Consider the following 44,569-nt stretch of genomic DNA (forward strand, 5'->3'; position numbering starts at 1 on the left):
TTGCGGCCAACGGGTCATACAGTGTTTGAATCTCTCCCCCCGCTCAATCAGCTTTTCCGTTGTGCCGGAACGACTTGGCGCACTGGCCCGGATCTATTCCGGACAGCAGTGCGCCTTCGCGGGAATGACGGGGGTCAGGCGACCAGTTCCAGGCCTTCGTGCGCGCGGCGCATCACTTCGGCCGGCGGCTCGCCCTTCAGGCGATGGTCGCTCCACACCTGCCGCCAGCGGCGCGCACCCGGCAGGCCGTTGTACAGCCCCATCATGTGGCGCGCGATGGACGACCAGGGCGTGCCGCGGGCGGCGTGTTCCCGCTCCATGTAGCGCACCATCTGCTCCTCCACTTCCTCGCGGCGCAGCGCCGAGGGCGGCTCGCCGTAGAACTGCGCGTCCCAGCCCGCCAGCCACCAGGGGTGGTGGTAGGCCTCGCGGCCGATCATCGCGCCGTCGAGTTCCTGCAGCTGCTCGTGCACGACGGCATCGCTGGTGAGGCCGCCGTTGATCGCGATCACCAGCCGCGGAAAGTCCTGCTTGAGCCGATGCACCAGCTCGTAGCGCAGCGGAGGAACCTCGCGGTTCTCCTTGGGCGACAGACCCTTGAGCCAGGCGTTGCGCGCATGCACGATGAAGACGCGACAACCGGACTGCGCCACCGTGCCGACGAAGTCGCGCACGAATTCGTAGCTCTCGCCCTTGTCGATGCCGATCCGGTGCTTGACCGTCACGGGCAAGTCCACCGCATCGACCATCGCCTTCACGCAGTCGGCCACCAGCCGCGGCTCCGCCATGAGGCAGGCCCCGAACGCCCCGCGCTGCACCCGCTCGCTCGGGCAGCCGCAGTTGAGGTTGATCTCGTCATAGCCCCACTCCTGGCCCAGCCGGGCGCAGCGGGCCAGGTCGGCCGGCTCGCTGCCGCCCAGTTGCAGGGCCAGCGGGTGCTCGGCGGCGTCGAAATCGAGGTGGCGCGGCACGTCGCCGTGTAGCAGCGCGCCGGTGGTCACCATCTCGGTGTAGAGGCGGGTGTGGCGGCTCAGCAGGCGATGGAAGAAGCGGCAGTGCCGGTCGGTCCAGTCCATCATCGGCGCGACCGACATGCGCCAGTTGCGCGGATCGAATGTCACCCCCGTATTGTCCCAGTTCGCCGAACCCGGCCTGTCCGCCCCCTTCCTACCGCCTTCGCCCCCCGCCGACTACAGCCAAGCACGGCCGTGCGCGCTGGAATGGGGCAAACCCAAAGGAAGGATCAGGCATGAGGCCTTTTCAACTCGGCTCCGACATGAAGACGATGCGCGGCACCTTCTATCCCACCGGCTGGATGGTCTTGCTGTTCCCGGGTGAACAGCAGGTGCGCGAGGCCGCCCGCAAGCTCGCCGATGCCGGCGTCGGCGAAGACCGGATGATGCTCATGACGCCGCAGGACTTCCGCGCCGAAGTCGCCGGCAGCAAGGGCGACGAAGGGATCCTGCCCTCCGCCGGCACCGAAGGCGACACGGTTCGCAAGATGGCCGGGCTGGTCGCCCAGGGCCACCACGGCCTGTTCATCCATGCGCCCGACCAGGAGCAGTCCGACCACGTGATGGAAATCCTGCGCGACACGCCGGTGTCCTTCGGCCAGAAGTACCGCAAGCTCGTCATCGAAGACATCGTGGAGTGACGGACGCGGCGCGCCTGCCGCCGCTCGCTCCCCTGACGGCCGCGGGGTCTTCGCCTCGCGGCTGTTGCCATGCGCCTATGCTGTCCTGGCCCCAGTCCTGTCAAGGAGGCGCTCATGAAGCCGTTCAGCCTTGCCACCGGCATGACCAACATGCGCGGCGTGTTCTATCCCACCGGTCACATGGTCCTGATGCTGCCGACCGCCGCGGACGCGCGGCAGGCGTGCGAACTGCTGCGCAAGGACGGCGTCTCCGAGGACGACCTCTGCGTCGCCAGCCCGGAGGAGTTCGAGCGCCAGATCACCGGCGCCACCGATGAAGACGACGAGCTGCTGCCTTCGGTGGGCACCGAGGCGCAGACCGCGCAACGCTTCCGGAGTCTCGCGCACGAGGGCCACCACGCGCTCATCGTGCACGCCAACGCCGGGATGGCATCCGAGCATGTGCTCCAGGTTCTGAAGGACCTGCCGATCTCCTACGGCCAGCGCTACCGCCACCTGGTGATCGAGGACCTGGTCGAAGCCGGGAGGTGAACGGCCGAAAAAAAGCCCGCCGGAGCGGGCTTGTCCCTGAGCGGCGGCGACGGGGTCACCGCCGAATCGGGCATCAGCTCATGTGCAGGCCGCCGTTGACGGAGAACTCCGCACCGGTCGAATAGCCGCTTTCCTCGCCGGCCAGCCAGGAGATGATCGAGGCGATCTCGCTCGGCTCGCCGAAGCGCTTGACCGGGATCGTCGCGATGATCTTGTCCTGCACGTCCTGGCGGATCGCCTTGACCATGTCGGTGCCGATGTAGCCCGGCGCCACCGTGTTCACGGTCACGCCCTTGTTCGCGAGTTCCTGCGCCAGGGCCATCGAGAAGCCGTGCATGCCGGCCTTGGCCGCGGAGTAGTTGGCCTGGCCCGCCTGGCCCTTCTCGCCGTTGACCGACGAGATGTTGATGATGCGGCCCCAGCCCTTTTCCACCATGTCCGCCACGACCTGCTTGGTCACGTTGAACATCGAGTTCAGGTTGGTGTCGATCACCGCGTCCCAGTCCTCGCGGGTCATCTTCAGGAACATGCGGTCGCGCGTGATGCCGGCGTTGTTCACCAGCACGTCGATCGGGCCGTGCTCCGCCTTCGCCTTGCTGAAGGCTGCGACGGTCGAGTCCCAGTCGCTCACGTTGCCGACCGAGGCATGGAACGTGTAGCCGAGCGCCTTCTGCTCGTTGATCCACTTGTCGTAGTCGCGCGTGGGGCCGCAGCCCGCGATGACCTTGAAGCCGTCCTTGTGCAGGCGCTGGCAGATCGCGGTGCCGATGCCACCCATGCCGCCGGTCACGTATGCCACTTTCTGAGCCATGTCTCTTCCTTCTTGAACGTTTGGTGGGGGAATGCGATTAGGCGCTCAGGCGCGCTCGAGCGCCAGAGAGACGCCCATGCCGCCGCCGATGCACAGGGCCGCCACGCCACGGCGGGCTTCGCGGCGCTGCATCTCGTGCAGCAGGGTCACGAGGATGCGGCAGCCGGACGCGCCGATCGGGTGCCCGATCGCGATGGCGCCGCCGTTGACGTTCACCTTGGCGGGGTCGATGCCCAGTTCCTTGTTGACGGCGCAGGCCTGCGCGGCGAAGGCTTCGTTGAGTTCGAACAGGTTGACGTCCTCCGCCTTCCAGCCGGCGCGCTGCAGCGCCTTGCGCGTGGCGGGCACCGGGCCCAGGCCCATCATGGCCGGGTCGAGGCCGGACGTGCCGAAGGCGGCAATGCGGGCCAGGGGCTTCAGGCCGAGCTGGGCCGCCTTCTTGGCGCTCATCACAACCACGGCCGCGGCGCCGTCGTTGATGCCGGAGGCGTTGCCCGCCGTCACCGAGCCTGCCTTGTCGAAGGCCGGACGCAGGCTCGCGAGGGCTTCGGCGCTGGTCTTCTTGTTGATGAATTCATCGGCGTCGAACACCACCGGGTCACCCTTGCGCTGCGGGATCGAGACCGGAACGATCTCGTCCTTGAACCGGCCGGCGGCCTGGGCCTCGGCGGCCTTCTGCTGGCTGGCCAGTGCCAGGGCGTCCTGCTGCTCGCGCGTGATGGCGTTGGCCTTGGCGACGTTCTCCGCCGTGATGCCCATGTGGTACTGGTTGTAGACGTCCCACAGGCCGTCGACGATCATCGAGTCGATCATCTTCCAGTCGCCCATGCGCTGGCCGTCGCGCGAACCCAGCAGCACGTGGGGCGCGGCGCTCATGTTCTCCTGGCCGCCGGCGACCACGATCTCGCTGTCGCCCCAGGCGATCGCCTGCGCGGCGAGCATCACGGCCTTGAGGCCGGAGCCGCAGACGGCATTGATCGTCAGGCCGGGCACTTCCTTGGGCAGGCCGGCCTTCAGCAGCGCCTGGCGCGCCGGGTTCTGGCCCGCACCGGCGGCCAGCACCTGGCCCATGATCACCTCGCCGACCTGCGCCGGATCGACCTTGGCGCGCGCCAGCGCCTCCTTGATCACGATCGAGCCGAGCTCGGTCGCGGGGATCTTGGCGAGCGAGCCGCCGAACTTGCCGACGGCGGTGCGCGCGGCGGAAACGATGACGATGTCTTCCATGGTGTTCATCCTTGGTGCGATCTGGGTGGCTGTGAAACCCTCCGGCGGGAGGGCTCTGGATGGCTATGCCTTCCTCGCGGAAGGCCTCTGGTTTCTTCGCATGCTCCCTCCGCGGGGGAGGAGCTGCAAGCGCGGCCTCAGGCTTTCGCCTTGACGTAGCGCCCCGGTGCCGGCTCGATGGCCTTGTATTTCGTGCCGCGACCGTAGGCCTTGGGCGCGGGAATCTGCTTGCCGCCTTGCGGCTCGAGCCAGCCCGCCCACTCGGGCCACCAGCTGCCGGCATGCTCCTTGGCCCCCTTGAGCCAGTCGTCGAAGGTCTCCGGCAGCTTGTCGTTGGTCCAGTAGGAGCGCTTGTTCTTCGTCGGCGGATTGATCACGCCGGCGATGTGGCCGGAGGCGCCCATCACGAAGCGCTTCTTGCCGGGCAGGTGCTTCACCGTGGCGTAGGCGCCGGCGATCGGCACGATGTGGTCTTCGCGCGATCCGTAGATGAACACCGGGATGTCGACCTTGCGGAAGTCCACCTTCTCGCCGCACACCGTGCACTTGCCCGGCTTGACGAGGTTGTTCTCGAGGTAGGTGTTGCGCAGGTACCAGGCGTACATCGGCCCGGGGAGGTTGGTCGAGTCGCTGTTCCAGTACAGCAGGTCGAAGGGCGGCGGCGTTTCGCCCTTGAGGTAGTTGCCGACGACGTAGTTCCACACCAGGTCGTTCGGACGCAGGAAGCTGAAGGTCGACGCGAGCTCCTGCCCCTTGAGCAGGCCGCCCTTGCCCATCTGCATTTCGCGGAACTTCACGAAGGCGTCGTCGATGAACAGATCGAGCACGCCGGTGTCGCTGAAGTCGAGGAAGGTCGTGAGGAAGGTTGCGGACGCGACCGGCTTTTCCTTGCGCGCGGCCAGCACCGCCAGCGCCGTGCCGAGCAGCGTGCCGCCGACGCAGAAGCCCAGCGCGTTGACCTGCTTGGCGTTGGCGACGTCCTGCGTGACCTCGATGGCCTTCAGCACGCCCTCGGCGATGTAGTCGTCCCAGGTCTTGTCTTCCATGGACGCATCCGCGTTGCGCCAGCTCACCACGAAGGTGCGGTGACCCTGCTCGGACAGGTAGCGCACCAGCGAGTTCTCGGGCTGCAGATCGAGGATATAGAACTTGTTGATGCAGGGCGGCACCACCAGGAAGGGACGCTCGTAGACCTGCGCCGTCAGCGGCTTGTATTCGATCAGCTGGAACAGCTCGTTCTCGAACACCACGGCGCCTTCGGTGGTGGCCACGTTGCGGCCGACCTCGAAGGCGCTTTCGTCGGTCATGGAGACGTGGCCCTGCTGCAGGTCGGCCAGCAGGTTCTGCACGCCGCGGGCGATGCTCTCGCCCTTGGTCTCCAGCGCCTTCTGCTGCGCCTCGGCGTTGAGCGCCATGAAGTTGCTGGGCGCGGAGGCGGCCATCCACTGTTCGACGGCGAAGCGCAGGCGCGCCTTGGTCTTGGCATCCGTTTCCGCGGCTTCGGCCAGAGCGAGCAACGTGCGCGCATTCAGCAGGTACACCGCGGCGGAGAAGGAGGCAACCGGATTGCGGGACCAGGCGTCGTTGGCGAAGCGCTTGTCGGAAGGACCGGGCCGGTCGGACAGGCCCTGGTTCCACATCTGCGAGGCTTCGCGGACATACGCTTCCTGCAGTTCACGCAGCTTGTCGGGCGCGAAGCTCAGCGTCGGGAAGCTGGTGGCGGTCGGCACGGCGACCTGCTGGAACGACTGCAGGGCGCGCGCCCACTGGCTGCCCAATTCCTGCTGGAATTGCCTGGCTTGGGACGCCCAGTCCACGTCAGAATTCATCCGATGTCTCCTACTATTGTCTTATGCGGGGAAACCCGGAGTATCCCATCATCTATGTTGCGGCGCAACATTTCTTGACTGGTACTTTCATGTACCTGGTCGTGATCGCCTGGATGTACGTGGCGCTGATGATGGGCGTCGCCGAAGCCAACCACCCGAACGGCACTTTGCTCGGTGCCGTGTTCACCGTTTTACTCTATGGGGTGGCTCCTGTCGCCCTCTTGATCTACCTCATGGGCCGACCGGCTCGACGCGCGGCGCGCCAGAAGCGGGAAGCAGCGGCCGCCATCGCCGCCGCGCCCTCAGACCCGCCAGACGGAGGCGGCGAAGCGCCCGCTGACCCGGTCGCGCCGGTGCGAAAAGAACCTTGAGGGATTGGCGACGGTACACCAGGCCGGCGTGCCGTCGTTGCCGTGGAGCGCGGTGATCCCCAGGGCCGACAGGCGCCGGCGCGCGAGGGCCGGCAGGTCGGCGAGGAACTTGCCGTCGGCATGCGGGCGGAACAGGCCTGCGGCAGCAGCATCGTGCGCGACGAAGGCGGCGCGCACCTCCGGCCCGACCTCGAAGGCCTGCGGCCCGATGCACGGGCCCAGCCAGGCGAGCATCCCCTGCGCCGCACCGGCCGTGGGTGCCATCTGCGCCCACAGCGCCTCCAGCACCCCGCCGGCCAGCCCGCGCCAGCCGCAGTGCGCGGCGCCCACGACCGCTCCGCGCCGGTCGGCCAGCAGCACCGGCAGGCAGTCGGCCACCATCATCGTGCAGGCGAGGCCGCGCTCGGTCGTCCAGCAGGCGTCGGCCTCGGTCGTGTCCCGGGTGGTGGCGTCCAGGCGCACTACGCCCTGGCCATGCACCTGCCTGAGGAACACCGGGCGCGCCTGCAAGGTGGCGGCGAAGCGGCGCCGGTTCTCCTGCACCGCGGCCTCGTCGTCGCCGACGTGGTCGCCCAGGTTCAGGGTGTCGTAGGGCGGCGCGGAAACACCGCCGCCGCGCTCGCTGCAGAAGGCGCCCACGCCCGCCGGCGCTGGCCAGTCCGGGGTCATGGGACCCCCACGCTTGTCACTTCGTGTACTGCGCTGCCCCCCGAGGGGGCCTTCGCGCCTTCGGGCGGCCGTGCGGCGCTCATCCTTCGTTGTCCGGGCAGCTCGAAGGCTGGGCCTTCTGGAACGCCGGATGGCGCATGCAGGCTTCGAAGGCGGCCATGGTGCGGGGCAGCCCGCTGAAGTCGACGTCGAAGCGCTTGCCGTTGAAGATCTGCGGCACCAGGCAGCAGTCGGCCAGCGTCGGCGTCTCGCCCCAGCAATAGGTGCCGGCCGGCAGGCGTGCCAGTTCCTGCTCGAACTTCTCCAGGCCGTCGCGTACCCAGTGGCGGTACCACGCGTTCTTGGCCGCCTCGTCCACCTTCAGCTCGCGCGTGAGGTACTTCAGCACCCGCAGGTTGTTCAGGGGATGGATCTCGCACGCGACCAGCTGCGCCAGGGCGCGCACGCGCGCGCGGCCGAGGGCATCGCGCGGCAGCAGCGCCGGCTCGGGATGCGTCTCGTCCAGGTATTCGATGATCGCCATCGACTGGCTCAGGAGCTCGCCCTCGTCGGTCTGCAGCGCCGGCACGAGCTGCGAAGCGGACACGGCGGTGTACGGCTCCTGCCGGTGCTCGCCCTTGACCAGGTGCACCGGCAGGTACTCGTAGCCGAGGCCCTTGAGCTCGAGCGCGATGCGCACGCGGAAGGAAGCGGAGGAGCGGAAGTAGTTGTACAGCTTCATGGCGTGAGCATAGCGCCGGCCTCCTCTACACTGGTGCGTGGAACGCTGGGGTTCGCGCGCTTCGCGGCTCACCGCCAGCCTCGCGTCTACGCGGCGCCAGCCAACAAGTGAACAGGAGACTGTCATGCTGCACCCCCAGGCCCGGGACCTCCTGCGGCTCATCGAGGAAAAGGGCGTCCCGCCCATGCATACGCTCTCGCCGGCCGACGCGCGGTCGTACTACCTCGAGCGACGCTTCTTCACGCAGCCCGAGCCGCCGCACGTGGCCGCGATGCGAGAGCTCGAAGCAGCCGGGCCGGCCGGCCCGATCCGCCTGCGCAGCTATCGCCCGCTCGGCACGCCCGAGGACGCCGTGCTGCCGGTGCTGGTCTACTTCCATGGCGGCGGCTGGGTGATCGGCGACCTGGAGACGCACGACACGCTCTGCCGCGAGCTGTGCAACCTTTCCGGCACGGCGGTGATCGCGGTGGACTACCGGCTCGCGCCCGAGCACCGCTTTCCCGCTGCCGTCGACGACGCCATAGCGGCCACCCAGTGGATCAGCGACAACGCCGCCAGCCTGAAGGTTGATGCCAACCGGCTGGCCGTGGGCGGCGACAGCGCCGGCGGCAACCTGGCGGCCGTCGTGGCGCTGCACGCGCGCGATTCCGGCCGCCTGCCGATCGCCTTCCAGCTCCTGATCTACCCCGCCACCGACCAGCGCCGCAACGCGCCTTCGCACACCAGCAACGGCCAGGGCTACCTGCTGACGAAAGAGACGATCACCTACTTCCACGACCACTACTTCGGCGACGACTCGCACGACGAGGACTGGCGTGCCTCGCCGCTGCTGGCGCAAAGCCATGCGGACCTGCCGCGCGCCTTCATCCTCACGGCCGGCTACGACCCGCTGCGCGACGAGGGCCTGCAGTACGCGCAGAAGCTGTCGGAGGCCGGCAGCCGGGCGACGCTGGTCAACTTCGAGCGCGCCGTGCACGGCTTCATCCTGATGGGCCGCGTGATGGACGAGGCCAACGTGGCGGTCCACCTGTGCGCCAGCCAGCTGGTGCACGCGCTGCATTGAAGGGAGTCCGATGAAGGCGGAGCAGAACGAACTGATCACGCGGGTGGGCCCGGGCACGCCCTGCGGCGCCGTGATGCGCCAGTACTGGCAGCCGGTGGCGCTGGTGGACGAATTCGAGCCGCGGCTGGATCCGCGCATGGCGCAGCGGCCGCTCAAGCCCGTGCGCGTGCTGGGGCAGGACCTCGTCCTGTTCCGCGACGCCGCCGGCCGCTGGGGCCTGCTCGATCGCGACTGCCCGCACCGCGGCGCCGACCTGGCCTTCGCGCGCCACGAAGGCGACGGCGTGCGCTGCCCCTTCCACGGCTGGAAGTTCGATGCCGCCGGCCGCTGCCTGGAGACGCCGGCGGAGCCGCAGGGCAGCAAGCTGTGCGAACGGGTGCGCCAGCGCAGCTATCCCGTGGTGGAACGCAGCGGCATCCTGTTCGGCTGGCTGGGCGAGGAAGGCGCCACGCCGCCGCCCTTCCCCGCCTTCGACTGCTTCGCCGCGCCGGCCTCGCACACCTTCGCCTTCAAGGGCCTGTGGCACTGCAACTGGCTGCAGGCCTTCGAGGTCGGCATCGATCCGGCGCATCCCTCCTTCCTGCACCGCTTCCTGAGCGATGCGCCGCTGGAGGCGATCGGCGACAACCCGGCCGGCAAGCAGTTCCGCAGCGCCAGCGCGGGCGACTTCGGCGGCGAGAAGTGGCCGATGACACGCATCATGCGCGAGTTCCACCGGCCGGACATCTCCGCCGAGAACCGGCCCTGGGGCCTGCAGCTCACGACGCTGCGGCCCATGACGGACGAACTGACGCACGTGCGCGTGACGCAGGCGATCTTCCCCCACACCTTCGTGATCCCGCTGTCCGAAACGCTCACCATCACGCAGATGCACCTGCCCGTCGACGACACCCACACCTACTGGTACTCGATCTTCACCAGCTTCGCGGGGCCGGTGGACAAGGAAGCGATGCGCACGCAGCGGCTGCAGTTCATCGCGCTGCCGGACTACGTGCCGAAGTCCGGGCGCCACAACGACTGGGGCTTCAACCCCGAGGAGCAGCGCGGCCGCACCTTCCTCGGCATGGGCGAGGAAGACATCAACGTCCACGACCAGTGGGCGGTGGAAGGCATGGGCGCGATCCAGGACCGCACGCGCGAACACCTGGGCACCAGCGACAAGGTGATCATGGCGAACCGGCGCCTGCTGCTCAAGGCGATCGAGACCGTGCAGGCCGGCGGCGTGGCGCCCGGCGTCGCCGATGCGGCCCTGGCCGGCGAGATGCAGGGGCCCGACACGGTCGACGGCATCGCTCCCGCGGGCACCTGGGCCACCTGGTGGCGCGAACGCATCGAGGCGAAGCGCGCGGCGGCGCCCTGGCTGGCCGCCCGCGAACCCGGCACGCAGGCGCAGACGGCGTGACGTCGTTCGCCCAGCGTTGCGGCGTGCACGATGCGGCACGCGAGGAAGCAGTGGCGCGCGTCGCGCAGCGGATCGAGGCGCAGGGGCTGGAGCTCGTGCGCTTTGCCTGGTGCGACCTGCACGGCGTGCTGCGCGGCAAGACCCTGGTCGCCGCCGCCGCGCCGCGCGCCTTGCGCGAAGGCCTCGGCATGGTCAGCACGCTGATGCTGAAGGACACCTCGGACCGCACGGCCTTCCGGGTGTTCGAGCCGGGCGGCACGGACTCGCTGCCGGGGTTCGGCTTCGCCAACAACCTGCAGCTGCTGGGCGATCCGGCCAGCTTTCGCCAGCTTCCGTGGACCGCCGCCACCGGATGGATCCAGTGCCAGCCCTGGTTCACCGACGGCCAGCCGGTCGAACTGGACACCCGGCGCGTGCTGCAGCGCGCGCTCGCGCGGCTGGAAAAGGCGGGCTTCGAGCTCAAGTGCGGCCTGGAGATCGAGTTCCACATCTACCGCATCGAGGACGCGCAGGCGCAGCTCGATGCCGAGCAGGCCGCCTGGCCGGCGCCCGTGCCGCGGGTGAGCCTGGTGCATCCCGGCTACAACCTGCTGGCCGAAGGCTGGTACGACCTGGCGGAGGAGCCGCTGCGCATCGTGCTGCGCACCGCGCAGGCGCTGGGGCTGCCGCTGCTGTCGCTGGAGGTGGAGCTCGGGCCCAGCCAGGTGGAGGCCGTGTTCGAGCCCACCGATGCGCTCACGGCGGCCGACAACATGGTCCTGTTCCGCAACGCCGTGAAGATGGCGCTGCGGCGTGCCGGCTACCACGCCACCTTCATGTGCCGGCCGCCCTTTCCCAACATCATGTCCAGCGGCTGGCACCTGCACCAGTCGCTGGTGGACCTGCACACCGGCGCGAATGCGTTCCGGCGCGACAGCCCCGGCACGCACACCACGCCGGCCGATGCGGGCTCCACGCTGTCGCAGGTCGGGGAGCACTGGCTGGCCGGCCTGCTGCAGCATGCGCGCGGCATGGCCGTGTTCTGCACGCCGACGGCAAACGGCTTCGGCCGCTTCCGCCCCAACGCGCTGGCGCCGCAATCGGTGCTGTGGGGCCGCGACAACCGCGGGGCGCTGCTGCGCGTGATCGGCGACTGCGGCGACGAAGCGACGCGGATCGAGAACCGCATCGGCGAGCCCGCGGCCAATCCCTATCTCTACATCGCGTCGCAGGTCCATGCCGGCCTGGAGGGGATCGGCCGCCGGCTGCTGCCACCCGCAGCCACGGACGCGCCTTACGCCGGCACGGGCGAGAACCTGCCCACCAGCCTGGGCGAGGCGCTGGCGGCGCTGCGCACCGACCTCGGCCTTTGCGAAGCCTTCGGTGCGGCGTTCATCGACTACTTCACGCAGATCAAGCGCAGCGAGCAGCAGCGCCTGGAGGCGGCGGACGACAGCGAGGAGTTCATGCGACGCGAATACTTCGGCAGGTTGTGATGACGATCAAGGTGCACCTGTTCGGGCCGGCCTCGGCCCCCGGCGAGACGACGCTGGAAGTCAGACCCGGCCAGAGCCTCATGCAGGCGGCCGTTGCGGGCAACGTCAAGGGCATCGAGGCCGACTGCGGCGGCCTCCTGACCTGCGCCACCTGCCACGTCTACGTGCGCGAGCCCTTCGCCAGCCGGCTCGACCTGCCGACGGAGGACGAGATGGGCATGCTCGAATTCACCGCCTCGCCGCGGCGCGCGGGCAGCCGATTGAGCTGCCAGATCAGGCTCACGCCGGAGCTGGATGGCTTGGCGGTAGACTTGCCCGAGAGCCAACACTGAAAGCACGAAGATGATCCTGGAACTCGCCGACATCCGCATCGCACCGGGCAAGCAGAAGGAATTCGAGGAGGCGATCGAGCGCGGTGCGCGCAGCGTCATCGCCCGTGCCGAAGGCTGCCGCGGCTTCAAGGTGAACAAGGGCGTCGAGTCGCCGGAGCGCTACGTGCTGCAGGTCTTCTGGGACACGCTGGAAGACCACACGGTGAAGTTCCGCGGCGGCCCGCTGTTCGCCGAATGGCGCGCGATCGTGGGGCCGTTCTTCGCGCAGCCACCGGTGGTGGAGCACTTCACGCTGGTGGCGAAGAGCGGCGAGAACTGACGCGCGGCAACCCCTCGCAGGCTGGCTGCCGTCATCCCCGCGCAGCCTCACTCCCGTCATCCCCGCGCAGGCGGGGACCCAGAGCACGCGCGCAGCGCGTGAAAACCGGAAGCCCTGGATTCCCGCCTTCGCGGGAATGACGGAATTCCCGCCTTCGCGGGAATGACGGGATCTGCGCCTTCGCGGGAATGACGGGATTTGCGCCCTCGCGGGAATGACGGAATCTGCGCCTTCGCGGGAATGACGCGAGTTGCTCAGCGCGCCGCGACGTTGCGCTCGCCCAGGAAGATCTCCACCCGGCGGTTGCGGGCGCGGCCGGCGTCGCTGGTGTTGTCGGCCACCGGCTCGTGCTCTCCCCGCCCCGCCACCTGGATCTGCGCGGCGCTCACGCCGCGCGAGACCAGGTAGTTGCGCGTCGCCTGCGCGCGCTCCACCGAGAGCCGGTTGTTCAGTTCGTCGGAGCCGGTGCTGTCGGTGTGGCCGATGATGCGCACCTCCGTGTTCGGCTGGTTGGCCAGGCCACTGGCGAACTGGTCGAGGATGGGGCGCATGTTCGGCTTGATGTCGGCACGCCCGGTGTCGAACGACAGGTCGCTCGGCACGTTCAGCTTCAGCTGGTTGTCGGCCGTCTGGGTCACGGTGGCGCCGCTGCCCATGGTGGCGCGCTCCATCGCCAGCCGCTTCTGCTCCATGTTCCGGGACCAGATGTAGCCGCCGGCGGCGCCCACGCCGGCGCCGATCAGCGCGCCCTTGGTGTTGCCGCCGATCGCGGCGCCGGCCAGCGCGCCGACGCCGGCGCCGATCGCGGTGTTGCGGGTGGTCGGGGTCATGCCGGTGTTCATGTCGGCGCAGCCGGCGAGGCCGAAGGCCGCCGTGGTGACGGCGATGAGGCCGAGGCGGATCGAGTGGGTGTTCATCTTCTCTTCTCCTGTTGTAAAAGCCCATCCATTGGAGAGAAAAGCGGCGCCGCAGGCTGTCGGACAAGGCCGACCTTGAGCATTGTTACGCCTCTTCGCCCTCGGCCGCGAGGTCCTGGTGGGCGGCCACCAGGCGATCGAGCAGCGCGACCAGCTGCTCGCGATCGCTTTCGTCCAGGGGCGCCAGGATGCGCGCCTGCACCTTGCCCACCGCGCGCTTCATCCTGCGCGCCGCCTCCGCGCCCTCCGGCGTGACCCACAGGCACTTGCGGCGGCGGTCGTTGTCGTGCGCCGCCCGCCGCACCCAGCCGCGCGCTTCCAGCCGGCCGATCACGGAGCCGAAGGTCGCGGCGTCGAAGGCGACCTTGCGCGCCAGCGTCACCTGGTCCTCGCCGGGGTCCTCCAGCAGCGCATTGAGGATGGCGAACTGCACGGGCGTGACCTCGTAGGCGGCCGTCTCCTCCATGAAGATCGCCACCGCCACCTGGTGCGCGCGCCGGATCAGGTGCCCGGGCGCATGCCGGAAGTCGAATCCCTTGCCCATGGACGCCAGTCTATGCACGAACCTTGCGGTGGGTCAAATCCATATGTATGCTTAGCATCTATGGGCGGCCTCGTCCCGGCGCGCCGGGGAATCCGCGGGCTTCACCGGACTCCAATGGATGGACAGGCGCGCGGACCTGCAGAAGCCGAACGAATGATGACCCGCACCCTCACGGAACCCAGCCGCGCCACGCCGGTCTGGGGCGAATACGACGTCGTCGTGCTGGGCGGTGGCCCCGCCGGCATGGCCGCCGCCGTGGCGGCCGCGCGCGCCGGCCGCAGGACGCTGCTGGTGGAGCGCTACGGCTTCCTCGGCGGCATGGGCACCGCCGCCGGCGTGACCAACTTCTGCGGCCTGCACGCCAACGTGCATGGCGAGATCCGGCAGGTGGTGCATGGCGTGGCCGACGAGTTGCTGCAGCGCATCGCGCGCCTGGGCGGCCTCAACCAGCCGCACGCCCTGTTCGGCAAGACGGTGGCCCAGGCTTACGACACCGCCGCCTACAAGATCGCCGCCGACGACCTGCTGCTGTCCGCGGGCGTCGAGGTCCTGTTCCACGCGCTCGCCGCCGGCGTGGTGATGGAGGGCGAACGCCGCGTGCAGGCGCTGCTGGTCGAGACCAAGTCCGGCCGCCGCGGGGTACTCGGCCGCACCTTCATCGACGCTTCCGGCGACGGCGACCTCGCGGCCTGGGCCGGCGCACCGTACGACAAGGGCGACGGCGCCGGCAACATGCTCTACCCCTCGACCATGTTCCGCATCAACGGCGTCGATCCCGCACGCGCCGGCAAGGCCTGGGAAGTGATCCCCCGGCTGATGCTCCAGGCCGAGGCCGAAGGCCGCTACCGCTTCCCGCGCAAGACGCCGATCGTGCGGCCGCAGAAGAGCGGCATCGAATGGCGGGTCAACCTCACCCAGCTGGCCAACCGCGAAGGCAACGCCATGGACGGCACCGACGCGCGCGACCTGAGCGAAGCGGAAGTGCTGGGCCGCCGGCAGATCGCCGAAGTCGCCGGTTTCCTGCGCGAGGTGCCCGGCTTCGAGAGCTGCTACATCGTCGACATCGCGCCGCAGGTCGGCATCCGCGAGACGCGCCGCGTGCGCGGCCTGTACCAGCTCACCGAGAGCGACGTGCTCGATTGCGCGAGCTTCGACGACACCGTCGGCGTCAACGGCTGGCCGCTGGAGCTGCACCTGAAGGGCGACGTCGAATTCCGGTGGCCGAGGATCCCGGAGAGCCGCGGCTTCAACCACCTGCCCTACCGCATCACGGTGCCCGAGGGGCTGGACAACGTCTGGGTCGCGGGCCGCTGCGCCTCGATGAGCCACGAGGCGCAGTCGGCGGCGCGCGTGACCGGCGCCTGCTTCGTGATGGGCCAGGCCGCCGGCGCCGGGGCCGACCTGGCCCTGCAATCGGGCGTCGCCGCCAGTGCGGTGGACGTCGCTTCCCTGCAGGCGCGCCTCGAAGAAAATGGCGCCTGGCTGGGTCGCATCGCAAAGGAGACTGCATGAACGCCCCCCTTCCCACCGCGCAGCTGCGCCAGCAGTTGTACCGCGACATGGACCCGCACAACCTCACGCCCCTGTGGGAGGTGCTGCATGCGCTGGTGCCGCCGCAGCCGAAGACGCCCTGTGCGCCGGCGCTGTGGAAGTACGACGAGGTCCGGCCCTACCTGATGCGCGCGGGTGAGGTGATCACCGCCGAAGAGGCGGTGCGGCGCGTCCTGATCCTGGAGAACCCGAAGCTGCGCGGCCAGTCGGCGGTGACGCAATCGCTCTATGCCGGCCTGCAGCTGATCCTGCCCGGCGAGGTGGCGCCCAGCCACCGGCACACGCAGAGTGCGCTGCGCTTCATCGTCGAGGGCTCCGGCGCCTACACCGCCGTCGACGGCGAGCGCACGACCATGCGGCCGGGCGACTTCATCATCACCCCGAGCTGGACGTGGCACGACCACGGCCACGAAGCGGACCAGCCGGTGGTGTGGCTCGACGGCCTGGACATCCCGATGATCCGCTTCTTCGATGCCGGCTTCGCGCAGAACGACACCAGCAAGTCGCAGCAGGTCACGCGCAGCGAAGGCACCAGCTTCGCGCGCTACGGCCACAACATGGCGCCGGTCCGCGCGACATCCCCCTACGGCCGCACCTCGCCGATCTTCAGCTACCCCTACGAGCGCAGCCGCGAGGCGCTGGAGCAGCTCGAACGCGGCGCGCCCATCGACGCCTGGGACGGCAGCAAGCTGCGCTACGTGAACCCGCTCACCGGCGGCTGGCCCATGCCCACCATCGCCACCTTCCTGCAGAAGCTGCCGGCCGGCTTCAGCGGCAAGGGCTGGCGCCAGACCGATGGCGCCGTGTACAGCGTGGTCGAGGGTGAAGGCGAGGTGACCATCGTCTCCGGCGAGCAGGAGTGGCGCTACGCCTTCGGCCCGCGCGATCATTTCGTCGTGCCCTCGTGGCACACTGCGCGCCTCGCTTCCGCCAGGGGCTGCGTCCTGTTCAGTTTTTCCGACCGCCCCGTGCACGAAGCGCTGGGAATCCATTCCGAAGAAAGGTTGTCATGAGCTACGTCTTCCAGCCGGCGCCGGCCGTCAGCGTGCCCGTCGTGGGCCGCGCCGAGCGCTTCCCGGTCCGCCGCATCTACTGCGTGGGCCGCAACTACGTGGAGCACGCCAAGGAAATGGGCTTCACCGGCCGTGAGCCGCCCTTCTTCTTCCTCAAGCCGGGCGACGCCGCCGTGGTGGTGGATGCCGGCCAGACGGCGACCCTGCCCTACCCGAGCCTCACCAAGGACCTGCACCACGAGATCGAACTGGTGGCCTGCATCGGCAAGGGCGGCAAGAACATCCAGGCCGCGGACGCCAAGCAGCACATCTTCGGCTACGCGGTGGGGCTGGACATGACGCGCCGCGACCTGCAGGCGGACATGAAGAAGCAGGGCCGCCCGTGGTGCATCGGCAAGGCCTTCGACAACTCCTCCCCGATCGGCGCGATCACCCCGGCGCAGCAGGCCGGCGACATCGAGAACGCCGAGATCTGGCTGCAGGTGAACGGCAAGGACCGCCAGCGCAGTTCCGTCTCCAAGTTGATCTGGAACATCGGCGAGATCATCGAGCACGTCTCCAACGCCTGGGAGCTCGCACCCGGCGACCTGATCTACACCGGCACGCCGGAAGGTGTCGCCGCCGTGGTGGCCGGCGACACGCTCGTGGGCGGCGTCGCGGGCCTCGAGAGCATCTCCCTGAAGATCCAGGCGGCCTGAGGGTCGCCTCGGCACCACGCATGGGGCGCGGCGCCTACGCCGCTGCCCTATGATCGCGGCCATCCCGAAAAGCACAAAGAGGGGGTTAGGCTTGCGCGTCCTCGAGACACTGGCGAAGTTCTGCGCCATCGTGGCCGGTTTCATTCTCACGGGCATCACGCTCATGACCTGCGTGAGCCTGATCGGCCGCAACACCACCGGCGCCACCCTGGTGGGCGACTTCGAACTCACGGCCGTGACGGCCGGCGCCGCGGTGGCGCTGTTCCTGCCCTGGTGCCAGGCACGCCGCGGCAACATCATCGTCGACTTCTTCACCGCCAAGGCCGGCGCGCGCACCAACGAGCGGCTCGATCGCGTCGGCGCGCTGCTGCTCGGACTGTCGGTCGGCCTGCTCGCGTGGCGCACCACCCTCGGCGGCCTCAGCTCCTGGAACGCCCACTCCACGACCATGATGCTCGGCTTCCCCGAATGGATCGTGTACTGCGCGATGGTGCCGCCGCTGGCCCTCACGGCGGTGATCGGGCTGTGGCAGGCCGCCTTCGGCTTCGGACCGGAGGTGCACGAATGAGCCCGCTCGCGCTGAGCGGGGTGATCTTCGGTCTCATGCTGCTGTTGATGGCGATCCGCGCGCCGATCGCCATCGCGATGTTCGTGGCCGGCTGCGTGGGCTACGTGCTGCAGGCCGGGGCTGCGCCGCTCGAGAGCTTCCTCAACGCGCAGGCCTTCGCGCGCTTCGCCAGCTACGACCTGTCGGTGATCCCGCTGTTCATCCTCATGGGGAACTTCGCCACCCAGGGCGGCATCTCCAAGGCGCTGTTCGAGTTCGCCAGCGCCGTGATGTCGCGCTTCCGCGGCGGCCTGGCGATGGCGGCGGTGATGGCCTGCGCGGCCTTCGGCGCGATCTGCGGATCGTCGGTCGCCACGGCGGCGACGATCACCTCGGTCGCCCTGCCCGAACTCAAGCGCCACGGCTACTCGGGCCGGCTCGCCACCGGCACGCTGGCGGCGGGCGGCACGCTGGGCATCCTGATCCCGCCTTCGGTGCCGCTCGTGATCTACGCGATCCTGACCGAGCAGAACATCGCCAAGCTGTTCGCCGCGGCCATGGTGCCCGGCCTCATCGCCATGGTGGGCTACATGCTGGCCATCGGCATCTACGTGCGCCTGGTGCCGGGGCATGCGCCGGAGCACGAGCAGGCCTCGCGCGTGACGCTGCACGCGCTGGGCGGCGTGCTGCCGATCGCGCTGATCTTTGTGCTGGTCTTCGGCGGCATCTACGGCGGCTTCTTCACCCCCACGGAAGGCGCGGCGGTCGGTGCGGCGGCCACCTTCGTGGCGGCCCTGATCAAGCGCGAGATGACGTGGCAGAAGTTCAAGCACTGCTTCTACGCCACGGCCGAAGGCTCGGCGATGATCTTCATGATCTTCATCGGCGCCGACCTGATGAACGCGGCGCTGGCGCTCACGCAGGTGCCGGCGCAGCTCGCCAGCGTGGTGGGCGGCTGGGGCCTGTCGCCGGTGATGGTGGTGGCCGCGATCCTGCTGTTCTACGTGGTGCTCGGCGCGGTGATGGACGAACTGTCCATGATCCTGCTGACGATCCCGATCTTCTTCCCGCTGGTCATGACGCTCGACTTCGGCATGTCCAAGGAGTACACGGCGATCTGGTTCGGCATCATGGTGCTGATGACGGTGGGCTTCGGGCTGCTCGCGCCGCCGGTGGGGCTGAACGTGTATGTCGTCAACGGCATGGCGCGCGACGTCCCGATCTGGGAGAGCTACCGCGGCGTGATGCCCTTCCTGGTGAGCGACACGCTGCGCACGCTGCTGCTGCTGTTCTTCCCGTCGATCTCGCTCTGGCTGGTGAAGTACATCTCGTAGGCTGGGAGTGACCTGGCACGTCGGCGGTGTCGTGCATCCCGTGCGTCGGCGGTGACGTGCATCCCGTAGGCTGGCGGTGACGCGCGCAGCGCCGGAACCCCAGCGCTCGCCGGACAGGCGCTTCGCCCCATCGCTGGGGTTCGCGCGCTGCGCGGCTCACCACCAGCCTACGCCGAACCCGTGCGGGAAAGCCCCCAACGCTGCACCTGCGCCCATGCGGTAAGTTCAGGGGCTCTCTCCCTGGAGACCCGACAATGATGCAACGCAGAACAGTTCTTCGTACCGGCGCCGCAGCGGCGCTCGGCGGCGCGGCCCTCGGCAGCCTCGCGCAGCAGGCCGTCACGCTCAAGTTCCACACCTTCATGGCGCCCACCTCCAACGTGTGGCTGAACATGCACAAGGCGTGGATGGACAAGGTGGAGAAGGACTCCAAGGGCCGCATCAAGTTCGAGGCCTATCCGGCGATGCAGCTTGGCGGCACGCCGGTGCAGCTCTACGACCAGGCGCGCGACGGCGTGGTCGACATCATCTGGACGCTGCCGGGCAACACCGCCGGCCGCTTCCCGCGGGTCGAAGTGTTCGAGCTGCCCTTCATCATGTCCAACGCCGAGGCCACCTCCAAGGCGTACTGGGAATACGTGCAGACCCTCGCGCCCGACGAATTCAAGGAGACGCAGGTCATCGCCCTGCACGTGCACGGCCCCGGCGTGATCCACACCGTCGACAAGGCCGTCAAGACGGTGGCCGACATGCGCGGCCTCAAGGTCCGCGCGCCGACGCGCCAGGTGACCAAGCTGGTGGGCTCGCTGGGCGCCACGCCGGTGGGCATGCCCCTGCCGCAGATTCCCGACGCCCTCTCCAAGGGTACGATCACCGGCTGCGTGATTCCCTGGGAGGTGGTGCCCTCGGTGAAGGTGCACGAACTGACCCATCACCACGCGGAGTTCGATCCCGCCGGCGGCGCCCTGTACACCACGACCTTCGTGATGGCCATGAACAAGGCCAAGTACAACTCGCTGCCCCCGGACCTGAAGAAGGTCATCGACGCCAACTCCGGCATGGCCACTTCGGCCTGGCTCGGCAAGGTGCAGCAGGCCGGCGACATTCCGGGCCGCAAGGCCGCGGTGGACCAGCCCGGCACCAGCATCTTCACGGTCAGCCCCAACGAGGCGCAGGAATTCCGCCGCCGCTCGCGCCAGATCGAGGTCGAGTGGGTGGAGGACATGAACAAGAAGGGCTTCGACGGCCGCAAGCTGCTCGATACCGCCAAGGCCCTGATCGACAAGCACACGAAGACGACCAAGGCGTAAACTCGGTCCCCGACGTTTGCCCCGGAAGGCTCCTGCGGGAGCCTTTCTGTTGCCCGAAGGGAGCGCTGGGGTTCGCGCGCTTCGCGGCTCACCGCCAGCCTACGTTCACGCGCCCTCGCGCCCACCGACAGCCGACAAGTGACGTTTCGCAGTCCCATCAAGCATTGCCGCAATTGCGGAACCACCGTCGTCTACCGCGTGCCCGACGACGGCGACACGCACGAGCGCGCGGTCTGCCCGGCGTGCGACACCATCCACTACGAGAACCCGCTGAACGTGGTGGGCACCGTGCCCTACTGGGGCGACAAGGTGCTCCTGTGCAAGCGCAACATCGAGCCCCGCTGGGGCAAGTGGACGCTGCCGGCCGGCTTCATGGAGCTGGGCGAGACCACCGCGCAGGGGGCGATGCGCGAAACGCACGAGGAAGCCGGCGCGCAGATCGAGCTCGAAGGCCTGTTCACGGTGCTGAGCGTGCCGCGCGTGGGCCAGGTGCACCTGTTCTATCGCGCGCGCCTGCTGTCCGACGTGTTCGACCCCGGCTTCGAGACGCTGGAGGCCAGGCTCTTCGACCAGCACGAGATCCCCTGGGACGAGATCGCCTTCCGCACCGTGCGCGAGACGCTGGAGCACTTCTTCGCCGATCGCGCCCGCGGCCACTTCGCGGTGCACAACCTCGACGTGCTCTGAGAACGTCCGCTCCTAACGCGGCGACCGCTCCTAGCGCGGCACCTTGCTTTCCTCGCGCATGCGCGCTTCTTCCCGCCGCTTGACGCACAGCGGGTGGTTGCGCGCGCCGGGCTTGTCGCAGTGCTCCGAGAGGCACAGTTCCTTGGCCAGGAACATGCGGTCCCTGCACTGGTCGACGTCGCGGTAGTTGGCGGCGTTGCCCGCGTTGGCGCTCGCCACCGGGGGCGGCAAGGGACGGGGCGGCTCGGGCTCGACGCGCGGCGGCGCTGCCGCGGCCGCATTGGACGACTCCTGCGGCGGCGGCACGGCCGCGGTCCGGGTGCCGGACCGGCCCTGGGTCTCCGCCGCGGGCTTGCGCCCAGCCGCCTTCTCGGCCCGCTCCCGGTCCCGTTCGGCCCGGGTCTGCGGCTGCGCGGGCGCCCTCGCAGTGGAGGCCGGAGCGACGGTCGCGGCCTCGGGAGGCGCCGTGACGATGGCGGGTGCGGGCACCGGCGCCGGGACGGGCGGCGTGCCGGCCTGCGGCGCCGCAGCCACCGGCGCGGCGGGCGCCTGCGCCTGCGGAGCCGGCCCCTCGGTCTTGCCCCGGCCCAGCACCATGGCCAGCACACCGGCCACGGCGAGCACGCCCACGCCGGCCACGACCGCCATCGGCACCTTCTTCTTCGGCCCGGCTGCGGGTTCCCGTGCAGGCTCCGGCTTGGCCCTCGACGCCGCCGGTGCCGCGGCGGGCTTCGCTGCACCTGCTGGCGCCGGCGTGCTGGCGGCGGCGGCCGCGCCCGGCGGCGGCGGCTCGGTGACGGTGCGGGTGTATTCCTCCTCGATCCACTGCGTCGGCTGGAACGCGCTGGACGCCTCCGCCGGCGGCGGGCGGGCCGGCTCCGCCGGCAGCGCGCCGGCCTCGAGATTCGGGAACGCGCTGTTGGGGAACACGCTGGGCGCGAAAGCCGCGGGCGCCGCGACGGCGCCCCCCGGCTGCGTCACACCGGCGGCCACGGTCTGCTCGCCGCCGGACAGCTTGCGCAGGCGGCGGCGCGCCAGGTCCGCATAGATGCCGGCCGGGAATTTCTCCAGGAAGCCCTGGAGCTCCTCCGGGTCGGCGGAGTCCTTGACGTCCTTCCAGTAGACGAGCTCGAGCTCCTGCGTGACCGTCGACGCGCCGCCCGGCGTCGTCATCGCGCCGGGGACGGTGCCGCCCGGCGCCACGGTGCCGGGGCTGGTCAGCGGGCGGGACAGGGCCCGCTCGAACCTGCGGTTCGGGTTCAGCGGCGGCACCACCGTCTGGTCTTCCGCCCGGCGGATCGCCGCCTGCAGGGCGACGGCGAAATCGCGGGCGGTGGCGAAGCGCTCGTCGCGGTCCTTGGCCAGCGCCCGGGCGACGACCGCATCGAGCGCAGCGGGCAGGCGTGGATTGATGCTGCTGGGCGGCGGCGGCGTGTGGCCGATGATCTGGTGGATGATCGAGAAATCGTTGTCGCCGTCGAAGGGGCGCTTGTCCGTCAGCAGCTGGTACAGCACGACGCCGGCGGAGAACAGGTCCGCGCGCGAATCGATCTTCTGCCCCTGGACCTGCTCGGGCGCCATGTACTTCAGCGTGCCCACCATGCTGCCCTGGGTGCGCGTGGCCTCGCCCGAATCCTGGATGCGGGCGACGCCGAAGTCGGTCAGCTTCACGCGGCCGGCCGGCTCGATCAGCAGGTTGGCCGGCTTGATGTCGCGGTGGACGATGCCCTGCTTGTGCGCATAGTCCAGCGCGCTCAGCAGGTCGCGCACGATCTTGAGCGACTGCTCCAGCGAAAAGCGCTGGCCACGATCGAGGTGGTGCTTGAGGTCGTCGCCCTGGATGTACTCCATCACGAGGAAGGCGACGTTGGCGTCCCGGTCGGAGTCGTAGACGCTGACGATGTTCGGATGCTGCAGCCGGGCAGCGGAGCGCGCTTCGGTGCGGAAGCGGTGCTCGTATTCGGCGGCGGCTTCCTCCGAGAGGTTTTCCACCTTCACGGTCTTGATGGCGACGCGCCGGTCGAGGTTGGGATCGCGCCCTTCGTACACGACGCCCATCGCGCCCTTGCCGATGACGCGCAGCACTTCGTAACGGCCCAGCTTTTTCAGAGTCACATCAGCCCGAGGCGCAACAGGTGGAAATGCATTCTAGCCCGCGCCCCCTGGGCAAGGCCGAGCGGCTCAACCGTCGGGGCGCCCGCCTGTGTTGCGTTTCGCACGCAGGAGTGCGCGTGCGTACGCGCGTGCGAAATGGCGGTCCAGCAACTGATGGACCCAGGCCGGTTCGGCGGCGGCCCGTTCGGCATAGTCGCGGGCGAAGGCCTCCCAGGCGCGGGCCGCCCCGAACAGCCGGCGGCCGCTGCCCGGCAGGCGCTTGCGCAGCGCCTCCGGCTCGAAATCGGCCAGCACGCCGCGGATCGCCTCCTGCACCGCCTGGCCCATGGCCTGCTCGTGCGCCACCAGTTCGGCGGCGACTTGCGCCATGGCGCGGTCCGGCGGCACGAAGCCGCCGCTGGCGGCGGCGCCGCCGAACAGGTACTCCAGCCTGGTTTCGATCGGCGTGTCCAGCCGCAGCGGATGGAGCTCGCTGCGCTCCGCCGGCGTCGGCTCGCCGGCGCGGGTGTCGCGACGCGTGGCGGCCGCGGCCTCGCTGGCCTGCAGCAGGGCCTGCACGGCGATGCGCGTGATCCGGCCGATGGTCTGCAGCTCGCCGCGGGTGAGCCCGGCATGCGTCGCGCCGTGGACCCCGAGCCCCTCGAAGAAGGACTCCAGGTCCGGCGCCGGCGCGAGCGCCTCGGCGCGCAGCGATCCGCCCGGCGCCCCGGGGCCGAAGGTGGTCTGGAAGCCCCAGTCGCCGAACGGATCCTCCTCCGCCGGCGTCTCGGGCCGGGTGGTGCCCTCGACGGAATCGAGCAGTTCGGCCGCGGACTGGAGGTTCGCCCAGGCATCGACGGACGCCGGTCCCGTCTGCTCGTCCTGCGTCGCCAGCGCGGCGGTGATGCGGAAGGCCGACAGCGAAAGCACCTCGCCCGCGGCCAGCACGCCGCGCGCGCCGGGCGGCAGTTCGCCGGCGGGCGTCTGCACGCCATTGACCACCGACAGCACGTGGAACTGCAGCAGGTCGCCGTCGTTCCACAGGCTCAGGTGCCGGCGCGAGACGTTGCGCTCCGCGTCCGGCAGGCAGATCGCGCAGTCGCTGTCGCGGCCGAGGATCAGCGCCGGCTCGCCCGCTTCCAGCCGGCGGGTCACATCCACTCCCGGGCCGGCGACGTGGATCTGCAGCGCCATGGCGACCGGCCGGCTAACTGGCGACGGCGAAACTGGCGATCGGGGCGGCCTCGGCCCCGCGGTCGCAGCCGAGCGCGATCTGGCCCTGCCCGACCAGGTAGCACTCGGTGCGGCGCAGGATCACCGGCTCCGGCTGGTTGCCGAAGTAGACCCAGGTGCCGAAGCTCGAAGCATCGGTCAGCACGAAATGGCCGCCGCGCCACTGCACCGTGGCATGCAGGCGCGAGACCCGCGAGTCGTTCACGGGCAGGTCCGCCGTTGCCGAGCGGCCGAGCGTGATCGGCTCGCCGCGCGGCTGCATCTGCACCCGCTGGCCGTCGATGCTGATTTCCAGGTGCGCCTCGCCCGCGGCGTGGCTGCCGAGCGAGGCGCCCATCACGGTGGCGTCGCCCTCGTGGCCTGCCTGCCATTCGACGCGGAACACTTCCGTCGGGTCGCTCTTGCCGCGCAGGTACATGGGCCCGAGGCTGCGCAGCTTCTCCCGCAGCGGCACCGGCAAGGCGGCGCGCACGCGCTGGGTGGTGAGGATCTGCTCGGCCCCGGCCAGGTCGGCCAGCCGCGCCGCGCTGTTGACGGCGTCGCCGTAGCAGTCGCCTTCGATCTCCACGACCTCGCCCGCTTCGATGCCCATCTGCATCTGCACGGGTCGGCCGGTGCCGCCGGGGCGGACCGGCTTGTCCTGCAGCTGGACCTGGATGGCGATGCAGGCGGTGAGGGCCTGCTGCTCCGCGGCGAAGACGACGAACAGGCCGTCGCCGAGCAGCTTCACGACCCGGCCCTGGTGCCGCTCGAACACCTTGGCGAGCGCGCCCGTGAGCTGCGTGACGAAGCGCCCTGCGGTCTCGTCTCCGAGGCGCTCGAAGATGCCCGTACTGCCCACCAGGTCAGCGAATACGACGGAGGCCATGCACGGCCATTATGCCCCGCGGTCGCCGGCGCGCTCACTTGCCGCTGCGCGCCTCCAGGTACGCCAAGAGCGAGGCGATGTCGTCCCGGCCCAGGTCGAGGTTGGGCATGCGGACCTGCTTGTACCGCGCGAACAGGCGGGTCGCGATCGGATCGCCTTCGGCCAGCACCTGCTCGGGCTCCGCCAGGTAGCGGGCCAGCCAGGCGCGCTCCCGGCGGCTCGTGACGCCCAGCAGGTCGGGGCCGACCCGGTCGCCCTCGCCGATGGTGTGGCAGGCGCTGCAGCGGCTCTGGAACAGGTACTGCGACTTGCTGCCGGTGAGGGGCCGGGCCTCGGCATAGCTGGGGGTGGCGCCCTCGCGCTTCCAGCCGAGGAAATTCGCGATGGTCGTGGCGAGGAACTGCGGATTGTCCATCGGCGAGTTGCGCATCCACGTGCCCTTCGCCACGTTGCCCACCATCAGGCTGGCGGCGTGGCCGTCCCGGGTGGCCGCATCGAAGCTGCGGGACAGGCCCAGCTTGCGCGCGATCAGCTGGATATCCGCTTCCTTGCCCGAGAGGAACAACCAGCCCGGACCGACGCCGAACTTCTGCGCGTACGCCTTGTTCTCCCTCGGCGTGTCCCAGGGGTCGATGGCGATCGAATAGAAGAAGATGTCGCGCCCCATGCGCTCGCCGAACAGCTTCTGCACCTTCACCAGGTTGGCCGTCTCCAGCGGGCAGACGTCCTTGCAGCTCGTGTAGAAGAGAAGGACGGCGACCGACTTGCCCTTGAGCAGGTCGTCGTAGAAGCGCAGCGTCCTGCCGTCCTGCGTGGTGACGGGAACGTTCGGGAAGTAGTCCGCGCCCCAGGGGGTGGCGGCCCCCGACGTTGCGCCGGCGCAGAGCACCGCGGCGGCGGCGAGTGCGGCGCGGCTCCAGCGCCGCCAGCCCGTGCAAATCATGGCGAGACTCCGGCGGCAGGCTAGGTGCGAGGCACGGTCGAAATCTGCACCGGCGTCGTGCTCACGCCGCTCGCTGCGTTGTAGTAGACGCCGAAGGTCGCCAGGGCCGAACGCGCCAGCGTGACGCCCCCATCCGCGGCAAACGAGAAGCCGAGCTCGACCGGCTCGAAGGCCTTCAGCGGCCGGTGCAGGATCGCCTGGCTTGCGACCTGGTAGGCCTTGCCCGTGCGCAGCCCCTTGCCCGTGACCTGGCTCAGGTCCACGATGAGCTCCAGCACCGGCGGGGCGCCGAACACGGTGTCGTAGATCACCCTGCCGGTGATGGACGCCTGGCCGGTGAAGACCACCGGCTCGGAGGCCGCGCCATCGGCTCCCACGGTGCCCGCCGCCAGGGCGAGGAGCGTCTTCTCCACCGGGGCGGGGTCCGCCGCCGCACTGGTGCCCCACGCCAGCGATCCGGCCGCCGCGCCGACCACGGAGGCCACCACGACGGGAAGCGCGGTTCGATGCATCGTCTTCATGGTTTGCTCCCCCTGCTCAGTACGCCGTCCGGAGGACGTCGTCGGGGTCCCGGAACGTCACGCCCTGCGGCGTCGGGATGGGCGTGGGCAGCGGCCGCAGCATCGGCGTGCCCCCGTCGTCGATCTCCCAGCGCAGCAGCATGGCGTTGTCCTCATGCACCGTGTTGTGGCAGTGCTCCATGAACATGCCGCCCCAGTCGCGGAACTGCATCGTGATCTTCACCGTGCCGCCGGGACGCAGCCGGTAGACATCCTTGCGTCCGCGCTCCCACGGCGGGACCTTCCTGGCGCTGCCGTCGCGGGCGAGCACCTGCCCCTCTTCGAAGTGGATGTGGATCGGATGGTCCCAGCCGCCCCCGCCATTCTTGAGCGTCCAGATTTCGCGGGTGCCGTACCGCGGTGCGGCGGAGATGCGGCCGAAGTCGGCCGCCAGCATGTCGCCGTCGTTGGTCTCGATGCCCCAGGGACCGAAGTAGGAGGAGACCGGATCCCGGGTGGTCTGCTTGCCGCCGCGCCCGAACTCGAACACCCGCTCGCGCGCCACGGGGATGGCGGACAGGTCGGGGTTGGGGATCAGCGTGGCAGGCACCCGGCTCTGGTCGGGGGCGGACAGCGGCAGCACCACCCGGAACTCCAGGAACTTGCCGACGCAGGGATCATCGGAATTGCCGGACAGGGCTTCGGAGAGGCTGAGATCCTCCGCGATCCGCTTGCCATCCTGGTGCTCGGCCAGGTTGACCATGTACACGCGCGTGCCGAGGGCATAGCGCGAGAAGTCGATCACGATGTCGTAGCGCTCCGCGATGCCCTGCTCGTCGAGCTCGGTGAGGACCACCGGATTGGGCAACAGGTTGCCGTCGTTGGCGATCTGGATCATCGGCGAGCGGTCGCTCAGGGCCAGCTTGAAGAAGCGCGACACCGAGGCGTTGAGGATGCGGAAGCGGTACTTGCGCGGCTCCACGTTGAAGAACGGCTTCCAGAACAGGTTCACCGTCATCTGGTCGCCCAGGAAACCGTCGAAGTCGAAGATGTCGAAATTGAGCTGCCCGTCCCGGTCCCAGGCCTTGTCGGCCAGCATCAGGTTGACGTCGTAGTCCAGGTTGCCCCAGCTCTTCGCCGTGCCGCTCGGGAGCCGCAGGTTGACGCCGTCATCGATCGCCTCGTTGCCCCGGTCGAGCGCGCTGTAGATGTTGAACATCGCGGCGTTGCCCTTGTAGACGTTCTGCGAGGTGAAGCTGAACATGTGGTCGTGGAACCAGTGGGTGCTCATGGTCTCGCGCCAGTCGCCGGGGATCCGGTCGACGCCGCCGTCGTCCCGCGGCGTGCCGGCCCGGTCGTCGGTGGCGTCCTTGTTGACGCTCGTGTGGCCGGCCAGGACGATCGGCCAGTGGTAGTCGTAGAACTGGCCGGGGAAGAAGTAGGCTCCCGTGAAGCCGTCGTTCTCCGCGCCGTGGTGGCCGTTGTGTTCGTGCGTAGAGATCGTGTGGATGCCGAAGCCGCCGTTGCGCGACTGGTCCGGATCGAGCCGGTTGTGGTGACGGAACAGGATGGGATGGCCGTAGCGGCCCATCACCAGCTTGGGCGGCAGCGTTCCGTTGAAGGTCCAAACCTTGTCGGACCGCTGCAGGGGCATGCGCGGATGGAAACGGAATTCGACCGGCATCGTCGCCGGGTCGAAATCGCAATTGAGCCGCGCCGTCACCTCGGGCCGGTAGACCCCGGCCGCATTCGCCTTCGCGCCCTCCTGCGTGGCCTGGAACGCGACCTGCGGCGCGCAGCGCGGGTCGTCGAAGCCCTGGTGCGCCCAGATCGCTCCAGGCGGGCGCCCTTCGATCGGGCCATAGCCGCCGCCGAGGAGCGGCGACACCGCTTGCAGGGTGGTGTTCGCCTCGCGGGTGGGCGCCGGGCTCATGGTGGTCATGGCGCCCGGCGTCAGGACGTCGAAGCGCAGCAGGGGCTGGGTGAACGCAACGGCGCCGAACAGGGGGCTGCGCGGAACGCCCGTCGGGATGGCACCCCATGAACTGCGCACGAACGGACTCAGGCCGTGGGTGGCGGACAGCAGGCCGCCCGAGGTGAACACGCCCCACTTGATCAGTTCACGCCGGCTGACCTGCCCTTGCGAGAGCGCCCGGACGATTTCGAGACGGTTGCGGCGGGCGGCCTCGGCCTCGCGCAGCACCGAGGCAGAAGCACACTTCGACAAGTAGATGGACATCGTGTCACCTTGGTCGAGGTTGACGGACCCGCGCACCGGCCAGGTGGGGGCAACTCAGGCCGCTACGTTTTAGATCGCATCTCGCACGATTCAAGGTGAATGCAACACCCTGTATCGATCGCCGAGCTCTGCGTGAAGGCGAATTCCGACGTGACTGTCGGCGAAATCCACTGCGGGGGTCAGGTTGCCGGCGCCAGTGCCTCTTCCGCCGGTCGTTTGTCGCGATTTGGCACAAAAACAAACATTCAGCGAAACGTATGGCTTTGTACAGGGCCGAGCTGCTGTGGTGGGCAGAAAAAAAGCCCGGACCTTTTCAGGTCCGGGCTTTCGTGTCTTTGGTCGGCGTGGCGGGATTCGAACTCGCGACCCCTTGCACCCCATGCAAGTGCGCTACCAGGCTGCGCTACACGCCGAGCCCGCAATTATAGCCGGGCGGAATGGCACATTTCGCGCCCTCAGTGAATCGAGCTGAGCAAGTCGCGGATTTCGAACAGTTCGCGCCGCAGCAGCTGCAGCTTTTGGGCGAACTCGTGGCGTTCCTCGGGCAGGGCGTCCTCGAACTGGCTCTCGCCGAAGCCCGAATCCTCGACCTCGACCTCCTCCACGCCTTCGAGCATGACCTCGCCGGCGCGGCGCTTGTCGCGCTCGGTCTGCACGATTTCCTGCAGCTTGTTGCGCGCGCCGCTGATCGTGAACCCCTGGTCGTACAGCAGGTCGCGGATGCGCCGGATCATCAGCACCTCGTGGTGCTGGTAGTAGCGGCGGTTGCCGCGCCGCTTCATGGGCCGCAGCTGGGTGAACTCCTGCTCCCAATAACGGAGCACGTGAGGCTTGACGCCACACAGCTCGCTGACCTCGCCGATCGTGAAGTAGCGCTTGGCGGGGATTGCCGGGAGGGCTTTCTCCATTGAAATCAATCTACTAGGAGAGAAAGCTGCTAGGTTACTCTAAGGTACGCGGGATGCAAAGCCGGGCGGTGGCGCGAAGCCCGCCGGCGTTGGATTTTTTTGGAGCGAAGCTGACGCGGGCGTCAGGAATCGCCGCCGCCGTTGCCCTGGATCTGCTCCTTGAGCTTGTGGCTGGCGTGGAAGGTCACGACGCGGCGCGCCTCGATCGGGATCGCCTCGCCGGTGCGCGGGTTGCGCCCGGGGCGCGGCGCCTTGGTGCGGATCTGGAAATTGCCGAAGCCCGAGATCTTCACGTCCTGGCCCTCGACGAGGCTGCCGGAGATCAGGTCGAAGAAGGCATCGATCATGTCCTTCGACTCGCGCTTGTTCAGCCCGATCTGCTCGAACAGGAGTTCGGCCAGCTGCGCCTTGGTCAACGCGGGGGTTTCCAGGCTTTCGACGGCAAACTCCATCACGTCTTCTTCCTTGAGCGCTGTTGTTGTCGTGAGATCGGACATCGTCACCCCCTCAGGCGGCCCCCGAGTTGCGTGGTGACCCGCTCCACCACGGCGCGCACCGCGGTCTCGATCTGCTCGTCCGTCAGTGTGGCGTCGCTGCGCGCGAGCGTCAAGCGAACGGCCAGGCTTTTCTCGTTGAGCCCCAGCCCGGCGCTCGCCTGCTGCGGCTTGTAGACGTCGAACAGGAAGGCATCGCGCAGCAGGCCGCCCGTGTCGGCGGACCGGATCGCGGCCAGCAACTGGTCGTGCGTGACCTTCTCGCCCACGATCACGGCGATGTCGCGCTCGGCCGGCTGGAAGCGCGGCACCGGCTCGAACTGCGGCACCCGGCGCGCCGCGACGGCATCAAGATCGAGTTCGAACACGAACGGCGCATGCGGCAGCTCCCACTTCTGGCGCCAGCGCGGATGCAGCTCGCCGACGAAGCCGACCTCGCGGCCGTCCACGCGCACGGCGGCGCAGCGGCCGGGGTGCATGGCCGGATGCTGCGCGGCCGCGAACTCCGCCTGCAGCGGCGACAACAGCGCCTGCACGTCGCCCTTCATGTCGTAGAAATCGCCGTGCGTGGCCTTGCGGGCCCACTGCAGGCCGTCCGGGTCGCCGTAGGCCAGGCCCGCGACCTTCATGGGCTGGCGCACGCCGCGCACCGTGGTGTCGGTGGTCTGCACCGAAGCGTCGCGCAGGAACACCCGTCCGAGCTCGAACACGCGCACCCGTTCGGCCTTGCGATCGAGGTTGAACTTGAGCGCCTGCAGCAGCGAGCCCACCAGCGAGGAGCGCATCACGCTCATCTGGCTGGCGATCGGGTTCAGCAGCTTGATGGGATCGGTGTTGCCGGCGAGGTCCTGCTCCCAGTGCGCCTCGACGAAGCTGAAGTTGATCGTCTCCTGGTAGCCGAGGGCGGCGAGCAGGCGGCGCACCGCGAAGCGGCTGCGGCGGTTCTCCGGCGGCAGCTTGGCCGTGATGGGCGCCAGCGGCGGCGTGGTCGGCAGCGCGCTGTAGCCGACGATGCGCGTGACCTCTTCGATCAGGTCTTCCTCGATCGCGAGGTCGAAGCGATAAGGCGGCGGCGTGACGGTGATGACGCCGGCATTGGCGCTTGCCGGCAGCTGCAGGCGGGCGAACGCGTCCAGGCACTGCGCCTCGGTGACGGGCATGCCGATGACCTTGGCCGCGCGCGCGACGCGCAGCTGCACCGGCTTGCGTTCGGGCAGCTTCACCTGCTGGTCGTCCATCGGGCCGGCTTCGCCGCCGCAGATCTCCTGCACCAGGCGCGTGATGTACTCGATGTGTTCGACGGTCCGGCTCGGGTCGACCCCGCGCTCGAAGCGGTGGCCGGCGTCGGTGGAGAAGTTGTAGCGGCGCGAGCGCCCCTGCACCGCTTCGGGCCACCAGAACGCGGCTTCGACGTAGACGTTCTTCGTGGCGTCGGAGACGGCCGTGGCGTCGCCACCCATGATGCCGGCCAGCGATTCCACCTCGCGCTCATCGGCGATCACGCCGACCTTCTCGTCGACGGCGATCGTGGTGCCGTTCAGGAGCTTGAGCTGCTCGCCCGGGCGGCCCCAGCGCACGTCGAGCGCGCCGTGGATCTTGTCGAAGTCGAAGATGTGCGAAGGGCGGCCGAACTCGAACATCACGTAGTTCGAGATGTCGACCAGGGCCGTCACGCTGCGCTGCCCGCAGCGGGCCAGCCGTTCGACCATCCATTGCGGCGTCTTCGCCTGCGTGTCCACGTTGCGGATCACGCGGCCGGAGAAGCGCCCGCAGAGATCGGGGGCGGTCACCTTCACCTTCAGCCTGGCGTCGTTAACCGGCTGCACGGGCTCGAACTTCGGCTCCTTCAGCGGCGCGCCGGTCAGCGCGGACAGCTCGCGCGCGACGCCGTACACCGACAGCGCGTGCGCCAGGTTGGGCGTGAGCTTGAGCGTGAAGACGTGGTCGTCGAGCTGCAGGACTTCGCGGATGTCGGCACCGATGGCCGCGGACGCATCCAGCTCCAGCAGGCCCGCATGGTCCTCGGACAGCTTCAGCTCGCGCGCCGAGCACAGCATGCCCTGGCTCTCCACGCCGCGCAGCTTGCCCAGCTTGATCGCGAAGGGCTGGCCGTCTTCGCCCGGCGGCAGGACGGCCCCGACCAGCGCCGTCGGCACGCGGATGCCGGGGCGCGCGTTCGGCGCACCGCAGACGATGTTGAGCAGCGCGCCCTGCCCCACGTCCACCTGGCACGCGCGCAGGCGGTCGGCGTTCGGGTGCTGCACGGCTTCCTTGATCTCGCCCACCACCACCTTGGTGAAGGGCGGCGCCACCGGGCGCAGTTCCTCCACTTCCATGCCGCCCATGGTGAGCGTGTCAGCGATCTGTTGCGTGGTCAGCGGCGGGTTGCAGTACGCGCGCAGCCAGGATTCGGGGAATTGCATACGTCTTGTCTAGGACTCGGATGTCTTCTCGCGTGCCGCCGCGGACCGGCTTGGCCGGACCGCAGGGAGCGCCCCCTCGAGGGGGAGGCGCCGGAGGCGCTGCGGGGGGGAGCCATTATCGGAATTGCTTCAGGAACCGGATGTCGCCGTCGAAGAACAGGCGCAGGTCGTTCACCCCGTAGCGCAGCATGGTCAGGCGGTCCGGGCCCATGCCGAAGGCGAAGCCGATGTGCTTCTCCGGGTCCAGGCCCATGTTGCGTACCACCTGCGGGTGGACCTGGCCGGAGCCGGCCACCTCCAGCCAGCGGCCGGCCAGCGGCCCGCTCTGGAACTGGATGTCGATCTCCGCCGAAGGCTCCGTGAACGGGAAGAAGCTGGGACGGAAGCGCAGCGCCAGGTCGTCGCTTTCGAAGAAGGTGCGGCAGAAGTCGGTGAAGACGACCTTGAGGTCCTTGAAGCTCACGTTCTCGCCCAGCCACAGGCCTTCGCACTGGTGGAACATCGGCGAGTGCGTCGCGTCGCTGTCGACGCGGTACGTGCGGCCCGGGGCGATGACGCGGATCTCCGGCATCGGCTCGCCCCGCTTCACGGCCTGCGCGTAGCGCTTGATATGCGCATGGGCGTAGCGCACCTGCATCGGCGAGGTGTGCGGCCGCAGGTTGTAGGGGATGCCGTCGTCGCCGTCGATGTCCACGTAGAACGTGTCCTGCATCGAGCGCGCCGGGTGGTTGGGCGGGTTGTTCAGCGAGGTGAAGCTGTGCCAGTCGCTTTCGATCTCGGGGCCGTCGGCCACGTCGAAGCCCATGGAGGCGAAGATCTGCTCGATGCGCTCCAGGGTGAGCGACACGGGATGCAGTCCGCCGGGCTCGCGGATGCGACCGGGCAGCGAGACGTCCAGCGCCTCGGCCTTCAGTTGCGCTTCCAGTTCGGCGTCGGCCAGCGCCTGGCGCCGCTCGGTCAGCGCCGCCTCGATCGCCTGCTTGGCCTGGTTGATCGCCGCGCCGCGCGACTTCTTCTCCTCCACGGAGAGCGCGGCCAAGCCCTTCATCAGCTCGGTGATGCGGCCGGACTTGCCGATGAACTGCGCCTTGGCGTTCTCCAGCTCCGCGGGCGTGCCCGCCTGGCCGAACGCTGCGCGGGCGCTGGCGACGATCGAATCGAATTCTGGTTTCATGGGGATTCAGGTCCCGTTGGAGCGATGGTGCTTGCCTGAGCAGGTTCTGACCGATGAACCACGACGTCTCGCAAAGGGAATCAAAAAAGACAGGGCTAGCGCCTCGCAGCCCTAGCCCTGTCCCAATGCGTTTGCAGCGGGCGCGGCCGAGACCGCGCCCCGAAGCGAAACTCAAGCAGCCAGCTTGGCCTTCACCTGGTTCACGATGCCGGTAAACGCTTCCGGGTCATGGTAGGCGATATCGGCGAGGACCTTGCGGTCGATGTCGATGCCGGCCTTGCGGATCCCGTTGGCGAACTGGCTGTACGTCAGCCCGTTCGCACGCGCGGCGGCGTTGATACGGGCAATCCACAGCTGGCGGAAGACGCGCTTCTTGGCACGGCGGTCGCGGTAGGCATACTGCCCCGCCTTCATCACCGCCTCCTTGGCGATGCGGAAGACGTTGCCGCGGCGGCCGCGGAAACCCTTGGCGAGGGCGAGGACCTTCTTGTGACGGGCGCGAGCCGTTACACCACGTTTGACGCGAGGCATTGTGTGTTCTCCTTCTTCGTCTGGTGATTACAGGCCGGCGAACGGCAGCATCTGCGCCATGTGACCCATGTTGGTCTCATGGACGGCAGTCGGGCCGCGCAGGTGGCGCTTGTTCTTGGTGGACTTCTTCGTCAGGATGTGACGCTTGAAGGCCTGGGCACGCTTGACCGTCCCGCCCGGGCGCACGCGGAAGCGCTTCTTGGCGCCGCTCTTGGTCTTCATCTTGGGCATTGCTGCTCCTTCTATGTTGTGCTCGTGAGGCGTCACGGAAAAGACCGTGCCTTGATGGCCCCGAGCCACTTGTTCGCCCGCAGCGACCAACCGCGGGCTCACTCATGACGAAATGACTTCGCGCTGCGCGCCTCGATGACGGATTGAGCAGGTCATTCCGTCATGCCAGGCCGCAGGCCGGCGTCATTTCGTCATTGACTTCACGATGTCGTCGCCGGCGAACCGGCGGCTTCCGAGGCGGGCTTGGGAGCCACCGCCACCTTCTTCTTGCCCGGCGCGATCATCATGATCATCTGCCGGCCTTCCAGCTTCGGGAACTGCTCGACGATGATGGTATCGCCGAGGTCGTCCCGGATGCGCTGCAGCAGCGCCATGCCGATTTCCTGGTGCGTGATCTCGCGCCCCCGGAAGCGCAGCGTGATCTTGCACTTGTCGCCTTCGGCCAGGAAGCGGCGGATGTTGCGCAGCTTGATGTTGTAGTCACCGTCGTCGGTGCCCGGCCGGAACTTGACTTCCTTGATCTCGATGACCGTCTGCTTGGACTTCGCTTCCGCGGCCTTCTTCTGTTCCTGGTACTTGAACTTGCCGTAATCCATCAACCGACAGACCGGCGGATTGGCAGTGGCGGCAATTTCTACCAGGTCGACGTCTGCCTCGCCGGCCATTCGCAGGGCGTCCTGCAGGCTCACGATGCCCAGCGGCTCGTTGTTGGGTCCGCTGAGGCGGACTTCGGGAGCCATGATCTCCCGGTTCAGGCGGTGCTTGCGTTCCTCACGCTGGCGGCGGTCACGAAAATCAGTAGCGATGGTCCGGATCCTTCATCTCAATAAGGCTACAAAACCTGTAGCATCACCGCCGCAGCCCGCGCCAGCCGCGGCGTGACTCGATGAAGAATCAGACCTTGCTGGCGATGTCCCCGGCGATCCTCTTCGAGAATTCCTCCAGGGGCATCACGCCGAGGTCCTTGTTGCCCCGGGCGCGCACCGCGACGGCACCAGCCGCCTTCTCCTTGTCGCCGACGACGAGGAGGTAAGGCGGCTTTTGCAGTGAATGCTCCCGTATTTTATACGTGATCTTCTCGTTGCGCAGATCCGTCGCCACCCTAAGCCCTTGATTCCTCAGCGTTTTGGCAACTTCGTTGACGTAATCGGCCTGTCCGTCCGTGATGTTCAGCACGACGGCCTGCACCGGCGCCAGCCAGACGGGCAGCGCGCCGGCGTGCTGCTCGATCAGGATGCCGATGAAACGCTCGAGGCTGCCGACGATGGCACGGTGCAGTACCACCGGCCGGTGGCGGGCGCCGTCCTCGCCGACGTACTCGGCGTCCAGCCGCGTCGTCAGGTTGAAGTCGACCTGCATCGTGCCGACCTGCCACTGGCGGCCGATGGCGTCCTTGAGCGTGTATTCGATCTTGGGGCCGTAGAAGGCGCCGTCGCCGGGCGAGATCGTGAACTCGCAACCCGAGCGGCGCAGCGATTCCATCAGGGCGTTCTCCGCCTTGTCCCAGAGCTCGTCGGAGCCGATACGCGCTTCCGGCCGCGTTGCGACCTTGTAGATGATCTCCGTGAAGCCGAAGTCCTGGTACACGCGGTGCAGCACGCGCGTGAATTCCTCGCACTCGGGCAGGATGTGGTCTTCGGTGCAGAAGATGTGACCGTCGTCCTGCGTGAAGCCGCGCACCCGCATGATCCCGTGCAGCCCGCCCGAAGGCTCGTTGCGGTGGCACTGGCCGAATTCCCCGTAGCGCAGCGGCAGGTCGCGGTAGCTCTTCACGCCCTGCTTGAAGATCAGGACGTGCCCCGGGCAGTTCATCGGCTTGAGCGCGTACTCGCGCTTTTCCGACTCCGTGACGAACATGTTCTCGCGGTACTTGTCCCAATGGCCCGTCTTCTCCCACAGCGACTTGTCCAGGATCTGCGGCCCCTTGACCTCCTGGTAGCCGTTGTCGCGGTAGACCAGGCGCATGTACTGCTCCACGGCCTGCCAGATGGCCCAGCCTTTCGGGTGCCAGAAGACGACGCCCGGCGAGACCTCCTCGAGGTGGAACAGGTCCAGCTCGCGCCCCAGCCGTCGGTGGTCGCGCTTCTCGGCCTCCTCCAGCATCGTGAGGTACTGCTGCAGTTCCTCCTTCGTGGCCCAGGCCGTGCCGTAGACGCGCTGGAGCATCTCGTTGCGGTGGTCGCCGCGCCAGTAGGCTCCGGCCACCTTCATGAGCTTGAAGAACTTCAGCTTGCCCGTCGAGGGCACGTGGGGGCCGCGGCACAGGTCCTCGAAGCGGCCCTCGGCGTAGAGCGACACGTCCTCGCCCTGCGGGATGCTGCCGATGACCTCGGCCTTGTAGTTCTCGCCCAGCTCCTTGAAGTGCTTGACCGCCTCGTCGCGTGGCAGCACGCGACGCGTGACGGGCTCGTCCTTCGCTGCAAGCTCCGCCATGCGCTTCTCGATGGCCGCCAGGTCCTCGGGCGTGAAGGGACGCTTGTACGCGAAGTCGTAGTAGAAGCCGTTCTCGATGACCGGGCCGATCGTGACCTGGGCCTCGGGGAACAGTTCCTTGACGGCGTAGGCCAGCAGGTGCGCCGTCGAGTGGCGGATCACGTCGAGGCCTTCGGGATCCTTGGGCGTGAGGATGGCGACCCGCGCCCCATCGGGGATCGTGAACGTCGTGTCGACGACCTTGTCGTCGACCTTGCCGGCGATGGCCGCCTTGGCCAGGCCGGGGCCGATGGAGGCAGCCACATCGGCCACCGTGACGGGTTGTTCGAACTCGCGCTGCGAGCCGTCGGGAAGCGTGATCCGGATCATGATGAGAGTGTTTTCTGGGCGTTCGGGCAACAAAAAAGCGCGGTGACGGCCGCGCTTTTCGGTTGGAGTGGCAACTTCAGGACGCGCGACTACGCCGCCTCAACGGGCGGTGGAACCTTCCGGGGTAGTTCGCGGTGTCATAACCAGGGTGCCTTTCTCGCTCTTGTGGCTCACGTGATGCGCGATTCTAACCCGCCGCGGCGACATAGCCGGTGCCGGCGCAGCGCGGGCATTCCGTGATCAGGGTGCGCTTCTCGACCTCGAAATGCTCGTCGATGTTCTCGCTGTCGACGCGCAGCGCCCCCGTGCCGCCGCACGCGGGGCAGCGCTCGCCGGTCAGGTGGCGCAGGTTGAAGATGCCGGTCCTTTCCTCGCTCGTGGATGCAGCCATGGCTCCCTCCTTGTTGTCGTGGGTAACTGGACTGTAAACAGGAGGGGCTTGTCGACAAAGGGGGGCGCTGGTGCCGGTGTGCAGTAGTTGGCAGATCGGGGCACTGCGTCGGCCGCGTGGCGGCGGGGAGCCGGGGCGTCAAAGGGAAAAGCCCCGCGTTGCGGGGCTTCTCTGGGCCCCCGCCTGCGCGGGGGTGACGGCTTGCAGAGACGGCTTGCGCCGAGGGTGACGGCTTGCAGAGCCGGCTGCGCCGGATCAGGCCGCCTTGCGCTCCTCGCCGTGGCCGTGGTCGTCGAAGAACTGCTCGTCTTCGGTCGAGCCCTTCAGCGCCGCGGTGGAGGCGTTCGCCTCGATCGTGGTCGTCACGGCGTCGAAGTAGCCCGTGCCCACCTCCCGCTGGTGCTTCACCGCGGTGAAGCCACGCTCGGCCGCCGCGAACTCCTTCTGCTGCATGTCCACGAAGGCGCTCATGCCGCTGCGGGCGTAGCCGTAGGCCAGCTCGAACATGCCGTAGTTCAGGGCGTGGAAGCCGGCCAGCGTGATGAACTGGAACTTGTAGCCCATCGCTCCCAGCTCCTTCTGGAACCTGGCGATGGTGGCGTCGTCCAGGTTCTTCTTCCAGTTGAAGGAAGGCGAGCAGTTGTAGGCCAGCAGCTTGCCGGGGAACCTGGCGTGGATCGCGTCGGCGAAGTCCTTGGCGAACTTCAGGTCCGGCGTGCCCGTTTCGCACCAGATCAGGTCGGCCACTTCGGCATAGGCCAGGCCGCGGCTCACGGCCTGGTCGAAGCCCTTGCGGGTGCGGTAGAAGCCTTCCACCGTGCGCTCGCCGGTGCAGAAGGGCTGGTCGATCGGATCGACGTCGCTGGTCACCAGGTCGGCCGCCTCCGCATCGGTGCGGGCCAGCAGGATCGTGGGCGTGCCCATCACGTCGGCCGCCAGGCGCGCCGCCACCAGCTTGGCCACGGCCTCGCGGGTCGGAACCAGCACCTTGCCGCCCATGTGGCCGCACTTCTTCACCGAGGCGAGCTGGTCCTCGAAGTGCACGCCGGCGGCGCCCGCCTCGATCATGGACTTCATCAGCTCGAAGGCGTTGAGCACGCCGCCGAAGCCGGCTTCCGCGTCCGCCACGATAGGCGCGAAGTAGTCGACGTAGCCTTCGTCGCCGGGACCCTTGCCTTCCTGCCACTGGATCTGGTCGGCGCGCATGAAGGTGTTGTTGATCTTCTTCACCACCTTCGGCACCGAATCCACCGAGTACAGCGACTGGTCGGGGTACATCTCGCCGTTGCTGTTGGCGTCACCGGCCACCTGCCAGCCGGAGAGATAGATGCCCTTCAGGCCGGCCTTCACCTGCTGCATGGCCTGGTTGCCGGTCAGCGCGCCGAGCGTGTTCACGAAAGGCTCGGTGTTGATCAGGCTCCAGAGCTTCTCGGCGCCGCGCTTGGCGAGCGTGTGCTCGATCTGCAGCGAGCCGCGCAGCTTCACCACGTCGGCGGCGCTGTAGCCGCGCTTGATCCCCTTCCAGCGGGGGTTCTCGGCCCAGTCCTTTTCGAGCTGGGCGATCTGCTGTTCGCGGGTCAGGTGGGTCCAGTTGCTCATGTTCACTCCAGAAGGGTTTGGGGGTTCGGGAACCGGGGCGGCTTTTCGTCGCCGCGTTGGAATCAACTTTAAGTCTTGTAGAAGACTTCGTGTGGCTCTTGTGTCTTATACAAGACAAAAATTTTCCATGAGCAAAATCAACGACTTGCGCTCACAATTTCTCAATGCGAAAGATGCTTTCTTGTATCGAGAAAATTTGCGGCGCCGCACCAACGCCAGTTTTCGCCATGCGAAACAAAATCAGCCGTGGTGAAAAACGATCCAGTCGCCGTGCCCCATGGGCCTGCGCTCGCGCACGTGCACCGGGTTGATCTCGTAGAGGAGGCACGTGACGGGACGGCCCTGCACCGCGATCTCCACCTCGCGCTTGAAGTACTCGCTGTCCGCGCCGGGGACGATCTGCTCGATGCCGTCCAGGATCGCTTCGAGTTCCGCGCTGATGCGGTACACCTCGCCGACGACGGTGACCGCCTCCTCGCCGCCCAGCGCGAGCCCCGGGTACCAGTCCAGGTGGTACAGCACGCCGCGCACCTCGCCCATGCCCACGTAGTCGGGTGCAGGCGAAAGGCGGTTGATGTCGTTGCGCCCGCCGCGGCGCAGCGTGCCGTAGACGAAGACGTGGCGCTCGGGGGCTTCAGGCATGATGCGGCGCATTTTTCGCGCCGCCATTGTCGATGAGCCTTGTCCCCAGCCGCCCCGTCGCCTACGCGTGCCTCGCGCTGAGCATGTCGCTGGTGGGGAGCTATGTCGCCCTGTCCAAGCCGCTGGCGGCAGCCATTCCGGTGTTCCTGCTCGCCTGGCTGCGCTTCGGCATCGGCGGCGTCGCGATGCTGCACTGGCTGAAGAAGCCGCCCGGCGAGTCGCCCTTCACGCCGCGCACGCGCCGCCTGCTGTTCCTCGAGTCCTTCCTGGGCAACTTCCTGTTCTCGCTGTGCATGCTGTGGGGCGTGAGCCTGACCAGCGCCGTGTCGGCCGGCGTGATCATGGCGGCCATTCCCGCCACCGTGGCGCTCCTGAGCCGCGTGTTCCTGCGCGAGCGCATTTCGGGTCGCACGTGGACGGCCATCGCCTGCGCGGCGCTCGGCATCGGGTTGCTCGCCCTCGGCAAGGAGGGCCGCGCCACCAGCGGCGGCGACCGCGCCTGGCTCGGCAACCTGCTGGTGCTGGGCGCGGTGATCTGCGAAGCGTCCTATGCGGTCATCGGCAAGGCGTTGACCGGCGTGCTGGGCCCCAAGCGCATCACGGCGCTGATCAACCTCTGGGGCTTCGCGCTGGTCACGCCCTTCGGCCTCTACACCGCGCTGCGCTTCGACTTCGCCGCGGTCGGCGCGGGCGCATGGCTGCTGCTCGTGTTCTACGCGCTGGCGGCGAGCATCTGGACGGTGTGGCTGTGGATGACGGGCCTGAAGGTCGTGCCCGCTGCGCAGGCCGGTGTCTTCACCGCCATGCTGCCGGTCTCCGCGGCGCTGGTCGGGGTCTTCGTGCTCGGCGAGCCGCTCGGCGCGACGCAGATGCTGGCCTTCGTCACCGCGCTCGCCGGCGTGCTGCTCGCGACGCTGCCTTCGAGGGTGGCGCACAGGCGCTGAGTCAGCGCGCTCTCGAGAGGGAAATGCGAGTGGCGGCGCGATGTTGATCGCGCTTCTTGCCGCGCTGCGTGAAGAGCGCGCAGGCCGCTCCAGAGGAGAAATCGCTGTGCGCGAGCGCGCCCGCAGGGCTTCTCCAGAGGGAAAACGCGTTCTTCGCGCGGATGAAAAAGCAACATCTCCCAATGAAAAAACCCGTTTTTCCCTTTGACGACCCCTCGTTCTCCATTAGCATCCGCACTGCCAGCGAGTGCAGTTTTCGCTGGTACGGTTCAACCAACTTCTAGAAGGAAATCGAACATGGCAACTGCGAAGAAAGCGACGGCGAAGAAGGCGCCGGCGAAGAAGGCGGCACCGGCCAAGAAGGCCACGGCGAAGAAGGCGCCGGCCGCGAAGAAGGCCGCCGCTCCGGCCAAGAAGGCAACTGCGAAGAAGGCCGCCGCTCCCGCGAAGAAGGCAGCACCGGCCGCGAAGAAGGCGGCGCCGGCGAAGAAGGCCACCGCCAAGAAGGCCCCGGCGAAGAAGCGCACCCCGAACGCCGCGTTCATGAAGCCGCTGACGCCGGACGCATCGCTGGCCGCCGTGGTGGGCAACAACCCGCTGCCCCGCACCGAGATCGTCAGCAAGCTGTGGGCCTACATCAAGAAGAACAAGCTGCAGGACAACGAGAACAAGCGCATGGTCAATGCCGACGACAAGCTGCGCACGCTGTTCGGCAAGAACCAGGTCTCCATGTTCGAGATGGCTGGCCTCATCGGCAAGCACGTGAAGTAAGCCGGGCTTGCCCGCACTTCCACCAGGCCGGCTTCGCCGGCCTTTTTCTTTGGGATCCGGGTTTGCCTTGCTCCTCCCCCCGCTGGGGAGAGGCTGGGAGGGGGCTCTCGGGGCCCGCAAAGCGCCCGGAGCGCCCCCACCCTACCCCCCCCCAGAGGGGGAGGGCAAAAAACGGCTCAGCGGCCCTGCCTTTGCGCCGTCTCACGAATCCCGGTCAGCGTGCCGCGGGTCGTGATCACCTCCGGGTCCAGCATCACCTCGATCACCGTCCCGTTCCTGCGCTCCAGCGCCGCCACCAGGGCCGGCTCGAACTCCGCCGTCCGGGTGATGCGCGTGGCCTCGTAGCCGTAGGCCCTGGCCAGCGCCACGAAATCGGGATTGGCCAGCTGCGTGCCGGCCCCCTCGACGCGCGCCGGGTACTCGCGCTCCTGGTGCATGCGGATGGTGCCGTACATGCCGTTGTTCAGGATCACGATGATCGAGCTGGCGCCGTGCTGGGTGGCCGTGGCGAGCTCCTGCCCTGTCATGAGGAAGTCGCCGTCGCCCGCCATCGTCAGCGCCACCCGGCCCGAGACGATGTTGGCGGCGATGCCCGCCGGCACGCCGTAGCCCATCGCGCCGTTGGTGGGCGCCAGCTGGGTCTTGTGGCCCTTGGCCAGGCCGTGGTGCCGGAAGAAGCGGTGCGTCCAGGAGGCGAAGTTGCCGGCGCCATTGGTGATGAACGCGTCGGCGGGCAGGCGCTTCTGCAGGACCGCCACGATCGCCGGCATGTCGATCTCGCCCGGCAGCGCCTGCGGCTCCAGGTTGGCCAGGTAGTCGGCATTCGCGGCCTGCGTCCAGGCGGCCCACGGCACATCCGCCGGGGCGCTGAGCACTTCCAGCGAACGCGCCGCGGCGTTCATGGTGGCGTTGATCGCCAGGTCGGCCTGGTAGACGCGATGCAGCTCCTCGGCGCTGGCGTGGATGTGCACCAGCTTCTGGGCCGCCTTGGGCGGCTTCAGCAGCGTGTAGCCGCCGGTGGTCATCTCTCCCAGGCGCGGCCCGATGGCCAGGATCAGGTCGGCCTCCTTGATGCGCGCGGACAGCCTGGGGCTGATGCCGATGCCGACGTCGCCCGCGTACTGCGGATGGTGGTTGTCGAAGCAGTCCTGGAAGCGGAAGGCGTTGCCCACCGGCAGCTTCCAGTTCTCGGCGAAGCGCTGCAGCGCCTGCGCCGCCTGCGGCGTCCAGCCGCCCCCGCCGGCGATCACGAAGGGCTTGCGCGCCGCCAGCAGCAGCTCGCGCAGGGTGCGCAGCGCGCCGGGGTCGCTCCAGCACTCCACCGCCTCGACGCGCGGCAGCGGCCGGGCCGATGTCTCCTTCGTCAGCATGTCCTCGGGCAGCACCAGCACCACGGGGCCGGGCCGGCCGTTCATGGCGGTGGCGAAGGCGCGCGCGACGTATTCGGGGATGCGGTCCGCATCGTCGATGCGCTCGACCCGCTTGGCCATGCCCTTGGTGCTCGGGCCGAAGAAGCTCGTGTATTCGACTTCCTGGAAGGCCTCGCGATCGCGCTGGTCGCTGGCCACGTCGCCGACGAACAGCACCATGGGCGTCGAGTCCTGGAAGGCGGTGTGCACGCCGATCGAGGCGTTGGTGGCACCCGGGCCGCGCGTGACGAAGCACACGCCCGGCCGGTTGGTGACCTTGCCCGCGGCTTCGGCCATGAAGGCGGCGCCGCCCTCCTGCCGGTTGATGACGAAGCGGATCTGCTCGCGGTACTTGTGGAAGCCATCGAGGACGGCCAGGTAGCTCTCCCCCGGGACACCGAAGGCATGCGTGACGCCCTGGGCCACCAGGCATTCGACGATGAGATGGCCGGCGAGCTGCGCGTGCTGGTTCATGATGCTTGACGGGATTAACTGTTTGGTGAATTATGTGGCATGGTGCGAGAGACCAGCCCTGCCTCCGACGAGCGACTGCGTGATGCCGATCGCTCGCAGGGAGTGATCTTAGCGGCCGCCCGCGACGAATTCGCGGAGCACGGCCTCGGCGGCGCCCGCGTCGACCGCATCGCCGAGCGCGCCGGCCTCAACAAGCGGCTGATCTACTACTACTTCGAGGACAAGGAGAAGCTGTTCCAGGCGGTGCTGGAGCTGGCCTACCGCGACATCCGCGAAGAAGAGATGAAGCTGCACCTGCTCGATCTCGAGCCGCCGACGGCCGTGCGCCGCCTGATCGAGTTCACCTGGGACTACTACCTGCGCCACCCGGAGTTCCTCACGCTCCTGAACAGCGCCAACCTGCATCGCGCACGCCACCTCGCTGAATCGAAGCGCGCGCGCGAGCTGAACTCGCCTGTGATCGAGACGCTGGCCACCGTGCTGGAACGCGGCCGGCGCGAAGGCACCTTCCGCGGCGGCGTGGACCCGGTGCAGCTGTACGTCTCCATCGCCGGGCTGGCCTACTTCTACCTCTCGAACAGCCACACGCTGTCGGCGATCTTCGGCCGCGACCTGCTGGCGCCCAAGGCGCGCAGCGAGCGGCTGTCGCACATGACGGAGGTGATCCTGGGGTACCTGACCCGCTGAGCCACTTTCCCGTCATCCCCGCGGAGGCGGGGACCCAGAGCTTGCGCATTCACGCGCTGCGCGCGTGGCCTGGATTCCCGCCTCCGCGCACTGCTGTCCGGAATAGATCCGGGCCAGTGCGCCAAGTCGTTCCGGCACAACGGAAAAGCTGATTGAGCGGGGGGAGAGATTCAAACACTGTATGACCCGTTGGCCGCAAAGCCGCGG

General features: G+C 68.5%; 46 protein-coding genes and 1 tRNA gene. 20 read left to right on the forward strand and 27 right to left on the reverse strand.

Annotated elements, in window-relative coordinates:
* Positions 1-134: 134 nt before the first annotated feature.
* Entirely contained in the window at positions 135-1,079 is a 945-nt protein-coding gene (gene dusA, locus JI746_RS26970) for a tRNA dihydrouridine(20/20a) synthase DusA (protein ID WP_408004133.1), read from the reverse strand.
* Between the two features lie 170 nt (positions 1,080-1,249).
* Here dusA and JI746_RS26975 point away from each other — a divergent pair, with 170 nt between their 5' ends.
* Both JI746_RS26975 and JI746_RS26980 read left to right on the forward strand, forming a co-directional pair.
* Positions 1,250-1,654: an RNA-binding protein gene (locus JI746_RS26975; protein WP_201693415.1), complete on the forward strand. Its 405-nt coding sequence runs from the start codon at positions 1,250-1,252 to the stop codon at positions 1,652-1,654.
* Positions 1,655-1,768: 114 nt separating this feature from the next.
* Positions 1,769-2,185 carry an RNA-binding protein gene (locus JI746_RS26980; protein WP_201693416.1) on the forward strand — a complete coding sequence of 139 codons (417 nt, stop codon included), beginning with the start codon at positions 1,769-1,771 and terminating at the stop codon, positions 2,183-2,185.
* Between the two features lie 73 nt (positions 2,186-2,258).
* On the opposite strand, the gene phbB is transcribed toward JI746_RS26980, so the two are convergent.
* The 3 genes from phbB to JI746_RS26995 all read right to left on the reverse strand — a co-directional run bounded on the left by phbB (position 2,259) and on the right by JI746_RS26995 (position 6,052).
* A complete protein-coding gene (gene phbB / locus JI746_RS26985) occupies positions 2,259-2,996 on the reverse strand; it encodes an acetoacetyl-CoA reductase (RefSeq protein ID WP_201693417.1) in 738 nt (245 codons plus the stop codon).
* A 45-nt stretch (positions 2,997-3,041) separates the two neighbouring features.
* Entirely contained in the window at positions 3,042-4,223 is a 1,182-nt protein-coding gene (locus JI746_RS26990; RefSeq protein WP_201693418.1) for an acetyl-CoA C-acetyltransferase, read from the reverse strand.
* A 137-nt stretch (positions 4,224-4,360) separates the two neighbouring features.
* Entirely contained in the window at positions 4,361-6,052 is a 1,692-nt protein-coding gene (locus tag JI746_RS26995; protein WP_201693419.1) for a PHA/PHB synthase family protein, read from the reverse strand.
* A gap of 89 nt (positions 6,053-6,141) precedes the next feature.
* On the opposite strand from JI746_RS26995, the gene JI746_RS27000 reads away from it, so the two are divergent.
* A complete protein-coding gene (locus JI746_RS27000) occupies positions 6,142-6,423 on the forward strand; it encodes a hypothetical protein (RefSeq protein WP_201693420.1) in 282 nt (93 codons plus the stop codon).
* Here JI746_RS27000 and pgeF read toward each other — a convergent pair.
* Positions 6,355-7,092 carry a peptidoglycan editing factor PgeF gene (pgeF, locus tag JI746_RS27005; RefSeq protein ID WP_201693421.1) on the reverse strand — a complete coding sequence of 246 codons (738 nt, stop codon included), beginning with the start codon at positions 7,090-7,092 and terminating at the stop codon, positions 6,355-6,357. The genes JI746_RS27000 and pgeF overlap by 69 nt on opposite strands.
* Before the next feature lie 79 nt (positions 7,093-7,171).
* Positions 7,172-7,813, reverse strand: coding sequence for a maleylacetoacetate isomerase (gene maiA / locus JI746_RS27010; RefSeq protein WP_201693422.1), 642 nt, complete (start codon positions 7,811-7,813; stop codon positions 7,172-7,174).
* Positions 7,814-7,937: 124 nt separating this feature from the next.
* Here maiA and JI746_RS27015 point away from each other — a divergent pair, with 124 nt between their 5' ends.
* From JI746_RS27015 to JI746_RS27035, 5 genes are read left to right on the forward strand one after another with little or no spacing between them, the layout of a single operon-like run.
* Positions 7,938-8,876, forward strand: coding sequence for an alpha/beta hydrolase (locus JI746_RS27015; protein WP_201693423.1), 939 nt, complete (start codon positions 7,938-7,940; stop codon positions 8,874-8,876).
* Positions 8,877-8,886: 10 nt separating this feature from the next.
* On the forward strand, positions 8,887-10,278 hold the full coding sequence (locus JI746_RS27020) for a Rieske 2Fe-2S domain-containing protein (RefSeq protein WP_201693424.1): 1,392 nt from the start codon (positions 8,887-8,889) through the stop codon (positions 10,276-10,278).
* Positions 10,275-11,753, forward strand: a complete 1,479-nt coding sequence (locus JI746_RS27025; protein ID WP_201693425.1) for a glutamine synthetase family protein — start codon at positions 10,275-10,277, stop codon at positions 11,751-11,753. The genes JI746_RS27020 and JI746_RS27025 overlap by 4 nt, the downstream gene beginning before the upstream one ends.
* Positions 11,753-12,085, forward strand: coding sequence for a 2Fe-2S iron-sulfur cluster-binding protein (locus tag JI746_RS27030; protein ID WP_201693426.1), 333 nt, complete (start codon positions 11,753-11,755; stop codon positions 12,083-12,085). The genes JI746_RS27025 and JI746_RS27030 overlap by 1 nt, the downstream gene beginning before the upstream one ends.
* Before the next feature lie 10 nt (positions 12,086-12,095).
* Entirely contained in the window at positions 12,096-12,404 is a 309-nt protein-coding gene (locus tag JI746_RS27035) for an antibiotic biosynthesis monooxygenase family protein (RefSeq protein ID WP_201693427.1), read from the forward strand.
* A gap of 254 nt (positions 12,405-12,658) precedes the next feature.
* Here the strand turns inward: JI746_RS27035 and JI746_RS27040 are convergent, their stop codons facing one another.
* Positions 12,659-13,321: an OmpA family protein gene (locus JI746_RS27040; protein WP_201693428.1), complete on the reverse strand. Its 663-nt coding sequence runs from the start codon at positions 13,319-13,321 to the stop codon at positions 12,659-12,661.
* Between the two features lie 85 nt (positions 13,322-13,406).
* Positions 13,407-13,865: a MarR family winged helix-turn-helix transcriptional regulator gene (locus JI746_RS27045; protein ID WP_201693429.1), complete on the reverse strand. Its 459-nt coding sequence runs from the start codon at positions 13,863-13,865 to the stop codon at positions 13,407-13,409.
* A 153-nt stretch (positions 13,866-14,018) separates the two neighbouring features.
* Here JI746_RS27045 and JI746_RS27050 point away from each other — a divergent pair, with 153 nt between their 5' ends.
* From JI746_RS27050 to JI746_RS27080, 7 genes are all read left to right on the forward strand, one after another.
* Positions 14,019-15,377, forward strand: a complete 1,359-nt coding sequence (locus tag JI746_RS27050) for an FAD-dependent oxidoreductase (protein WP_408004131.1) — start codon at positions 14,019-14,021, stop codon at positions 15,375-15,377.
* Entirely contained in the window at positions 15,374-16,429 is a 1,056-nt protein-coding gene (gene gtdA / locus JI746_RS27055; protein ID WP_201693430.1) for a gentisate 1,2-dioxygenase, read from the forward strand. The genes JI746_RS27050 and gtdA overlap by 4 nt, the downstream gene beginning before the upstream one ends.
* On the forward strand, positions 16,426-17,127 hold the full coding sequence (locus JI746_RS27060) for a fumarylacetoacetate hydrolase family protein (protein WP_201693431.1): 702 nt from the start codon (positions 16,426-16,428) through the stop codon (positions 17,125-17,127). Before gtdA ends, JI746_RS27060 begins: the two co-directional genes overlap by 4 nt.
* 91 nt (positions 17,128-17,218) lie before the next feature.
* Positions 17,219-17,695 (forward strand): TRAP transporter small permease, encoded by a 477-nt coding sequence (locus JI746_RS27065; RefSeq protein WP_201693432.1) that lies wholly within the window; start codon positions 17,219-17,221, stop codon positions 17,693-17,695.
* The gene (locus JI746_RS27070; RefSeq protein ID WP_201693433.1) at positions 17,692-19,008 is read left to right on the forward strand and encodes a TRAP transporter large permease; all 1,317 of its coding nucleotides are present in this window, start codon (positions 17,692-17,694) and stop codon (positions 19,006-19,008) included. Before JI746_RS27065 ends, JI746_RS27070 begins: the two co-directional genes overlap by 4 nt.
* 254 nt (positions 19,009-19,262) lie before the next feature.
* Positions 19,263-20,318 carry a TRAP transporter substrate-binding protein gene (locus JI746_RS27075; RefSeq protein WP_201693434.1) on the forward strand — a complete coding sequence of 352 codons (1,056 nt, stop codon included), beginning with the start codon at positions 19,263-19,265 and terminating at the stop codon, positions 20,316-20,318.
* A gap of 138 nt (positions 20,319-20,456) precedes the next feature.
* Positions 20,457-21,005, forward strand: coding sequence for an NUDIX hydrolase (locus tag JI746_RS27080; RefSeq protein ID WP_201693435.1), 549 nt, complete (start codon positions 20,457-20,459; stop codon positions 21,003-21,005).
* 30 nt (positions 21,006-21,035) lie between these two features.
* Here JI746_RS27080 and JI746_RS27085 read toward each other — a convergent pair whose 3' ends face one another.
* The 17 genes from JI746_RS27085 to aceA form a co-directional block, all read right to left on the reverse strand.
* Complete coding sequence (locus JI746_RS27085; RefSeq protein ID WP_201693436.1) at positions 21,036-23,120, reverse strand: serine/threonine-protein kinase; 2,085 nt, start codon at positions 23,118-23,120, stop codon at positions 21,036-21,038.
* Positions 23,121-23,186: 66 nt separating this feature from the next.
* A complete protein-coding gene (locus JI746_RS27090; RefSeq protein WP_201693437.1) occupies positions 23,187-24,293 on the reverse strand; it encodes a type VI secretion system-associated FHA domain protein in 1,107 nt (368 codons plus the stop codon).
* Positions 24,294-24,306: 13 nt separating this feature from the next.
* On the reverse strand, positions 24,307-25,200 hold the full coding sequence (locus tag JI746_RS27095; protein WP_201693438.1) for an adenylate/guanylate cyclase domain-containing protein: 894 nt from the start codon (positions 25,198-25,200) through the stop codon (positions 24,307-24,309).
* Between the two features lie 34 nt (positions 25,201-25,234).
* Positions 25,235-26,143 carry an SCO family protein gene (locus JI746_RS27100; RefSeq protein WP_201693439.1) on the reverse strand — a complete coding sequence of 303 codons (909 nt, stop codon included), beginning with the start codon at positions 26,141-26,143 and terminating at the stop codon, positions 25,235-25,237.
* Between the two features lie 20 nt (positions 26,144-26,163).
* Complete coding sequence (locus JI746_RS27105) at positions 26,164-26,664, reverse strand: hypothetical protein (protein WP_201693440.1); 501 nt, start codon at positions 26,662-26,664, stop codon at positions 26,164-26,166.
* Between the two features lie 16 nt (positions 26,665-26,680).
* Positions 26,681-28,882, reverse strand: coding sequence for a multicopper oxidase family protein (locus JI746_RS27110; RefSeq protein WP_201693441.1), 2,202 nt, complete (start codon positions 28,880-28,882; stop codon positions 26,681-26,683).
* Positions 28,883-29,218: 336 nt separating this feature from the next.
* Positions 29,219-29,295: transfer RNA gene (locus tag JI746_RS27115), tRNA-Pro, on the reverse strand.
* 42 nt (positions 29,296-29,337) lie between these two features.
* The gene (locus tag JI746_RS27120; protein WP_201693442.1) at positions 29,338-29,790 is read right to left on the reverse strand and encodes a MerR family transcriptional regulator; all 453 of its coding nucleotides are present in this window, start codon (positions 29,788-29,790) and stop codon (positions 29,338-29,340) included.
* 122 nt (positions 29,791-29,912) lie between these two features.
* Complete coding sequence (locus tag JI746_RS27125; RefSeq protein ID WP_201693455.1) at positions 29,913-30,242, reverse strand: integration host factor subunit alpha; 330 nt, start codon at positions 30,240-30,242, stop codon at positions 29,913-29,915.
* Between the two features lie 47 nt (positions 30,243-30,289).
* On the reverse strand, positions 30,290-32,707 hold the full coding sequence (gene pheT / locus JI746_RS27130; protein WP_201693443.1) for a phenylalanine--tRNA ligase subunit beta: 2,418 nt from the start codon (positions 32,705-32,707) through the stop codon (positions 30,290-30,292).
* Between the two features lie 115 nt (positions 32,708-32,822).
* Complete coding sequence (pheS, locus tag JI746_RS27135; RefSeq protein ID WP_201693444.1) at positions 32,823-33,881, reverse strand: phenylalanine--tRNA ligase subunit alpha; 1,059 nt, start codon at positions 33,879-33,881, stop codon at positions 32,823-32,825.
* Between the two features lie 171 nt (positions 33,882-34,052).
* A complete protein-coding gene (gene rplT / locus JI746_RS27140) occupies positions 34,053-34,412 on the reverse strand; it encodes a 50S ribosomal protein L20 (protein ID WP_201672506.1) in 360 nt (119 codons plus the stop codon).
* A gap of 27 nt (positions 34,413-34,439) precedes the next feature.
* Positions 34,440-34,643: a 50S ribosomal protein L35 gene (gene rpmI / locus JI746_RS27145; RefSeq protein WP_201672507.1), complete on the reverse strand. Its 204-nt coding sequence runs from the start codon at positions 34,641-34,643 to the stop codon at positions 34,440-34,442.
* A gap of 200 nt (positions 34,644-34,843) precedes the next feature.
* Complete coding sequence (gene infC, locus JI746_RS27150) at positions 34,844-35,458, reverse strand: translation initiation factor IF-3 (protein WP_201693456.1); 615 nt, start codon at positions 35,456-35,458, stop codon at positions 34,844-34,846.
* A 79-nt stretch (positions 35,459-35,537) separates the two neighbouring features.
* On the reverse strand, positions 35,538-37,445 hold the full coding sequence (gene thrS / locus JI746_RS27155; RefSeq protein WP_201693445.1) for a threonine--tRNA ligase: 1,908 nt from the start codon (positions 37,443-37,445) through the stop codon (positions 35,538-35,540).
* A gap of 187 nt (positions 37,446-37,632) precedes the next feature.
* Positions 37,633-37,836, reverse strand: a complete 204-nt coding sequence (locus JI746_RS27160) for a hypothetical protein (RefSeq protein WP_201693446.1) — start codon at positions 37,834-37,836, stop codon at positions 37,633-37,635.
* Between the two features lie 255 nt (positions 37,837-38,091).
* The gene (aceA, locus tag JI746_RS27165) at positions 38,092-39,435 is read right to left on the reverse strand and encodes an isocitrate lyase (protein WP_408004132.1); all 1,344 of its coding nucleotides are present in this window, start codon (positions 39,433-39,435) and stop codon (positions 38,092-38,094) included.
* A 127-nt stretch (positions 39,436-39,562) separates the two neighbouring features.
* Between aceA and JI746_RS28125 the strand changes: the two genes are divergently transcribed.
* Positions 39,563-39,688, forward strand: coding sequence for a hypothetical protein (locus tag JI746_RS28125; protein WP_269129518.1), 126 nt, complete (start codon positions 39,563-39,565; stop codon positions 39,686-39,688).
* Here the strand turns inward: JI746_RS28125 and JI746_RS27170 are convergent.
* Entirely contained in the window at positions 39,676-40,077 is a 402-nt protein-coding gene (locus tag JI746_RS27170) for a gamma-glutamylcyclotransferase family protein (RefSeq protein WP_201693447.1), read from the reverse strand. The genes JI746_RS28125 and JI746_RS27170 overlap by 13 nt on opposite strands.
* 32 nt (positions 40,078-40,109) lie before the next feature.
* On the opposite strand from JI746_RS27170, the gene JI746_RS27175 reads away from it, so the two are divergent.
* From JI746_RS27175 to JI746_RS27185, 3 genes are all read left to right on the forward strand, one after another.
* On the forward strand, positions 40,110-41,021 hold the full coding sequence (locus tag JI746_RS27175; RefSeq protein WP_201693448.1) for a DMT family transporter: 912 nt from the start codon (positions 40,110-40,112) through the stop codon (positions 41,019-41,021).
* A 40-nt stretch (positions 41,022-41,061) separates the two neighbouring features.
* Positions 41,062-41,229, forward strand: a complete 168-nt coding sequence (locus tag JI746_RS27180; protein ID WP_201693449.1) for a hypothetical protein — start codon at positions 41,062-41,064, stop codon at positions 41,227-41,229.
* An 89-nt stretch (positions 41,230-41,318) separates the two neighbouring features.
* Positions 41,319-41,792 carry an SWIB/MDM2 domain-containing protein gene (locus JI746_RS27185; RefSeq protein ID WP_201693450.1) on the forward strand — a complete coding sequence of 158 codons (474 nt, stop codon included), beginning with the start codon at positions 41,319-41,321 and terminating at the stop codon, positions 41,790-41,792.
* Positions 41,793-41,968: 176 nt separating this feature from the next.
* Here the strand turns inward: JI746_RS27185 and JI746_RS27190 are convergent, their stop codons facing one another.
* Positions 41,969-43,675: a thiamine pyrophosphate-binding protein gene (locus JI746_RS27190; RefSeq protein ID WP_201693451.1), complete on the reverse strand. Its 1,707-nt coding sequence runs from the start codon at positions 43,673-43,675 to the stop codon at positions 41,969-41,971.
* Positions 43,676-43,714: 39 nt separating this feature from the next.
* Between JI746_RS27190 and JI746_RS27195 the strand changes: the two genes are divergently transcribed.
* The gene (locus JI746_RS27195) at positions 43,715-44,362 is read left to right on the forward strand and encodes a TetR/AcrR family transcriptional regulator (RefSeq protein WP_201693452.1); all 648 of its coding nucleotides are present in this window, start codon (positions 43,715-43,717) and stop codon (positions 44,360-44,362) included.
* Positions 44,363-44,569: the final 207 nt, after the last annotated feature.

The sequence above is a fragment of the Ramlibacter alkalitolerans genome, from assembly GCF_016722765.1.
GTDB lineage: Bacteria > Pseudomonadota > Gammaproteobacteria > Burkholderiales > Burkholderiaceae_C > Ramlibacter > Ramlibacter alkalitolerans.

Bases quoted from the DNA above. Each gene is read 5' to 3' on its own strand.
- dusA (WP_408004133.1), bottom strand. From the start codon at position 1,079: ATGATGGACTGGACCGACCGGCACTGCCGCTTCTTCCATCGCCTGCTG.
- JI746_RS26975 (WP_201693415.1), top strand. From the start codon at position 1,250: ATGAGGCCTTTTCAACTCGGCTCCGACATGAAGACGATGCGCGGCACC.
- JI746_RS26980 (WP_201693416.1), top strand. From the start codon at position 1,769: ATGAAGCCGTTCAGCCTTGCCACCGGCATGACCAACATGCGCGGCGTG.
- phbB (WP_201693417.1), bottom strand. From the start codon at position 2,996: ATGGCTCAGAAAGTGGCATACGTGACCGGCGGCATGGGTGGCATCGGC.
- JI746_RS26990 (WP_201693418.1), bottom strand. From the start codon at position 4,223: ATGGAAGACATCGTCATCGTTTCCGCCGCGCGCACCGCCGTCGGCAAG.
- JI746_RS26995 (WP_201693419.1), bottom strand. From the start codon at position 6,052: ATGAATTCTGACGTGGACTGGGCGTCCCAAGCCAGGCAATTCCAGCAG.
- JI746_RS27000 (WP_201693420.1), top strand. From the start codon at position 6,142: ATGTACCTGGTCGTGATCGCCTGGATGTACGTGGCGCTGATGATGGGC.
- pgeF (WP_201693421.1), bottom strand. From the start codon at position 7,092: ATGACCCCGGACTGGCCAGCGCCGGCGGGCGTGGGCGCCTTCTGCAGC.
- maiA (WP_201693422.1), bottom strand. From the start codon at position 7,813: ATGAAGCTGTACAACTACTTCCGCTCCTCCGCTTCCTTCCGCGTGCGC.
- JI746_RS27015 (WP_201693423.1), top strand. From the start codon at position 7,938: ATGCTGCACCCCCAGGCCCGGGACCTCCTGCGGCTCATCGAGGAAAAG.
- JI746_RS27020 (WP_201693424.1), top strand. From the start codon at position 8,887: ATGAAGGCGGAGCAGAACGAACTGATCACGCGGGTGGGCCCGGGCACG.
- JI746_RS27030 (WP_201693426.1), top strand. From the start codon at position 11,753: ATGACGATCAAGGTGCACCTGTTCGGGCCGGCCTCGGCCCCCGGCGAG.
- JI746_RS27035 (WP_201693427.1), top strand. From the start codon at position 12,096: ATGATCCTGGAACTCGCCGACATCCGCATCGCACCGGGCAAGCAGAAG.
- JI746_RS27040 (WP_201693428.1), bottom strand. From the start codon at position 13,321: ATGAACACCCACTCGATCCGCCTCGGCCTCATCGCCGTCACCACGGCG.
- JI746_RS27045 (WP_201693429.1), bottom strand. From the start codon at position 13,865: ATGGGCAAGGGATTCGACTTCCGGCATGCGCCCGGGCACCTGATCCGG.
- JI746_RS27050 (WP_408004131.1), top strand. From the start codon at position 14,019: ATGATGACCCGCACCCTCACGGAACCCAGCCGCGCCACGCCGGTCTGG.
- gtdA (WP_201693430.1), top strand. From the start codon at position 15,374: ATGAACGCCCCCCTTCCCACCGCGCAGCTGCGCCAGCAGTTGTACCGC.
- JI746_RS27060 (WP_201693431.1), top strand. From the start codon at position 16,426: ATGAGCTACGTCTTCCAGCCGGCGCCGGCCGTCAGCGTGCCCGTCGTG.
- JI746_RS27070 (WP_201693433.1), top strand. From the start codon at position 17,692: ATGAGCCCGCTCGCGCTGAGCGGGGTGATCTTCGGTCTCATGCTGCTG.
- JI746_RS27075 (WP_201693434.1), top strand. From the start codon at position 19,263: ATGATGCAACGCAGAACAGTTCTTCGTACCGGCGCCGCAGCGGCGCTC.
- JI746_RS27090 (WP_201693437.1), bottom strand. From the start codon at position 24,293: ATGGCGCTGCAGATCCACGTCGCCGGCCCGGGAGTGGATGTGACCCGC.
- JI746_RS27095 (WP_201693438.1), bottom strand. From the start codon at position 25,200: ATGGCCTCCGTCGTATTCGCTGACCTGGTGGGCAGTACGGGCATCTTC.
- JI746_RS27100 (WP_201693439.1), bottom strand. From the start codon at position 26,143: ATGATTTGCACGGGCTGGCGGCGCTGGAGCCGCGCCGCACTCGCCGCC.
- JI746_RS27105 (WP_201693440.1), bottom strand. From the start codon at position 26,664: ATGAAGACGATGCATCGAACCGCGCTTCCCGTCGTGGTGGCCTCCGTG.
- JI746_RS27110 (WP_201693441.1), bottom strand. From the start codon at position 28,882: ATGTCCATCTACTTGTCGAAGTGTGCTTCTGCCTCGGTGCTGCGCGAG.
- JI746_RS27120 (WP_201693442.1), bottom strand. From the start codon at position 29,790: ATGGAGAAAGCCCTCCCGGCAATCCCCGCCAAGCGCTACTTCACGATC.
- JI746_RS27125 (WP_201693455.1), bottom strand. From the start codon at position 30,242: ATGGAGTTTGCCGTCGAAAGCCTGGAAACCCCCGCGTTGACCAAGGCG.
- pheT (WP_201693443.1), bottom strand. From the start codon at position 32,707: ATGCAATTCCCCGAATCCTGGCTGCGCGCGTACTGCAACCCGCCGCTG.
- pheS (WP_201693444.1), bottom strand. From the start codon at position 33,881: ATGAAACCAGAATTCGATTCGATCGTCGCCAGCGCCCGCGCAGCGTTC.
- rplT (WP_201672506.1), bottom strand. From the start codon at position 34,412: ATGCCTCGCGTCAAACGTGGTGTAACGGCTCGCGCCCGTCACAAGAAG.
- rpmI (WP_201672507.1), bottom strand. From the start codon at position 34,643: ATGCCCAAGATGAAGACCAAGAGCGGCGCCAAGAAGCGCTTCCGCGTG.
- thrS (WP_201693445.1), bottom strand. From the start codon at position 37,445: ATGATCCGGATCACGCTTCCCGACGGCTCGCAGCGCGAGTTCGAACAA.
- JI746_RS27160 (WP_201693446.1), bottom strand. From the start codon at position 37,836: ATGGCTGCATCCACGAGCGAGGAAAGGACCGGCATCTTCAACCTGCGC.
- aceA (WP_408004132.1), bottom strand. From the start codon at position 39,435: ATGAGCAACTGGACCCACCTGACCCGCGAACAGCAGATCGCCCAGCTC.
- JI746_RS28125 (WP_269129518.1), top strand. From the start codon at position 39,563: ATGAGCAAAATCAACGACTTGCGCTCACAATTTCTCAATGCGAAAGAT.
- JI746_RS27170 (WP_201693447.1), bottom strand. From the start codon at position 40,077: ATGCCTGAAGCCCCCGAGCGCCACGTCTTCGTCTACGGCACGCTGCGC.
- JI746_RS27175 (WP_201693448.1), top strand. From the start codon at position 40,110: ATGAGCCTTGTCCCCAGCCGCCCCGTCGCCTACGCGTGCCTCGCGCTG.
- JI746_RS27180 (WP_201693449.1), top strand. From the start codon at position 41,062: ATGTTGATCGCGCTTCTTGCCGCGCTGCGTGAAGAGCGCGCAGGCCGC.
- JI746_RS27185 (WP_201693450.1), top strand. From the start codon at position 41,319: ATGGCAACTGCGAAGAAAGCGACGGCGAAGAAGGCGCCGGCGAAGAAG.
- JI746_RS27190 (WP_201693451.1), bottom strand. From the start codon at position 43,675: ATGAACCAGCACGCGCAGCTCGCCGGCCATCTCATCGTCGAATGCCTG.
- JI746_RS27195 (WP_201693452.1), top strand. From the start codon at position 43,715: ATGGTGCGAGAGACCAGCCCTGCCTCCGACGAGCGACTGCGTGATGCC.